We start from the raw sequence: 57,671 nt of genomic DNA on the forward strand, positions 1-57,671 counted from the left end.
CTCATGCGTTGCCGTGCGTCTAGTTCGAACTGGCTCATTGCTTTTCCGTGTCTGGACCGTTGTCTCAGCCTGTCTCAGCCTGTTTGCCGCTACCGTTGGCGCAGCCAGACACGGCAGAGCGCAACGAGCTTGTCCACGTCGATCGGCTTGGACACGTAATCGTCGGCGCCTGCTTCGAGACAACGCAGGCGATCGTTCGCCATTGCCTTTGCCGTCAACGCGATGATCGGCAGATGTGCAAAGCGCGGATTGCGCCGAATCTCGCCCATTGCGGTTAAACCGTCCATCTCCGGCATCATGATGTCCATCAGTATGAGATGCACTTCGGGGCCGCTTTCCAGCGCTTCGAGCGCTTCGCGGCCATTACGCGCAATCTGCAATTTCGCACCGAGCGGTTCAATCACATGCGAGAGCGCGAAGATATTACGCACGTCGTCTTCGGCGAGCAGGATCGTGCGGCCCTCGAAGGCGTTGTCGCGTTGCCGCACGGTGCGCAACATGCGCTGCTGTTCCGGCGCGAGCGACGACTCCACGCTGTGCAGGAACAGCGTCACTTCGTCGAGCAGGCGCTCAGGCGACTTTGCACCTTTGATAATGATGGATTTCGAATAACGGCGCAGTCGGTGTTCATCTTCATCGGAGAGCATGCGCCCCGTGTAGACGATCACCGGCAATGACGCATGCTCGGCGTTTCCTGCGAGGCGTTCCAACAGATCGTAGCCGGTGCCGTCGGGCAGCGCGAGATCGGTGACCACGCAATCGAACGAGAAATTTTCGATGTGTTCCAACGCTTCCGCCAACGTAGCGACCGCCACGATCTCAGTGTTTTCGCTTTGAAGCAACGCGCTGATGCTTTCGCGCATCGCTGCGTCGTCTTCGATCACCAGTACGCGTTTGAGGTGCTGCTGCAAGCGCGCTTCGAGCCGGCGGATCGCGGCTTCCATCGTGGAGCGCGCGGTAGGCTTGAGCGTATAGCCGATTGCGCCGAGATGCAGCGCCTTGTCCGCGTGGTCGGTGGCAGACACGATATGGATTGGAATATGACGCGTGAGCGGATCGTTCTTCAGCCATTCGAGCACGGTGAGGCCCGAACGATCCGGCAAGCCCACGTCGAGCAGCACCGCCGCAGGGCGCATGTCGCGGACGAGAGCGAGACCGCTCGCCGCGCTGCTCGCATGCACGAAGTCGAAGTCGAGTTCATGCACGAGATCGCGAAGGATTTCGGCGAACGCGAGGTCGTCTTCCACCGCGACGATCAGACGGCCGGCACGCGTGCGGTTGTTGCGGTCGTCGGCGATCGACGCCTCGGCCATATCCGGCGCACTCCCCGCATCGCCCACATACGCCACGCTTGCTCCGTTGTGGCGCGCTTCCGTCATCAATCCGTTGGCCGGCGTGATGACTGTCGACGCAGCGCCGCTCCATGAAGTAGGAGAAAGCAGCGGCTCGCTTCGCGTATCACCGGCGCTCTCAGCGTTGCCTGCCGCCCGAGCCTGCGCCGTGGCGGTTGCCATAGCCGTACCAGCCGCGGCTGTGTTCTCGCCGTCGGCTGCCAGCGCTGCGCGCGCGTCGAGCGGCAACCACAGCGTGAAGACACTGCCCTTGCCCACTTCGCTGACAACGGTGATCCGGCCGCCCATCAGGCGCGCAAATTCCCGCGAAATGGACAGGCCGAGTCCGCTGCCGCCGTACTGACGACTGGTGGATCCGTCAGCCTGCTGGAACGCTTCGAAGATCATCTCCAGCTTGTCGGCCGCGATGCCGATGCCGGAATCGCGCACATCGATGCGCAGCATGGCGCCGTCCGCAGGCGCGACCGATAGCGCAACTTCGCCGCGCTGCGTGAACTTCACAGCGTTGGATAGCAGATTGCGCAGTATCTGCGTGACACGCTGGCCGTCGCCGATGAACGTATCCGGCACACCCGGCAAGCGGTCGAACGCGAGGCTCAGGTGCTTTGCATCCGCCATCGGCTTGAACATCTCTTCGAGCGATTGCAGCGTTGCGTCGAGCGACACGGTTTCGAGTTCGACAGTCACCTGCCCCGCCTCGACCTTCGACAGATCGAGAATGTCGTTGATAAGAACCAGCAGGTCGCTATTGGATGCGTGGATGGTTTCCGCATAGCGCACCTGCTCCTCGGTCAGATTGCCGCTGCGGTTCTGTTGCAGCAGCTTCGCGAGAATCAGCGAACTGTTCAGCGGCGTGCGCAACTCATGCGACATGTTGGCCAGGAACTCGGACTTGTAGCGGCTCGATTGCTCGAGGCGCTCGGCGTTCGCCGCAAGGTCGTCCTGCGCGCGAAGCAGATCGGCTTTCTGCCGCTCGAGGCGCTGCGCATACTCTTCGAGTTGCACGTTGGTCTGTTCGAGTTCGGCCTGCTGCGCTTCCAGGCGCGTTTGCGATTCGAGCAGCGCGCGGCCGCGCTCTTCGAGCCCTTCGTTCGAAACGCGCAATTCCTCCTGCTGAACCTGAAGCTCCTCGTTCAACTGCTGCGTTTCGATCAGCGCATCTTGCAGTCGCTCGCGATACAGCGCCGCTTCGATGAAATCGCCCATGCTGTCGCTGACGAGTTCGATGAACTCTTCGTCACGCGGCGCGAGTGCGCGGATAAAGGCCAGTTCCACGACGCCGTTGACTTCCCCTTCGCTCCTGATCGGCATGATGATCAGGTTCTTCGGCGCAGCTTTGCCGGTTGCGGAAACTACTTGCACGTAGTTCTCCGGCACGTCGCGCATCACGACCATACGGCGCGAAAGTGCTGCCTCGCCGACCAGCGTGTCGGCCTCGCTGAGATCGCGCCCGGTGGCCTGCTCGCTCTCGCGGCTGAACCCGTAAGTCGCAATGCGGCGCAATGTGCCGTGCCGCTTGTCGCGCACATAAATGGCGCCGACGGCAGCCTCCATGTACTGCGCAAGGCAGTCGAGCATCGCGCGGCCGACGAGGTGGGGCGTGGCCGCGCCAACCACTCTCTCGGCCAGCATGCGTTGACCGGAGCGCAACCACACCTGTTTTTCCAGCACTTCCGTCTGTTCAGCTTGCTGACGTATCGCTTTGTCGTAGATCCCCGCCAGGTTGAGCAGTTCGCGTCGGCCCATCCATGCAAGCAGACCGTTCACGCCGATGCTGAAGATCAGGAACACGCTGACCAATATTCCGGTGACGCGGCGCGATGCCTCGCTGCGCTCCTGACGCAAGCGCAATTCGACTTGGAGGAAATCGCCGAACTCTTTTCGAGTCTCGTCGAATTCCATCTTGCCGCGGCCGCTCGCCACGGCACTGGTAACGTCCTGCATTCTGCGGCGCGCATCGATCATGCTTTCGGCGAAGCGAGTCCAGCGGTCCTGGATCGCCTGAATCTGCCTGAGCTTCTCGACTTGCGGCGGATTATCGGCCACGAGGCGCTGCAGGTCTTCCATTTGCGCCTTGAACTGCGGTCCGCCGTTTTCGTACTGCGCGAGAAAACTCTCGTCACCGGTGATCAGAAAACCGCGCATCGACGATTCGCGATCGACTGCGAGCCGCAACATTTCGTTGGCCTTGCCAACCACGCGCTCGGAGTGCTCGGCCCAATTCGTGGTGGAAACCAGATACCCGATGAGCCCGACGAACACGGCTATCGTGATCAGGCCGACAAAGAGAGGTAAGGCGATGTTGCGGCGGACGATGCCGCGAAAGTAACGTTCGTCGACAACCTGAGATGCGGTCATTTTTTCTATATTCAGCAAAACGGATCATTGCGATCCGGAATATTTTTCGGGTTTCCGCGTGGCGTTTTCGGGTTCTTACACAGCCGCATAATCATACAGGACGGGCTTTGCATTTTGCGTGCGCCACCGCGCTCGGCCTTGCTGGACAAGGCCGTGCAGATACACGCAACTTTGCCGGGGCGCGCGCGGTCAATGATGCGAACCATGTCCCTCTTTGACCCATTCATGCTTCGACGTCCTTTCTCCTGCCGATGACAGTTCACGCTTTCGCCGCTGTTGCCCGTCTCCGTTTGCGTCGCGCGCTGGGCGCCCTCCATGTCGCCTCGCCTGGTGCCTTGCCTGGTGCCACGCGTGTGAACGCGCATGTGGCCGCGCATGTCGCCGCGCATGTCGCCACACTCGCCGCCGCGCTCATGCTGCATGCGTCGCTCGCGGTTGCGGTCCCGGCTGCGGATGCATCGCCGCGAGCAAGCGGCATCACGCGTGTCGCACTGCATGTCGAGCCCCCCGTGCAGGCGTCGCCCGTGGTGCCGGTGCCGCCCTCCGAGCAATACCCCGATCTCTATCGGGACGTGCAACTGGCTCACCTCTTTCCCGACAGCAAGACCTTCGCCGACATGGTGCCGCTCGCGCCGCCTGCGCAGATTGCCGCGGCGTATGAAACCGCCAGGCAGCAACCGGGCTTCAACCTCGGCGACTTCGTGAAGCGCAATTTCACGCTGCCCGTTCGTATGTCGAAGAGCTATGTGTCCGATCCGAACGAGGACGTAGTGAGTCATATCGATACGCTGTGGAACGTGCTGCGCCGTGAGCCGGATGCCGCGGCGAGCCCATGGTCGTCGCTGCTGCCGCTGCCCGATGCCTACGTCGTGCCGGGCGACCGCTTCGACGAGATCTACTACTGGGACTCGTACTTCATCATGCTGGGTCTGGAAGCAAGCGGACACCATGCGTGGGTCGTCGACGAACTGAAGAACTTTGCGACGCTGATGAATCGCTATGGCCACATACCGAACGGCAACCGCACTTACTACCTGAGCCGCTCGCAACCGCCGTTCTTCGCGCAGATGGTGCGGCTCGTGGCCGAGAAGGACGGCGACGCCGTCTACGCGCAATACCTGCCGGAACTGCAACGCGAATACGCTTACTGGATGGACGGTAGCGAGGGGCTGCCCGCGGGTCACGCAAACCGGCATGTGGTGCGCCTTGCGGACGGCTCGCTCCTCAACCGCTACTGGGACGAACGCGCGGCGCCGCGCGACGAGTCGTATCGCGAAGACATTGCGACCTCGCAGCAAACGCCGCAACGCAATCCGGACGATCTGTGGCGCAATCTGCGCGCAGGCGGCGAAACGGGGTGGGATTTCAGTTCGCGCTGGTTTGCCGACGGCAAGACGCTTGCCACGGTCGACGTGACGTCGCTCGCGCCAATCGATCTGAATTGCCTGATCGTCGATCTCGAACGCGCACTCGCGAAGGCGTACCGCGTGCGCGGCGACGTCACGCATGCAGAGAACATGTCGCAGCGCGCCGCCACACGCGCCGACACGATTCGACGCGTGCTGTGGGACCCGCAATTGCAGGCATTCGGCGACTACGACTTCGTACATCGCACGCTCACGCACAGGCTGACCGCGGCCACTGTTTATCCGTTGTATACGGGGATTGCAAGCCGTCAGCAGGCGAAGGCCGTCGCCGCGACGTTGCAACGCGAACTGCTGCGCCCCGGCGGCCTCGCAATCACCAAGGTCGCGACCGGCCAGCAATGGGATGCGCCAAATGGCTGGGCGCCGTTGCAATACCTCGCGGTGATCGGGCTGCGTCGTTACAGCGAGCCGACGCTGGCGCAAACCATCGCGACGCGCTGGATCAGAACCAACGTCTCGTACTATCAGCACACGGGTAAGCTCGTCGAAAAGTACGATGTTGATGCAGCGTCGCCCGGTGTGTCGGCGGGCGGCGGTGAGTATCCGTTGCAGGACGGCTTCGGCTGGACAAACGGCGTGTTGCGCACATTGCTCGCGCTTTACCCGCAAGCCGCGGGCACTTCACGCCCAAGCGATATTCCAGCGGGTCCCGCGGGCGTATCGGCAGCGGCAGCGTCCGCCGCTGCTGCGTCCAAAAACACGCATCGGCTGCAGGGCACGCGCGTGAATCCGTAATCGTGACGGTTGCGCAACCGCCGCGGTTGCGCTTCGCTCAGAACCGGTAGTTGATCGAAACGTCCGCAACGCCATTGCCCTTTCGGTGCGTGATCGGACTATTCCCGGCACTGCCGACGAGTTGCTGGAACGCGCCGTCGGCCGTAGCGAACCAGTGCTTGTCGAATAGCCATACAGCACTAACGCCGAAGCCGACCGACTTGAAACCCGCACTCGCGTGGTACTGCGGGAAGTTGGAATGGGCGGCCTGGTTCTGGTTCACGCCGAACCAGCTGTTCATATAAGTGGAGTCCGCGAGCGTCACGTTGGGGCCGGCGAACCAGAAGAATTTCTTCGAACTGCCCGGCATTGGCATATACGCACCGAGATCGCCGATCCACCCGTTCGAGCCGCCGAAATAGCGGCGCACGGCTGCGCGCAGCACGAGCGGAAAGTCTCTCGATACAACGTATTCGCCCGAGAGCTTTAAACCCGGCGCCGGATTGATGTTGCCGAGACCGTTCAGTTCCTGCGGATCGTCGTGGGCGCGACGACCGAGGTCGTACACCACGGCGAGGCTTGCACGCCAGTTCTCGCCTTGTGCGAAGTTCGCCCCGAAACCTTCGCCGCTCGACAGGAAGAACAGGTCTTTATAGCGGACGTCGATGCTGGGACCCGCCATCAGGTGATACCGCTCCGAGCCTTCGTAGCGCGGCTGGAAAGACGTAGCGGCGCCAACGCGCACCTGCCAGTCGGGAATGTTCGGCTGCCACATCTTTTGCAGCGGAATACCGACCGAGTATTGCCACTCGCCCAACGGCGAAGGCGTCTGCGCAGACGCGATTCCCGGTAGCGCGGCAAAGCCGCCTATGGTCATGGCCACCATGGAAGTAGCCGCGATGCCTGTTTGTTTATTGCGGACCTTGCCGATCCGCTTTCTACGGCTGTTCAACACCAAAGCCTCCAATCTCGCGTATCGCGAAGAGGGTTTATCTTTCTCGGCCCGGCTCACCCGCGCAGCGCAAGAGCCCAGCCGACCGCCGCGTTGCAAACGCGCAGCATGTAAGTTTTTCAGCAACCGACACGCATTGCACGGCAAAACTGGCACATTGAAGGTCTGCCGATAGGAGGAACAAGCTTCCCGCCCACGTATTCGTCATAACAGACCATGCGAAAGTTTTGCCGACGGACGAGCTAGTGCAAGATGTGGGCCCAAGCGATTGAAGCATGCCTCCATTGCCTTAGAGATGATGTTTGACGGGTCACGGTTGATGGCCGCCGACCGCGAGCGGCGATCGCCAGCAGAAAGGCTATCAACAAAAAAGCGCCGCCTCGGCGGCGGCGCTCCTGCACGCGGAAACAGTCACGACCTCAGCGTTGCCGGCGTTTCTATTGCGCTGCCTGAACCAGCACTGGCGTGTCGCGATACAGATTGGGGAACATACGTTTCAGATTGGCCACCTTCGGCATGTCGTATAGCGCGATGTACCCCGAGTTCGGATGCTGCGTCAGATAGTTCTGGTGATAGAACTCCGCAGGGTAGAAGCCTTTGAACGGCTCCGCCTTCGTCACGATTGGCGCTGCGAATGCATGTGCCTTCTGAAGTTGCGCAATGTAGCCCTGTGCGACGCGCCGCTGCATGTCGTTCAGCGGAAACACCGCTGACCGGTACTGCGTGCCGCTGTCGGGCCCCTGGCGATCGAGTTGCGTCGGGTCGTGAATCACCGAGAAATAGACCTGCAACAACTGGCCGTAGGTGACCTGAGTGGGGTCGAACGTGACCTGCACGGATTCCGCGTGCCCGGTCGCGCCGCCGCTGACCGTTTCATAGTTGGCGGTGTCGCGCTGGCCGCCCGAATAGCCCGACACGGCCTGCTTCACACCCCGCACATGCTGGAATACGCCCTGCACGCCCCAGAAGCAGCCGCCTGCGAACACCGCGGTTTCTTCGTGAGCCGTGGCCGCGGCGACCGGCTCATCGAGCGCGGGGGGCGCGATCGCCACCGCGCCCTCGGATGAAAACGCTATTCGTTGCGCGAGCAGCAGCGCGAGTGCGCCGAAGCCAACCGAAAGTGAAAGCCTGGCCGCGCGCGAGCGGACGCTCTTGCGGTCGATATGTTTGTCCATGTTCATGATGTCCTGTCCTGATTCCGCCTTCGCAAAGGCACGCGGCTCACTCTTGCCAACGCAGATTGCGTATGACCCAAGTGTCCACAGTGTTAGTCGCGCATGCGGGGCGTTAATGACACGCACCCCGACAGCATGCACCCGGACAGCATGCGCCCGTTTGCGGCTTCATACCTGATGACCACGGGCGTCAGAGCGGGAATCGGGTGGTCGACAAGATCTCCTTGAGCACCATAAACGAGCGAATCTGCCGCACGCCCGGCAAATAAAGCAGTTGTTCCGCGTGAAGACGGTTGAAGCTGTCGCTGTCGCGCGTGCGAATCGTCATGAAGTAATCGAATTCGCCGGTCACGACGTGGCACTCCATGCAACCGGCCACCTTCTGCGCGGCTTTCTCGAACTCGGCGAACGATTCGGGCGTTGAGCGATCGAGCACCACGCCGATGATGACGAGCATGCCTGCGCCCGCTGCCTTCGGGTCGATCAACGCGACAACGCCGCGAATCAACCCCGATTCCTTGAGCCGCTCGACTCGCCGCAAGCAAGCCGGCGCGCTCAGTTTCACCTTCGCAGCCAGCGCGACGTTCGAAATCGACGCGTCCGTTTGCAATTGACGCAGGATCGCCCGGTCGATGCGATCTAGCGATTGCAGCGGATCGGCCTCGGCGCTTGCCGCGACGCGGGTTGCGGCAATGCCGCGAACTTTAGTTTTGTCCATCTGGTTCCGTGCACAATTTTGATAGGTCTATTTCATTGTCGCATTACCAAAATTTTGCACGAGCGATTTTCTTCGCAAGCTCATTTCCCGGCCTTTTTTCTACCATGTGTTGAACGCGGCTGCCATTCACCGCGACGAACCGACCGACACCGGAGATACCATGAACTTGCAACGATTTCCCCGCTATCCGCTCACCTTCGGGCCAACACCCATCCAGCCGCTCAAGCGGCTGAGCGATCATCTGGGCGGCAAGGTGCATCTGTATGCCAAGCGCGAGGACTGCAACAGCGGCTTCGCGTTCGGCGGCAACAAGACGCGCAAGCTCGAATACCTGATTCCCGAAGCACTCGCGCAAGGCTGCGATACGCTCGTGTCGATCGGCGGCATCCAGTCGAACCAGACGCGCCAGGTCGCGGCAGTGGCCGCGCATCTCGGCATGAAGTGCGTACTCGTGCAGGAAAACTGGGTCAACTATTGGGACGCCGTGTACGACCGCGTCGGCAACATCCAGATGTCGCGCATTCTCGGCGCGGACGTGCGCCTCGTGCCGGACGGCTTCGACATTGGCTTTCGTAAGAGCTGGGAAGACGCGCTCGAAAGCGTGCGCGCCGCCGGCGGCAAGCCATACGCGATTCCGGCAGGCTGCTCCGACCATCCGCTGGGCGGTCTCGGCTTTGTCGGTTTCGCCGAAGAAGTGCGCCAGCAGGAGGCGGAACTCGGCTTCAAGTTCGACTACATCGTGGTGTGCTCGGTGACGGGCAGCACGCAGGCAGGCATGGTGGTGGGTTTCGCCGCCGACGGCCGCGCAGATCGCGTGATCGGCATCGACGCGTCGGCGAAACCGGCGCAGACCCGCGAGCAGATCACGCGAATCGCGAGTCGCACCGCAGAAAAAGTGGGCCTCGGACGAGATATCACGGCTAAGGACGTCGTGCTCGACGAACGCTTCGGCGGCCCCGAATACGGCCTGCCGAACGACGGCACGCTAGAGGCGATCCGCCTATGCGCCCGCCTCGAAGGCGTGCTCACCGACCCGGTGTACGAAGGCAAGTCGATGCACGGAATGATCGACATGGTTCGCAACGGCGAATTTCCCGAGGGCTCGCGCGTGCTCTATGCGCATCTCGGCGGCGTGCCTGCCCTGAACGGCTATAGCTTTATCTTCCGCGACGGCTGATCATCGCAAGACCATGCAGCGGCCCGTATCCGTTTTCGAACGTCGGGCCGTTGCCACCGGTCGCTACGCTGCGAGACGCTTTTTCAGATGTTGGTGCAAAAAGTCGACGAAAGCACGAATGGTCAGCGAGCTTTGCCGATGCTGCGGGTAGACGGCATAAACACCCGTCGCGCTCGGCAGGAAGTCATCGAGCACGGTGACGAGCTGGCCGCTTCGCAGCGCGTCGGCGACGATAAAATCAGGAAGCCGAACTATTCCGAGGCCGGCCACCGCGGCATCGCGGATCAGGTCGCCATTGTTGGCGCGCAGCGGCCCGTGTACTTCAAAGCCCTTCAACGCGCCGTCTACTGCAAAATCCCACGTCACCACGCCGCCGTGTCCGTACAGCAGACAGGAATGGCGCGCGAGGTCGGCAGGCGTAGCGGGCGCGCCGCGACGGCGCAGATAGCCCGGGCTGCAACACGCGACGAGATTCACATCCACCAGTTTTTGCGCGATGAGCGTGGAGTCAGGCAGCACGCCGATTCGCACCGCCATGTCGAAGCCCTCGCCGACCACGTCGACGGTGCGGTCGCTCAACTCCATGTCGAAGCGCACGTCGCCATGCTCGCGCAGGAAGTCGGCGACGAGCGGCGACAGATGCATCATGCCGAACGACATCGGCGCGCTCACCCTGAGCAGCCCACGCGGCCCGGCTCGCCGCAGCGACATGGCCTGCTCCGCTTCTTCCACCTCGCCCAGAATGCGTTTGGCGCGTTCGTAGAACTCCTGCCCGAGTTCCGTCACGGCCAGCTTGCGCGTGTTGCGGACGAGCAGCGGCACGCCGAGCGCTTCTTCGAGCGCCATGACCCGCCGGCTGACGAACTGCTTCGATAGCGAGAGGCGCTTGGCCGCAGCGGTGAAGTTATGAGCGTCGACCGCAGCGACGAAGATCCGCATGTCATCGAGTTGCATTGGTATTGTCCACTTATATGAGACGGTGTTTCTGATTCTAGCTCGATTAAAGCCGTTCAAGTTGACCTAAACTGTCGTTCATGGATCACGGACAAGCAGTCGCCCGGATCGCCCGCAACGAAAGTTGCATGGACCCAGAACATGCGCGTCGCGCAACTCTGGTCGACAGGAGAAAAGAGATGCTTGAAATCAGACACGCCAATCAACGCGGCCGCGCGGAACACGGCTGGCTCAGCTCGCGTCATACGTTTTCGTTCGCGAACTATCACGATCCGAAGCAGAACGGCTTCTCCGATCTGCTCGTGATCAACGACGACCGTGTCGCGCCGGCTCAAGGCTTCGGCAAGCACCCGCATCGCGATATGGAAATTTTCTCGTACGTGCTGGAAGGCGCGCTCGAGCATAAGGACACCATGGGAACCGGCTCGGTGATCGTGCCCGGCGACGTCCAGTTGATGAGCGCAGGAACCGGCGTGGCGCACAGCGAATACAACCATTCGAAGAGCGAGCCAGTGCACTTTCTGCAGATCTGGATAGCGCCGGCGAAAAAGGGCACCGAGCCACGCTATCAGCAGCAGCACTGCAGCGCGGACGACAAGCGCGGTGTGCTGCGCCTCGTTCTGTCGCCCGACGGCGCGAACGGTTCGCTGGTATTGCAGCAGGACGCACGCGTTTATGCCGGACTCTTCGACGGCGACGAAACGGCGCAGCTGCAACTGCCGAGCAACCGTTATGCATACGTGCATGTAGCGCGCGGCAGCGTCACTGTGAACGGCGTGGAACTCGGCGAAGGCGACGGCGCCCGTGTGCGCGGCGAAGAAGCACTGACTTTCGCCCATGGCCGCGACGCAGAAGTCCTGGTGTTCGACCTGCGCGATAACGAAGTGTCGGACTTGTGGGCCTAAGCCGTTCGTCTTCACAGGCTTACGCTTGAGCAAGAGCCGCCCGGTTTCACAACCGGGCGGCTTTTTTTGCGCGTTGGCGCCGGCCGTCAGCGCAGTCTGGCGGGATGTCCAGTACACATCCGCGTCCACAAATAAAAACGGCGGCCCGCGGGCCGCCGTCTTTCATTACCAGCTAAGTCTTATCGTCAAACCGCAGCTTCGGCTTCGACTTCGCTAACGGTTTCCGTTTCCTCGCTGTTACGGATCAGGTGGTCGAACGCGGAGAGCGATGCTTTCGCGCCCTCGCCGACTGCAATCACGATCTGCTTGAACGGCACCGTGGTCACGTCGCCGGCCGCGAACACGCCCGGCACCGACGTCGCACCGCGTGCGTCGACGACAATCTCGCCGTGCTTCGACAACTCCACCGTGCCCTTCAGCCACTCGGTGTTCGGCACCAGACCGATCTGCACGAATACGCCTTCCAGGTCGACGTTCTTCGCTTCGCCCGAACGCAGGTCCTTGTAGACGAGACCGTTGACCTTCTTGCCGTCGCCGGTGATTTCGGTAGTCTGCGCCTGCGTGACGATGGTCACGTTAGCGAGGCTGCGCAACTTGCGCTGCAGCACTTCATCGGCACGCAGCGTCGCGCCGAATTCGAACAGCGTGACTTCACGCACGATACCCGCGAGGTCGATTGCCGCTTCCACACCCGAGTTGCCGCCACCGATCACCGCGACGCGCTTGCCCTTGAAGAGCGGACCGTCGCAGTGCGGGCAATACGCCACTCCATGATTGCGGTACTCGCGCTCGCCCGGCACGTTGATCTCGCGCCAGCGGGCGCCCGTGGCGAGAATGATCGTCTTGGCCTTCAGCACCGCGCCGTTTGCGAGGCGCACTTCGTTGATGCGGCCGGGAATCAGCGCTTCGGCGCGCTGCACGTCCATGATGTCGACTTCATAGGTCTTCACGTGCTGTTCGAGCGCCGTAGCGAACTTCGGCCCTTCGGTTTCCGTGACCGAGACGAAATTCTCGATCGCCAGCGTGTCGAGTACCTGACCGCCGAAGCGTTCCGCGACAACGCCGGTCGCAATTCCCTTGCGCGCCGAATAGATCGCGGCAGCCGCGCCAGCGGGACCGCCGCCGACGATCAGCGTGTCGAACACCGGCTTATTTTCAAGTTCCTTCGCGGCACGTGCACCGGCGTTGGTATCGAGCTTCGCGAGGATTTCCTTCACGCCGCTACGACCCTGGCCGAATACTTCGCCATTGAGAAACATCGTCGGCACGGCCATGATCTGGCGTGCGTCGACTTCGTTCTGGAACAGCGCGCCGTCGATCGCCACGTGGCGAATGCGCGGGTTGATGAGCGCCATGACGTTCAGCGCCTGCACGACTTCCGGGCAGTTCTGGCACGACAGCGAGAAATACGTTTCGAACTGGTAGTCGCCGTCGAGACTGCGGATCTGTTCGATCACCGCGTCGTCGAGTTTGACCGGATGGCCGCCGACCTGCAGCAATGCAAGGACAAGCGACGTGAATTCATGCCCCATCGGAATGCCGGCGAAGCGGATGCCGATGTCCTTGCCGGGCTCGCCGATCGAAAACGACGGCTTGCGTTCGCTGTCGCCGCGACGTTCGATCACGGTGACACGTTCCGACAACGTCGCGATATCGTTCAGCAATGCCAGCAGCTCTTGCGATTTCGCGCTGTCGTCGAGCGAGGCGACGATCTCGATAGGCCTGCTAACCTTTTCGAGGTACGTTTTCAACTGAGTCTTGAGATTGGCATCAAGCATGGCTATTCGATTCCGTGACGATGGGGTGTTGGGTTCCCGGCCCCGCCCGGGTCCGATCGGACACAGGCGAACCGGGGACGCGCGAACCGCTGTATGAAGCGGCCCGCACGCCGATGCGCCGCTAAGGCGCTAGTACTGCCTGAGGCTTTGAAGCTGCTGAACCTTAGATCTTGCCGATCAGGTCGAGCGACGGGGTCAGCGTTTCAGCGCCCGGCGTCCACTTGGCGGGGCAGACTTCACCCGGATGTGCTGCGATGTATTGCGCAGCTTGCACCTTGCGCAGCAGTTCGCCAGCGTCACGGCCGATGCCGTTGTCGTGCACTTCGCACAGCTTGATCTCGCCTTCCGGGTTGATCACGAACGTGCCGCGCAGCGCCAGACCTTCTTCTTCGATCAGCACGTCGAAATTGCGCGAGATCGCGAGGGTCGGGTCAGCGATCATCGGGTACTTGATCTTCTGGATCGTGTCCGACGTGTCGTGCCAGGCCTTGTGCGTGAAGTGCGTGTCGGTCGACACGCTGTAGATTTCAACGCCGAGCTTCTGGAAATCGGCGTAGCGATCGGCCAGGTCACCCAGTTCGGTCGGGCAAACGAACGTGAAGTCGGCCGGATAGAAAACGAAAACCGACCACTTGCCCTTCAGGCTTTCTTCAGTGACGGTCACGAAATCGCCGTTGTGATAAGCCTGTGCCTTGAACGGTTTGACTTGACTATTGATGATCGGCATTTACTGAGTCCTCTTTCTGAGTGGTTGGAAAGTGGAGTCAGTATGTCAGACAGCGCTTAATAGGTAAAGTGGATTGTTTTAATTATATTGATAGATTTGCACTATCCGATCCGGCCCCGCCGGCTATCGAGCCTCATCGGCCTTCAGCAGCCGCCAGAGCGTAGTGCGGCCGATGCCCAGCGCCCGGCTTGCCGCTGCACGGTTGCCGCCGCAGCGTGCCAGTGCTTCCAGTGCGTCGTCGCGGCTCGGCGCGACGCGGGCGGCGTCCGCAGCAGTTCTGATAAGCCTCCCGTTACCGCCCGCATGCCCCATACGGCTGAATTCTGGAAACAGCGCCAGCAGATCGGGCTGAAGGTTGCCTTCCGGATCGACGCGCTGATCGCTCGCTGTATCGCCAAGATAGATCGCTGCGCGCGCCAGCAGATTTTCCAGCTCGCGCACGTTGCCTGGCCACGCGTAGCGCTCGAAGAGCGGCGTCAGAAACTGCAGAACCCGGTCGCTTGCCGCTTCAGACGATCCATATTGGAGCGCATTGCGGCTTAACAAGTGCCGCGCGAGCAAAGCAACGTCGGCACGCCGCTCACGCAGCGGCGGCAATTCTATCTGAAGCAGATTCAGACGAAAATACAGATCCGCGCGAAACTCCCCCTCGTCGACGAGCGCGTGCAGGTCGCGGTGCGTGGCGGCTATCACCCGCACGTCAATGGGTGTCGCGCGGCCCGAGCCGAGCTTCATGACCTCGCGTTCCTGGAGTACGCGCAGCAGCCGGCTTTGCAGTGCGGGCGGCATTTCGCCGATTTCATCGAGAAAAATAGTTCCGGTGTGGGCCATTTCAAACAGGCCCGGCTTACCGCCGCGCCGCGCGCCGGTAAACGCACCTTCCTCGTGACCGAACAATTCACTTTCGATCAACCCCTCGGGAAGCGCCGCGCAATTGAACGCGACGAACGGATTGCCGCGCCGCGGGCTTGCATTGTGGATGCCCTGCGCGACCAGCTCCTTGCCGGTGCCGCTTTCGCCGGTCAATAAAACGGTGACGTCGTGCGCGGCGCCGGCGCGCGCGAGCCGGCGCACGCGTTCGAGCGCCGCCGATTCGCCGATCAGATCGGCCAGCCGATGCCGAGCAACCAGATGCCTCGGCCGCTGGCTGGTGCGCAACGACCGGTCGATCCGCTGCGCGACCAGCGCGTCCTGTACCGTCACAACGACGCCCGAGCGCGCGCCCTGCTCGACTATCGGCACACAATTGACGATCAGCGAACGCTCGCCAATCTGCTCGATGCGCTCGTCGAGCGCGCCGTCGCCTTGCAGCGCCTTGCGCAGCCACGGGCCAACCGTCCGCGCAAGTTGCGCCGAAATGTTGTGGTCGCGGTTGAGGCCCAGTAGATCGAGCATTGCGGGGTTGACCGCTTCGAGCTGGCCTGCGTCGTCGAAGGCGGCCACGCCGTCGCGCAGATGCGCGACGATCGTGTTCAGGCGCACGCGCTTGGACTCCTTCTGGCGGCTCACGCGCGCGAGTTCCACCGAGCGCTCGAACGCTTCCTCGACGGCGCCAAGTGAGTACAGGAACACGCTCTCCAGACCCTCCTGCTGCGCCAGATCGCAAGCCATGCCCGGCCCGATGATCACGCGGCAGCCTTCGGTGGCGAGATCCCTCACTGCGGTTCTGACTTCATCGACCGAGCGGTACGCGCGCTGTTTCAGCCCGACGCTCAGCCAGCCGCTGAGATCGGCCAATTCATGCGAGATCGTTTCGTGCAGCACGAGCCCGATTGGCTCGCTGGGCCAAAGGGTGGTGGCGCGGGTGATCGCGCTCAATACGTCGAAGCCGTTCACCTTCACCATGACGACAGGCACGCTCAGGTGATCGCGCAAATAAGCGCCGTTCGAGCCCGCCGCGAGGACGACGTCGACGGAGCCCGCGTCGACGTACGCCTGCAGCGCGGTGACAGCGGAGCCGTAGCCTTCGCGAATCGAGAAAAATCTCGCGCGGCCGGCGTAGCGCGGTGCAATCGTCTCGCAAAGCGACTCGAGGCGGCTGATACTTACCAGTGCAATACCCGGACGGCCCGAGTCAGCGTTGACGAGAGAGGGTGAAAAGGTCGACATGTGAAACGCTCCGGAAGAGCTTGTTGAAACGTTCCAATGATCGTTTCAAGAACGTTTCACGTAACGGTCGCTCATTCTGCCATGAAACACTGATTTCCCGCCCCGCCTCCGTAAGCAATTGATTTGTTGGGCCATTCATCAAAGCCGAAGTATTGGCATACTTTCTGCCTTTCCGAGCCCACCCTCACTCAGCTTTTCCCCCGGAGACAACCGTCATGACAACTTCTGCCGCTCGCCGCGCCGCCTTCCGCGCCAAGGTCAACCAACGCCAAGGCCTGCTCGTGCCAGGCGCCTTCAACGCGATGAGCGCTCGCGTCATCGAGGACGCCGGTTTCGAGGCGATCTACATCACCGGCGCGGGCGTCACCAACATGTCGCTCGGCTTGCCCGATCTCGGCTTCATTGGTCTTGCCGAGGTCGCCGAGCACACCGCGCGAATTCGCGATGCGGTTGCGCTACCGCTGATCGTCGACGCCGACACCGGCTTTGGCAACGCGTTGAACGTACGCCAGACCGTACGCGTGCTCGAACGCAGCGGGGCCGACGTGATCCAGTTCGAAGATCAGGTGATGCCGAAGAAGTGCGGACACTTTTCCGGCAAGGAAGTGATCGGTGCCAGCGAAATGGCAGGCAAGATCCGCGCGGCGGTCGACGCGCGCGAGGACGGAAACCTGCAGATCATGGCGCGCACCGACGCCGCGGCAGTCCACGGTATCGAAGACGCGATCGAGCGCGGTCATCGCTTCATCGAGGCGGGCGCGGACATTCTCTTCATCGAAGCGACGGAGTCGCTGGCGGACATCGAGCGTTTGCCGTCGCTGTTCGACAAGCCGCAGCTGATCAACATCGTGATTGGCGGCAAGACACCGGTGCAGTCACGTGAAGCGCTCGCGAAGCTCGGCTATGGCATCGTGCTGTACGCGAACGCCGCCTTGCAAGGTGCGGTGCTCGGCATGCAACGCGCGCTCGGCAGCCTGAAGAGCAACGGCCGCCTCGACGAGGACGCGACGCTCGTCGCGCCGTTCAGCGAGCGCCAGCGTCTCGTGAACAAGCCGTTGTATGACCGGCTGGATCGCGAATACGCGGCGAAGGACTGAACCGCGGGTCGCATCGAAACGTGCTTACTGACGGCCGGGCACGGCACGCGACGTGCTCGGCATGGGCCATACACGATCGGCGCGCCGTTTGGACCGGACACATTGGTCTGTGCCACGCATCACCTATGCAGCGCGCGTGATTGCGATAGGATTCAGAGCCGGCGATATATCACCGCGGCACGCGTCCCAATGCGGATCATTCTGCTAGCAGCATGACCGACGCGTTCCCCCGGCCCCGCTCCTGTCGCACGTCCGCTTTGCGGGGACGGCGAAAACACGTATTCGAGAGATAGTCAAAAACATGAAGTGCATAGCATTGCGTATTTCGCGTGGAATTCGCCCGTGCATTCGCGGCCTTAGCGACGTACGCGCGCGCGCGCTGCCAGGGGCCGTGCAATGAACGGAAGCAGCACGCCTCTGAAGCATGCCGGCTGGTTGCCGTATATCGTCGCGGCGACGTTTTTCATGGAATATCTCGACACCACGGTGATCGCGACTGCGCTGCCGCAGATGGCGCACTCGTTCGGCGTCGGGCCCAACAGCATCAGTCTCGGCATGACGGCCTACATGCTGGCGTTGGCGATTTTCATCCCGGCGAGCGGCTGGGTCGCCGACCGCTGCGGCTCGCGCACCGTGTTTTTCAGCGCAATCGGCGTGTTCACGGTCGCCTCGGTGCTGTGCGGGCTGTCGCAGAACGTCGCGGAGTTCACCGCCGCGCGTCTGCTGCAAGGCATCGGGGGCGCGATGATGGTGCCGGTCGGCCGGCTCATCGTGGTTCGCAGCACCGAAAAAAGCCGCATGATGCAGGCCATTTCAACGATAACGTGGCCCGCAATCGCCGCGCCGGTAATCGGCCCGCCCGTCGGCGGGTTCATTACCACTTATGCATCGTGGCGCTGGATTTTCCTGCTCAATGTGCCGTTCGGTCTCGCGGCCATGGCCGTGGCGCTCGCGTTGGTGCCCAACCTGCGCGGCAGCGAACGCAAGCCGCTCGACGTCGTCGGTTTGCTGCTGAGCGGCACCGCGCTCACTGCGATTCTGTACGGCGCGGAACTGGCGAGCCAGCCCGCCGAGAACCCGTGGATCGGCGGAGCGATCATCGTTTTGGGCTTGGTGGTGGGCGCCGTCGCGTTCCAGCATGCCAGGCGGCATCCGCATCCGTTGATCGACGTTTCCACGCTGAAAATCCCCACGTTTTCGGTGACGGTCATAACGGGCTCCTTCACGCGCATTGGCATCGGCGCCGTACCTTATCTGATGCCGCTGCTGTTCCAGGTCGGCTTCGGCTTGTCGGCGTTCAAGTCCGGGCTACTGCTGCTTGCCAGCGCGCTCGGCAATCTCGGCATGAAGGCGCTGACCACGCGAATCCTGCAGCGTTTCGGCTTTCGGATGGTGTCGATCGTCGATGTGACGGTAGCCGGCATCTTCATCATTGCGTGCGGGTTGCTGACGCCGGACGTTCCGCTTGCGCTCGTGCTGATCGTCGTGTTCGTGTACGGCGTGGCGCGCTCGATGCAGTTTTCGACACTCGCCACACTCGCCTACGCCGACGTCGCACAGCCGCAAATGAGCGCGGCCAGCACGCTATGGAGCGCGGCAGCTCAGATGACGATAGGCCTCGGTATCGCATTCGGCGCGGTGTCACTGCGGGCTGCGGCGTTCTTCAACGGCGAGACGACGGGCCGCGTGTTCACGCTCGACGATTTCCGCCTCGCGTTCTTGCTTGCGGGCGTGTTGACGCTCGTGTCGGTGATCGGCTACATGGGTCTTTCACGCGATGCGGGCCAGAGCATCGGCGGCGGTTCCCGCAGCGCAGAAGGCCCGGCCAAGGGTTAACAGATTTCAGGAGACGGTGTGGCGACCCCTAATGAACTGAGCGAACTTGAAATTTCCAGCGACAAGGAGAAGCTCGACATCGCAATGGTGCACACGTTTTTGTCGCAGGAAACGCCGTGGGCGAAGGGCATGCCGCGCGAAACGCTCGAACGCGCCATTGCCGGGTCGCTGTGTTTCGGCGGCCATGTCGGGGGCAAGCAGGTCGCGTTTGCGCGCGTGGTCACGGATCACGCGACGTTCGCGTACCTGTGCGATGTGTTCGTTCTGCCCGAGTATCGCGGCAACGGATATGCACACGCGTTGCTCACGCAACTCTTCGCGAGCGAGTCGCTGCAGGGCTTGAGGAGAATAATGCTGGCAACAACAGACGCGCACCAAGTCTATCGGCCACACGGGTTCAAGGCTTTGTCGAACCCGGCGTTTTTCATGGAAGTACACGACCCGGATGTCTACCGCGGCACGTGAGCAGGGAGTACAAATGCGCCAACGCGCGCCCTGCTATGGAAATCAGAAGTACGCGCGCTCACGCACCCACTTGGTCATGATCCACTTCTCGCCGGCAACCACTGGTGCGCCGCCGTGCAAGGTCAGTGGATCGAGTTGGCGCTGACCGTTCATGTAGCGGAAATACACGGCACCGCCCCGGTTCGCCGCCACCGACAAGCCCGCTTCAGGGAAAATCGTTTCGCCGCCTTCGGACACATCGTTCAGATAGATGACGAGCGTCGCCACGCGCTGACCGCCGCGAGCCGTATGAACCGCGCTGCCCGGTTGATCGGGCGGGAAATAGTCGTAATGCGGCCGGTATTCGCCGGTCGGGCCATAGTGCAGAACCTGCAGACCTTCGCCGTTCTCGACCGGCCAGTTCATCAGGCTTGCGATGCGCTGTTCCAACCGTTCGATCAACGGGTCTTCGCCGCGCTGATACCAGATGCCCTCACTCGTCCGGTTGCGGATCACGTCTTCCTGACCGGTCGCGGGATTCACGGTGGTCGATCGTTTCAACCGATGCCGCGAGCGCTCGATCATCTCGCTGCACTCCTGCGCGGACAGCACGTTCGCGAACACGATCACCTGCGGCCGCTCGCAGCGCGCCAACACCTGCACGTCCCGGTCATGGGCGTGGATCGTATTGCCGTGCGCGACCGGCGCGTCGTCGTACCGGTATGTGTGCGGCGCCTTTTGCGGCAACGCCGCCTCGGTGCCGCCCGCCGCTGGGGCCGCGGCCGTGGCCGCGCTCGCCACGTTCGCAGCACTTGAACCAAAGGCGGCGCGCACCGCTTCGCCGGCTACGTCGGCAGCAAAACCCGCTTGCGTCATGGCCTCGATCATCGAGTCCATCGTGCAGCCACGCGCTGCGTTAGTGCTTAGCCATTCGTGCCACGCGGCATCCACTACCGGCATACGTGTCCCCGCTGATCGATGAAACAAGGATAGTGCATCGGCCCTAACCCACCCGTTCAGGAGTTATGGTCCTGGCGCCGATAGAGCGCGAGCCCTCTTCTCGCCCGCGAGCGGATCGAGCGATGCACGAGCGGCGACCACCCGAGCAGCGCGCCTCGCGCGCCCAGCGCCTGACGCATCCACGCCCACAAATCGAAACTGTCGCGATGCTCGACGATCAGCCCATCGCGGAATGCAAAGCGCGCATCGATCTGGTTGACCACCGGCCGGCCCGTCTGGCTAAACACGTAGCCTGCGGTCCAATGCGCGCGGCCGCTATGTTCGTCGGCTTCGATGCTGTCGAATGTCAGCGAAAAATCCTGCGCGCGCGTGACGAGCATGCGCCACATGTCGCGCACTTCGTCGCCGTGCAATTCACCGAATGCGGGGTCGCTGAAGACGACGTCGTCGGCGTAGCAGGCGATCATGGTGTCGGCGTCGCGCCGCTGGAACGCGGTGTAGAAGCGCTCGATCAGTTGAATATTGGAGTGGCTCATTGTTCTGGTATTTGCGTTGCCCGTATTGGAGCGCGAGTTGAAGCCGCGTTACAGCCAGCGCTAACCGCTGACCGCAACTCGCCGGATTGTATCGAATCCTTGCCGCTGCGGGCCTGCATGCGCAGCCGCTATGCTTCGTGCGCATGCGCGCGAGCGCGGATTTCCGACAGCGATACGTCGACCAGCAGCTTGCCCGAATCGAATACGGTGATCATCGCATCTTCCCAATCGCCTTCGCCTGCCGTCGCGTTCACTGCTGGCGCGAGCGGCAGCGTCGCCGTGCGGTAGTCGCCCGTTCGACGGTTGCGCAACAGGGTGAGGCGTCCTTTCATCGATCGTTTGGTGGTGTCCGTGACCGGATCTTTCGATACGTCGTGCCATGTATCCCCGAGGCGGATCGCCGAGCACTTCATCGCAAATCGCTGCGTGTCGCGATTGATCTGCTGCAACAGCGCGCCGCCCATGCCGAACACGATGTTGTCCGCCGCGAAGCCCGCATGGTCCATTGCGGCGAGAATGGCCTCGAGCGAGTCGGGATTCACGCCGTCGCCCTGAATCACTCGCACGTTGTTGAGCACACGCCGCCCCTTGCTGTTCAGCACCGATCCAAACGACGCCTCCAGCGCATGCAAGGTCTGCAACACGATAGTTTGCGGATCGCCCGAATCCGGCCTGATTACGAGCGTGCCGCCGGAATCGAGCACGGCCTGCTTCAGATCGGTGCCCCAAACCTTCAGCGCCGCGTACAGGTCGTAGGAGTCCGATACCACCGAAACGATTGAGCCCGGCCTTGCGAACTTCGCGATCATGTTCCGATACGCGTCGGTCTCGCGCTCGCGGCCCCATGAGGTGACCGTGCTGTGCTCGGCGGCCGGCACCGAGAATGCGGCCATGCTCTCGTTGTAGTAGTGATTCGCAGCGACCACGCCGAGCACCGTGTCGGAGCCCATGAAGCTCACGAGATGCGCGGCGCCGCCAATTGCCGCCGACTCGGCGCTCGACACGCCGCGCGCACCGAAATCGTGCAGCTTGAACGGCAGTTGCGTGAGGTCGTCGCTCGTGTTTGCCAGATAGGCGTGAATCGTCTTGCGCAGATGCCAGCTTTGCGTCGCTACCGTGACCGGATACCACACACGCAGCAGCATGGTTTCCAGATACGAGGCGAGCCAGAATACCAGCGGGTCGTCGCACTCGACGGTGACGAGCACGTTATGCGTAGGCACCACCGAACCCTCGGGCACCGCGCGAATCCGCACGGGAAGATATCCGTTCTGATGCTCGACGATATGGCGCCAACCGTCTTCGTTGAACGGCTCGCCATGCGCGCTGAAAAACGCCTTCGCCTGTTCGATCATTGCCGCTGTGATGGGCCGGCACAGATACTCCTTGATCAGCATCTGCAGGCCGAAAAAGAGCGTGCAATCGTAGCGGCCGCCGCGCGATTCGATGTACGAGAACATCGCCGACGCTCCCGGCGGGTACTGCAGATAATGCGATGCCTTATACGAGTCCGTGTTGAGAATCGGATTCGAGAGGATCGAAGAAATGCCGCTAAAACCGCTGGATTCGTTGGCCATGGAGGATGCCGCGCCCGGCTCGCTGACTGTGGCAGTCTTTACATGATGCCACGAAGCATGAAGCGGCCAGCGCGCGGGCGCAGCGGCTCGAATGTTCTGTCATCGTTCGGGATGCTCGCGCACGCCGCCCTCAACTCGATCAGCACCCTCAATTCACCAGGAGCGCTCAGTCCGATTCATCGTATTCCCGCTGACCGATGTCCGCATCGCGACCGGCGTTCCTCTCGCGCGAAACCGGCATCTCGTATGCATCGCGCAATTCCGGACGCTGGCTCTCCGCCTGCGCCTTGCGCTTCATCGCGTCGGCAATCACGAGCGTGAGCAGATCCGCCGGCGGCGCGGCAAACAGTCCGCGCGGCGCGCCAACGTGCGCCCGGTAACGAAGACGGATAACTTCGGCAGTACGTGCCGTGGCTGGATGGTCGTGGCGTGTCCTGCACACCGCGCCGATAACGTGTGTTTTCATGACATCCCCCGTTCGGTGACATGCTGACGGCTGCATGCAGCCTTCCAGGTCCGCCGTGCTCACGCTACACACGCGAACACGGCGCCCGGTCCACCTCGCTTGTGCGCTTCTCTATGGAAGCTCTGGCCTTCTCCCCGTTTCGTCGCGCCGGTTGGTCCAGACCGTGCGCTGCCCTTTCCCCGTTTGCATGTCGCTCGCGCAAACGTTGCCGCGCGAGGTACCTGTCGTTATGTCTCCACCACCTGCACCTCCACAGACGAAAAAATCGACGAGGTCAGAGATTTGCGTCGCCGGGTGGCGAACGACCGTTTCGCATCGGTCATTCGCCCCGTGTTATGTGACGTCCGCTTGTCCATGACCCCGCCGCAGCCTCGCAGAACGCATTGGCTTTCCCCGGCCGCGTCCACGAGTCGTTGTGCCGCCGGTCGTTTTTTTGACTTCCCCTCTCCCTCACCGACCGGCAGCAACAGATTCGCTGTGACTCGCTTATTGCAATGGCCATGCCATGCGAGTCGAAGTGCTGTCGCACAAGGCATTTGTGAGCATCCGCGGCTAATGCCGGCTTTTTCGCCGCCGTGCCATATCTCCGATGATTCGTATACGAGACGCTCGGCAAGACCGCGACTGCGCGAAAACCGTCAATTGAACTCATGGAATACGCGCTTCATATAAGCGTCGAAGCCGGGTATACCGCGCCCCTTCGCGGTTTGCGTTCAAGTTCTAAATGAATCTGCCGACATAGCAGCAGATAGAATCGGTCCAGATTCCGTGGAAAACGCACTGTCGATTCTGTTGCAGACCTGAAACATCGAAAATCGCGTAACGGGCCTGCGCGTTCAAGGTTCGTCCACGCGTTGTGTACTCCACCGCGCATAACGGGGCTTGACGTGTGCTGTTCGAACGGCTCCGGTTATGCGCGCATGAGGCCGGCAATCGGGCAACTGTCCGGCCGCAATCGCGCCGCTATCAGCCGGAATCGAATAAACGCCCGTCCGGAGGGCAAACTGCCGGCTTCCTGATTTGTTTGTATAGCATTCCAAAGCGCTTTCGCTTATGTTTAAGTCACGCGCCGTTTAGAGCGCGATCAAAAAAGCCAAGGAGATAAGAAACGGTACAAGTGATTCGGGGATGAAATACTCCGGCCGGTGCAACGTTAAACGTTCACCTGTCTGCTGCCAATAGGCGGCACCTCGCAGTTCACGCTGCGCTGCTTGCCCCGCTATGACCTTACAGTCGATCGGCCGTCGCCCCCATTAGCGCAGTAGCGCCCGCGATGGCTCAGAGCCTTGTGCCCGGGTTTGCAACCAGGCTGCTGGCTCAGTTATTCCGCAGGCCCGGTCAGGCTTGCGATCCTTGACAACGTCGAACAGCAGTCTTGAAAGCAGCACCGAATCGGGGGTAATGAAAATGACTTTCGCATCTGCGGACACCGAACGCACCGTTCTTTACGTGTCGAACTCGCCCGATAAGAAACTCGCCGACTTCCTCGCCGCGTCCGCATGGCACGCCGTACATGCAAAAACCACCGCGAGCGCGGAACGCATGATCGAGCGCGACAACATCAAGGTCGGCCTCATTGAGCTACCGGAAGACTGCACGTCGCAGCAACTGTCCGCCCTTGCCTCGTGCATGCGCCGTCCAGAAACGAACTGGGTCGCTCAAATCGCGCCGGGTCAGGCGGACGACGAACTGATCAGCCGCTTCATCCTCGATTACTGCTTCGACTTCGTCACACGGCCGTGGCTCAACGAGCGGCTCGTATTCGCGCTGGGTCATGCGCACGGGCTGTCGGCGCTGCGACAAGCGCATGTAACGCCGGAACCGTCGCTCGGACGGCACGGCATGGTCGGCCAGTGCGAGGCTATGCAGCAATTGTACCGGCGCATCGACAAATGCGGCACGACAGAAGCGCCGGTGTTCGTCGCCGGCGAGTCGGGCACGGGCAAGGAGTTGACCGCGCGCGCGATCCACGAACGCTCGCCGCGCGCTGGCCGGCCGTTCGTCGCCATCAATTGCGCGGCGATTCCGCCAAGCCTGTTGCAAGCCGAACTGTTCGGCCACGAGCGTGGCGCCTTTACGGGGGCCCTTCAACGCAAGATCGGGCGAATCGAAAGCGCGCATGAAGGCACGCTCTTTCTCGATGAAATCGGCGACATGCCGCACGAATGCCAGGCCGTGTTGCTGCGCTTTCTGCAGGAAGGCACGATCGAGCGGCTCGGCGGCAACGGGCCGATCCACGTGAATGTGCGGGTCATCTCGGCAACGCACGTCGACCTCGACAAGGCGGTCGAAGAAGGCCGTTTCCGGTCCGACCTGTATCACCGGCTTTGCGTGCTGCGCCTCGTCGAGCCACCGTTGCGCGAGCGCGGCGGCGACATCAAGCTGCTCGCGAACTACGCGTTGAGCATGTACAAGCAGGACGGCGCGCGCAAGCTGCGCGGATTGTCTAGCGACGCGATCGTCGCGATGTCCAACTATGCGTGGCCTGGCAACGTGCGCGAACTGATCAACTGCGTGCGCCGCGCCGTCGTGATGAGCGAGGGCCGCTTCATCAACGCGAGCGACCTCGGCTTGCCCGAGACGGACAATGGGCCGGCCGTCACGCTCGCGGAAATTCGCAGCAAAGCCGAGAAAGACGCGATCGAACATGCGCTGCAGCGGCATGGCTACAAGTTGTCGGAGGCGGCGGCCGAGCTCGGCATTTCCCGCGCCACGCTATACCGGCTGATGCACGCGGATCGGCTGCATGCGGAGCCGTCAGGCGGGCGCACGTCGAACGCGGACCTCGACGGCGACGCAGACGGCGAACGCGAGCCTCGCCTGCCTATTCCTATGTCGGCGGCTTCTGCCTAGTTCTCGCGGGCTTTTTGGCCGAATCCCAGCGTTCCGGCGATCGGCTGCTGCAAGTCTTCCGCTGGCAGCAGCACGCCCGCAGCCACCTCGCCGTCCATCCGGGCAGTCAGGTTCCCACTCGTCGATGCCGCGCGGCACTGCGGCGCCCATTGTCATGATCCCCCTCGCGTAGAGTCAGGCAGACTCAGGCAAGCAATTTGCTTTCGCCAATTGCCTGGGCCGGCTCACGCCCGCCAGCGCGGTCTTCTCGCACAACGCGGCCGCAGTCAAAGGAACTTGTGCGACAAAACCCTTGTCGGTTAAGGCGTCGATCAAACCGCCAGACCGACCGATGTATCGCACGCCATCGGCACCCGCAGCCCGTCTTACACCCTATGCGCAAATTACTACACGCCTGCTTCCTCATTTTTCTCCTTCTTGGCGCCCCGGCCGTCTTCGCGGCGGTGACGCCTGCCACTCCCGCCTCCGGCGCTACTGTCAGCCTGACCCCTGAACAGGCGCGGCAAGCGCTCTCGGTGCTCAACGATCCCAAGCGCCGCGCGCAGGTGGCGGATACCCTGCAGGCCATCGCTGCAGCCGGCGCGCTGAGCACGCCGGCCTCCGCCGCTCCGGCCGCCTCGGCGCCGGCTGCTGCAAGCGGCGCCGCCGCCCTCGTTCCGAACGCGTTCAAATCCAACGGACTCGCGTCCCAACTGGCTCGTCAGGGTGCGCATTGGGCCGTCAATCTGGGCGCGTCGCTGCGCAACTCGATAACGGCGCTTCTCGACGTCGCTTCGGTACGCGCGTGGTGGAACTGGCAGTCGACAAATCCGCAGGCGCGTTCGATTCTCGCGCACGTTGCGTGGTCGCTGCTGGCCGCACTGCTGCCCGCGCTCGTGCTCGAATGGCTCGCGCGCCGTCTATTGCGTCGCGCGTATCTCGCGCTCGCCGCGCGCCGCGAACGTGGCGACGCCGCTGATGCACCGCGCACCGACTTGCCGGTAGACGTCGAACCGCAACCCGCCGACGCTGCGAACGCCGCTCCGCCGCTGCCTGCCCCACCGGTCGCCGAGGTACGGGCCGAGGCGCAGGCTAGAGCGGAGGCGAAAACAGAACCCGCAGCAAGCGCGGCAACGTCACCGGCAACCGGACAGCCTGCCGTCACGCCCCGGCCGTCAACCACCGCCGCGAACGGCAAAGTCACTGAAGCCAAGGGCAAGCAGAACGCCACGCATCACTGGACGCTCCTGCAGCGCCTGCCGCGCGCGCTATTGATCACGGTTCTGCGTCTGCTGCCGCTTGCGGTATTCGTCGGCGCGGCGAGCGCGCTTATGTCGATCTTCACCGACGACGGCACGCCGCAAGACCGCGCCCTCGATTCGCTCGTCGATATCTACGTGCTGTGCCGCGTGATCGTGATCATCAGCGGCTTTTTCCTGCAGCCCACGGCACCCCGTCTGCGTCTGCTGCGAATGAGCGATGCATGGGCCGCGTTCGTACACCGCTGGGTGATTCGCATTGTCAGCGTCGTCGGCGTGGGTTCCGCGATTGCGGAAATCGCGCACTCGCTCGGCCTGAGCGACGCGGCGCATCTCGCGTTGATGAAGGTCGTGGCGCTCGCCGGCCACGTGATGATCTCGATCCTGATTCTGCAATGCGCGAAACCGGTCGGCGAACTCATTCGCCAGCGCATGGCCGCGCGCAAGTCGCTTGAAATGGTCGGCAATGCACTCGCCGATGCATGGGCGTGGCTCTCGGTCTTCGTCGTAATGGCTCTGTGGTTCATCTGGGCGCTCGACGTGCAGAATGGTTATCACGCGCTGCTGCATCTCGGCGGCATGTCGCTCGCGGTGCTGGTGGGCGCGCGGGTGCTCGCCATCGTCGTCTTCGGCGCCCTCGCGCGGCTCTTCAATGGACACGAAGACGCCGCCGGCAAGTCGCTCGTGCATCAACATGCGTTCCGCTATTACCCGTTGCTGCGACGAGTGGTCTCGTGGCTCATCGGCATCGTCACCGCGCTCGCGTTGCTCCAAGTGTGGGGCGTCGATGTGGGCGAGTTGTTCCGCGACGGCAGTGTCGGCCACCGCCTTGCGTCGGCCATCGTGACGATCGGCGTCGCGGCGGTGATCGCGCTCATCGTGTGGGAAAGCGTGAATGTGTCGGTCGAGCAGCGGCTGGATCGCTGGACCACGAGCGGCGACCTCGTGCGCGCCGCACGTCTGCGCACGCTGCTGCCCATGCTGCGCACCGGGCTTTTCTGCGTGATCGCACTGGTGGTCGTGCTCACGGGCCTGAGCGAACTGGGCGTGAACATCGGGCCGCTACTTGCAGGCGCGAGTATCTTCGGCGTGGCGCTCGGCTTCGGCTCGCAAAAGCTCGTGCAGGATTTCATCACGGGCATCTTCCTGCTGATGGAAAACGCGATGCAAGTCGGTGACTGGGTGACGCTTGCGGGCGTATCCGGCACCGTCGAGTATCTGTCGATCCGCACAGTGCGGCTGCGCGGCAGCGACGGTTCACTTTTCACCGTGCCGTTCAGTTCGGTCTCGACAGTGAACAACACGAATCGCGGCATCGGCAATGCGGCGGTTCGCGTGAATATCGTATTCGGCCAGGACGTGGATCTCGCGATCGGCACGCTCAAGGAAATCGGCGCCGCCCTGCGCGAAGACGAGAAGTTCAAGGACGGCATTCTGTCCGACTTCAGCTTCTGGGGCGTCGACGCCGTGGACGGCTCGGCCGTTACGCTCGCCGGACAGATGCAGTGCCGCGATTCGGCGCGCTGGGGTGTGCAGCGCGAATTCAACCGGCGCATTCTCGACCAGTTCCGCGAGCGCGGCATCGAAATCGCGAACCCGCAGCGCAATCTGCTGACGTGGGACCCGGACAGCGTCGCGCCCCGCGTCGAAGCGGGCGAGCCTCCAAAACAGGAGCCCGAGCAAGCGCCTTCGAGCGGCCCGTCCGCCGACGGTGCATCGGTTGGTGCATCGCCTGACGGCGCTTCGAAGGGTGACGCCCCAGTGGAAGACCAGATCCCCGTCGACTCGAAGCCTGCGGGCGGACCCGGCACACCGGCAAATCCGGGAGCGACGTCGCCACACGAATAAGTATGGGCTGAGTGCGTCGATTGAATTACCGGACCTGCCACCACCGAGGCAACAGGCGGCGCACCTCAGGCCGCCTGTACCGGTCGTCGATCAGATGCACGACGCCTTCGTCGAGCTCGGTGCGGATCACGCGGCCCGCCGCCTGCACCACCTTTTGCAGACCGGGGTACAGGTACATGTATTCGTAGCCATTGCCAAAACGCGCGTCCATCGTGCGCCGCATCTGTTCATTGACCTCGTTCATTTGCGGCAAGCCCAACGTCGCGATAAAAGCGCCGATCAGCTGTTGCCCGACCAGGTCGACACCTTCCGAAAACGCACCGCCAAGCACCGCAAATCCGATGCCCTGGTTCGCGCTACGAAACCGCGCGAGGAACGCGTCGCGGGCCGCTTCGTCCATGCCCGGCTCCTGCGCCCAGACCGGCAATCCGGGATGACGCTCGCGCATGAGCGCGACGACCTGCTGCAGGTAATCGAAACTGCTGAGGAAACCCAGGTAATTGCCGGGCTGCGCGATGTACTGCTTTGCAATCAGGTCGACAATGGGATCGAGCGAACGTTCGCGATCGCGCCAGCGCGTCGACACGTTGCCGGCGACATGCACCTGTAACTGCTCCGCGCGAAACGGCCCTTCAACGTCGAGCCATTGCGTCTCCTGTGCAAGACCCAACGTATCGCGGTAGAAGTGATGCGGACTAAGCGTGCCCGAAAACATCACGGTCGTGCGCGCCGCTGCATATCGCGGCGCGAGAAACGGAGCAGGAATCACATTGCGCACGCAGAGCGTGCAACTGGTCTTGTCGCGTGGCGCGTGGCGATCTGTTGTCAGCGTGATATCGAAAATGGAATGCTTGCCGAACTGCTCTGCGAGAGCGACGAAATGCATCGCGTCGAAGAAAAAACGCAGCGACGTCTCGTCGATTGAGAGCGGCGCGTCCGCGAGCTGATCCGTCACCGCGCCAATCAGATTCTGCGCTGCCGAGAGCAGCTTGCCAGGCACATTTGGATAGACCTGATAAGACGCAGTTTGCGCCCGCTTGACCGCATTCCATTCGCGCTGCAACCGTTCAAGCGGCTTGCGCAACCCAGGCGGCGCCGTCTTGCGCGCAATCCGCAACGCCGCCTGATCGAGCGACGCCGTGTACATGCGGCGCGCACGGTCGAGCAGGTTATGCGCCTCGTCCACCAGCACGCCAATGCGCCACTGGTTGATCTGCGTGAGCGCGTAGAGCATTGCGCTGCTGTCGTAGTAGTAGTTGTAGTCGCCCACCACCACGTCGGCCCAACGCGCGAGTTCCTGGCCCAGATAATACGGGCAGACGTCATGCGCGAGCGCCGCTTCGCGCACCGCGGCGCGATCGAGCCTTTCGCCCGCGAGCGCCGTGCTACGTGCCGCGTCGAGCCGGTCATAGAAGCCGCGCGCGAGCGGACACGACTCGCCGTTGCAGGCTTTGTCGGGGTGCTCACAGGCTTTGTCGCGCGCCACCAGTTCAAGCGTTCTCAGCGGTAAAGATCCGGCGCTCCGGCGAAGCGTTTCGATCGCGTCGAGCGCGAGCGCACGGCCAGGGGTTTTCGCAGTCAGAAAGAACACGCGATCGATCTGATCCGTCGCGCACGCCTTCAATAACGGAAAGATCGTGGCGAGTGTCTTACCGATGCCGGTTGGCGCCTGCGCCATCAGCGGCTTACCGTCGCGCGCCGCACGGTAGACCGACACCGCCAGCTCGCGCTGCCCGCAGCGAAACTGCGCATGCGGAAACTGCAACGCGTTGAGCGCCGTGTCGCGCGCGACACGATGCGCCTCCTCCTGCACCGACCAATCCAGAAACCGCTCGCATTGCTCGACGAAAAAGATTTCCAGGTCGCGCGCGGTGTGCGTTTGCGTGACCAACGTTTCCTTCTGACTGCCGATGTCGAAATAAACCAGCCCGACCGTCAATTCCGTGAATCCGCGTGCGCGACACAGCAAATGTCCGTACACCAGCGCCTGCGCCCAATGCAGCGTGCGATGATTGTCAGGCATGCGCTCGAGATCGCCTCGATACGTCTTCACTTCTTCCAGGCGGTGCGCCACCGGATCATAGCCGTCTGCACGGCCCCGCACGGTGAGATTGCGATGCGTGCCGGTCAGCGTGATTTCGGTTTCGTAGCCGCTTGCGCGCCGACCCGCGACCGTGATGTGCCCCGCCATGCCTTCCAGCGAAGTTGGCGCCGGCGTGAACCGCAGATCGAGGTCGCCACGTCGCGCGGTGAACTCGCACATGGCTCGCACGGCGACGACGTAACTCATGCGGTGGGCTCCGCGATCAACGTGGCGTGCGCCGGCGCGCCGAGGGCTGGATCGGCGATCTCATGGTCGAGCGCTTCGTCAGTCCAGCGCACGTCGACCACGCGTACCGGCATGCCGTGCTGCACGCAGTAAGCTAGCCAGCGAATCTGGTTGTCCTGCAAGCGGTCGCCGGGCCCTTTCACTTCGATCAACTCATAACGCCGCTCGGCGGGCCAGAAGCGGATCAGATCGGGCAAACCCGAGCGATTGCCGCGAATATCGAGCAGCAAACGCTCAAACCACAATTTCAGGTGCGCGGCGGGCAAGCAGTCGAGCGCCGTCGTGACAAGCTCCGGCGTGAGCATCCCCCAGAACACGAACGGCGATTGCACGCCGGCTTTGCCGTGCAGATGCCGCGCAATCGTCTCGCGATACGCGCCACTATCGAGTTGAGCAAGGCACGCAGCGAACTGTTCGGCTCGGCGCGCATAAAAGTCCGGCGCGTGAAGATCAGCGGGACCGCGTTGAAACGGATGAAAAAACGCACCGGGTAGCGCCACGAATACCGGTTCCCAGCAAAGCAGTCCGAACAGCGAGTTGATCAATGCATTCTCTACGTAATGCACCGGCGCTGACTCGCATGTCAGATGATCGCGCACGACGTATTCAACGGGCTGCGGCGCTGGCGGCCTGGGCAATATCAACGTACTACGCTCGGCCGCTCGCGCAGCGGACGCGCGCACCGTCGGCTCACCAAGCTTGCGCCGCAGGCGCGGCAGCATGCGCGCAATGCGCTGCGCCTCTTCCTCGCTTTCGGGCGATGCTGCAGCGTCTAACGCTAGCGAAAGCGCAGCTTCGAAACGCTCGGCTCGTTCGAGCACGCGTACACGCCGATGACGCGCGCCGGGCCACGCGCAAACCTCGTACACGGCGAGCGCAGTGGGCCACATCTGTCGCCGCTCGCAATGCTGGCCGATACGAAAGAGCAGCTTGGCGCGTCGCAATTCGAGCCACGAGTTACACGTTTCCACGCGTTGAACCCGAGCCACGAGGTCATTGAGCGCAGCGTTTTCTACTTCCAGACCGATCAGCGTGCCGGACATTGCTATCGAGTCCAGTTCTTCACGACACGCGTGCAACGCGAGGTAAACATCGACATCTGCGCGCTGCTGAAAGGCTCGCGACGCCGGCCCGAAAGCCACTTTTTCGTACCGGAACACGCCGAGATCGGCGAGCACGAATTCTGACCAGTCCTGTTGCAGATTGCCGAAGAACATCAGACGCAGACGGTCGCACAGCGGCGCGATGTCCACGCTAAACACGCAATCGGTCGTTTGGGGGTGCCATGCGGACAACGGGCGCGCGATGCAGCTATCGGTGTCATACCCGTCCCGGTCGGCATAGAACGGCCGTAATGCTTCCAGCAGATCGACCTTGCGCAGACTCCGTGCGCCCGGAATCAGCGAAAGCGCCTCCGCAAAGATGTCCAGCAATTCGGCGCGCGTGGTGAGGGCGAACAGATCGTCGAGTGTCAGGTGCGGCGCGGGATTTAGCCAGCCGAGCGCTGAGACGGGCGCAGCAGCTTGCAACGGGCAGCCGATTTCGTCGTAGGCCAGGCGGCTTGCACGAAACAATGCGCCTTTGCGCATCAACATTCGGACCAACAATGCGCGCGACGCCTGCGGTAAGCGCGCGAATGCGCCGAGAAAAGCTCGCTCGCTCGCATCGAGCAGAGCGTCGTAGCGTTGCGCGAGCCAGGCGAGGGCACGCTCGAAATTCAGCAGATAGTATGGGACACCGGCGAGGGAATCCGGCGGAGCATCGGTTGCCACGGAGTTTGCATGACCTGTACGTTTATACAGTAATGATAGCAAACTCCGCCGCGGCGACTACTCAGTGGCCAGCCACACCGCCGTCAGCGACCGCACGCCCTGCGCGCCGCGAATCAGAACGCCCTCGATGTCCGCGGTCGCCGAAGGTCCGGTGACGAGTGCCGCGTAACGGGCATCGCGAAAGTCGTCGCGGCGATAAACGTCCTGCAGGCCGTCGACGAGTTGTGCCGGATCGAGCAGAACCACAAGATGCTGAACGATATAGCCCAACGCATTGACCACGTACTCGCGTTCGCTGAACCACACGGAGCCGGTCTCCGCCACACCAAAACGCGCACGCACGACGCCGACGTCGATATCCTGCAACGACGAAGGTTCGGTGCCTGCCGTGAGCAGGCGCGTGCCGGGTACTTCGGCAGTGGCGGACGCGATCGACACCGTTGCGCCGAATCGCTCGCGGATCAGACTCGCAACTTCCGACGCGGCACCCGCTTCGACGCAGGTGCCGCCCATCGTTTGCAATGCCGACGCGAAGCGTGCGCGCAAATCGCCGCCGACCGCGCTAAACAACGGCACGTCGGGGCGCGGGCGCGCCGCCGGTTGCGCCTGCCGCACTTTCGCGATAAAGGCCTCACGCGTTGCCATCGCCACCTCCGCGGTTTTGCTTGTACCACGCGTGGAAGGTCTGCTTCGGCGCCTCGGGCAATTCGCGTTGTCTGCCCCAGATATTCAGCGGGTTATAGAGTACGAAGTTCGGTAGCCGCCGCAATGCGCCGCTCATTGAAGCTACGGTTGCCCGATACAGCGTCGGGCTCGCGAGCAGACGCCCTGTCATCTTCAATACTTCCTGCTTCACGAACGGCACTTCGTGGCGCTCGGCAATCACCGTCCGCCATTTATAAATCTGCTCGTGAATATTGATCTTCACCGGACACACGTTCGTGCAACTGCCGTTGAGCGTGGACGCAAACGGCAGCGCGCTATAGCGTTTCAGGTCGAACGTGGGGTTAATGATCGCGCCGATCGGCCCCGAGTACGTACCGCCATACGACAGCCCGCCGCTGCGCCGATACACGGGACACGTGTTCATGCAAGCTCCGCAGCGGATGCATTTGAGCGAGTACCAGAAGTCGTCCATCGCGAGCCGTTCCGAGCGGCCATGATCGACGAGGATGAAATGCATCTCCGTGCCCGGACGTGGCGCGCGGAAATGCGAGGTGTATTGCGTGATCGGCGAACCAAGCGCACTGCGCGAGAGCATACGAATAAACACACCGAGATCCGAGACCTTTGGAATCAGCTTCTCGATACCGATCGATGCGATATGCAGCGGCGGCACGTTTGCCGAAAGATCGGCGTTGCCTTCGTTCGTGCAAACCACAACTGTCCCCGTTTCCGCGACCGCGAAATTGCAGCCGGTCATGCCGGCCGTTTTCTCGCGTACGAAATACGGCCGCGTATTCATGCGCTGACTTTCCGCGAGGTAATGAATGTCGCTATTGTGCGGATCAGTGCCGATCGTTCGGCCAAACAGTTCGGCGACATCGGCGCGCAGCTTGTGGACCGCCGGCACCACCATGTGGCTCGGGTCCTGATGATCGAGTTGCTGGATGCGTTCACCCAGATCCGTTTCCATTACCGTAATGCCGCGCGGTTCGAGATACTCGCGCATCTTGCATTCGTCGGTGAGCATCGACTTGCTTTTGACGAGCGTGGTCATGCCGCGCTCGGACATGATCTTGTGTACGAGCGCGTTGTGCTCTTCGGCCGTCGCTGCCCAGTGGACCACGACACCGTTCGCCTCGGCCGAGGCCGCGAACTGTTCGAGGTACTCCGACAAATGCGACAGCGTGTGTTCCTTGATACCGGATGCCAGTTCGCGCAGCGTCTCCCACTCGGCAATGCCGTGCGCCTGTGCGTCGCGTTTCTCGCGCAAATCCCACAGGCGCTTGTCGTGAAACGCCACATGCTCCGTCTTTTTGATGAACTCGCCTGCTGCTTTCGCGTGGTCGATCCGGCTCATGCGCGCGCCCCGTTCAACACTTGTGCAATATGAATGAAGCGTGCGTCCGCCTTCATGCGTTCCGCACAGCCTTGCTGATGCATCAGACACGACATGTCGCCCGACACAATGTATTGCGCACCCGCATTCAGATGATCACGGACCTTGTCCTGCCCCATGCGCACGGACACCGGCTCTTCCGTCACCGAGAACGTGCCGCCGAAACCGCAGCATTCGTCGGGTCGAGACGGCTTGACGAACTCGATACCCTTCACGCCTTCAAGCAACGCGCGCGGCTTGGAAAATGGCTGGCCCGCCACTTCCGAGATCGAGGCCTCCTTCAGATGCCGCAACGCGCTGCAACTATTGTGCAGGCCGACGCGATACGGAAACTCGGCCCAAGGAAACTCGCGCGCACCCACCACATCGTGCAGAAACTCGACGAGTTCATAAGCGCTCGCCCGCACCTTTTTGACTTCGTCCGTCTGATCGATCGCGGTGAGATGCTCGCGCACGTGGTGAATGCAGCTCGCCGATGGTCCGACGATGTAGTCGTAGCCTGCAAAGTTGCGCGCGAACACCCGCTCCGCGCCGGCCGCTTCTGCATGCGCGCCGCTGTTTCCCATGGGCTGCCCACAGCAGGTCTGCTCCTGCGGGTAATCGACCTGGATGCCGAAGCGTTCGAGCAATTCGAGCGTGGCAATGCCGACCTCGGGATAAAACGCGTCGATGAAGCAAGGGATAAAGAGGGCGACTTTCATAAGCTCATTACGGGGAATGGGGCACGCGGACTCGGGACGCGTAAGATCGTCGCCAGTCAGACTGGTATTGTTGGTCTGACCAAAATATAAGGAAGTCGCCCGAGTGTGTCAATCGTTACATCGCCACGCGAAATGCGACGCCTAAAGCTTCGCAGCGTCTTCCTGATAGATCTCGCGCACGAAGGCGAGATGACGTTCGGCCGCTTTGCGTGCCTCTTGAGCGTCGCGTGCGACGACGGCGTCGTAGATGGCCTGATGCTGGCTCATCAACTGCTTTTCCATCGCCTCGTCGTAATCGATCAGCCGATGGTATTGACGCATGCCTTCGCGAATCAGCGTGTGGATGCCATGCATGACATGGGCGAGCGCGATGTTGTGGGTGGAGTCGGCGATTGCCAAATGAAAAGCGGCATCCAGCTCCGCCAGGTTCACGCGATCTTGCGACTGCGAAGCCGCCTTCAGTGCATCGAAGGCAGTCTTGATCTTGCGAAGATCGGCGGCGGTCGCGCGCTCCGCGGCATATACGGTCGAAATCGATTCGAGCCCCTGGCGCAACTCGAGAATGTCGGCACTGGTACGCGGATTCTGCAAAAGCAGTTCGGCGAGCGGCTTCGAAATGATCGGCGCCGTCAGATCGACCACCGTAAAGCCGCCCCGCCCCGACGTGGCGATATAGCCATCCGATTCCAGCCTGATCAGCGCTTCACGCAACGAAGGCCGCGATACCGCCAGTTGCGTCGCCAGATCACGCTCAGCGGGCAGCCGGTCGCCCGGCATCAGCGTGCCGTCGGAGATCAATTGCTTGATCTGGTCTGCGACGACGTCGGAGAGCCGTTTGCGCGTGAAAGACTGGATCGGGCGAAAGTGCATAGGCTACGGCTGGCAAAGCCGGTTGTTCAGGATGGTTCGTTAGCGGCAGTACGCGACGCGACAGAGCTAAAACGGGAGCGAATGAATTATACCGTTGGGCGCCCTGCGCGATTTTCGCTGCGGGCACGCGTACTCACGGGTTCGGTTGCAACGGCAACGCCGCGACGAACGCCGCAATCCGCTCGCACGCCTCGGCAAGCCTCGCTTCGTCGACGACAAAGCCCAACCGGACGAAACCGTTCGCCGTCTCGCCAAAAGCACTCGCGTCGAGCACCGACACGCCTTGCGCGCGAAACAGCTGCCATGTGAAATCGACGGTGTCGAGGCCGGTGCCGCTCACGTCGACCATCATGAACATGCCCGCTTCGGGCAGCAGGCAGCGCAATCGCGGGACCCGGCTCAAACGCTCGAACACGACGTCGCGACGGCGCCTGTAGATATCGCGCATTTGTGCGACGATCCACGACTTCTCCTGTAACGCCGTCAATGCCGCCTGCTGGATGAAGCCCGGCAAGCCATACAGCATGGCAAGCGCGAGGCGTCCCATGTGTTCGATCAGTTGCGTGGGTCCGATCGCCCACCCTACGCGCCACCCGGCCATTGCATGCGATTTGGACAGACTGCCGAGCGTCACCGTGCGCTCCGCCATGCCGGGCAGCGACATGATGCTCACATGTTCGCGCTCGAACGTGAGATCGGCGTAGACCTCGTCGGACAGCACCCACAGGTCGTGCTCGCAGGCGAGCCGCGCAATGCGTTCGAGGTCCGCGCGCGGCATCACGACACCTGTTGGATTGCACGGCGTCGCGAAGAAAATTGCCTTGGTGCGCGGTGTCACGGCTCGTTCGAGTGCGTCGCAGTCCAGGTGAAATGCCCGCGCGGGATCGACCGGCACCGGCACGAGCGTCGCACCTGCGGCGCGCACGCACGCTTCGTAGGTGAGGTACATCGGCTCGGGCACGATAACCTCGTCGCCTGCTTCGAGCAGACAAAGCGACGTGGCAAACACCCCGTTTTGCGCGCCCGCCGTGAGGATCACATTCGCCGCGCCGACCGTACAACAGGTCATGCGCGCCTGCTCTTCGGCAATCGCCGCACGCAGCGGATCGCGCCCGGACACAGCGCTGTAATGCGTATCGCCGCCGCGCAACGCGTCGATGGCACGCTCGACAATCGGTGCGGGCGTAGCGAAATCGGGGTCTCCTACGCTCAGCACGATGACATCATTGCCATTCGCCGCGGCCTGCTGCGCCACGCGATGAATCTCCCACGCCGACGTACGTCTGCCTTGCAAACCCTCGACCCGACTCGAATACTTCATCGCGCTCACCCGTTTCTGATTGACCCGCCAATGTAATGGGGCGTGCGCGAAACGTCCAGATACGAAAAAGCGCCACGCGGGCGGACAGCCTCGCGTGGCGCTTCGTATCAAAGCCCCGTTTGCAGGGCTGGGCAAATTCAGACCTGGCGGCGCAACTCCGCCGGCGGCACCTTCATCAGATGCCGATACTTGGCGACCGTGCGGCGCGCGACGAGCACGCCCTGATCCGCGAGCATCTTTGCCAGCGTCACATCGGAGAGCGGGTCGCGGGTGTTTTCCGCAGCAATCATTTCTTTCAGCAGCGCCCGCACCGCGGCGGCGGAACAAGTACCGCCGCTTTCGGTGCCGAGCTCGCGCGGGAAGAAATGCTTGAACTCGAAAATGCCGCGCGGCGTGGCCATATATTTGTTGCCGGTCGCGCGCGAGATGGTCGATTCGTGCAGGCCGAGTTCGTCGGCGACGTCGCGCAACACCATCGGCTTGAGCGCGATTTCACCGTACTGGAAAAACGCCTTTTGATGCGCGACGATGCATTCGGCGACGCGTTGAATCGTGTCGAAGCGCTGCTGCGCGTTCCTGATCAACCAGCGCGCTTCCTGAAGCTGCTGGGCGAGCGGCGAACGGCTGGCCCCGGCCGATTGCGCAAACAGCTCGGCATACATGCGGTGAATGCGTGCGCGCGGCTGCACGGCAGGATTGATCGTCACCACCCACTTGTTGCGCACCTGACGCACGATCACGTCGGGCACGACGTAGTTGTCTTCGGTGCGGCCGTAGCAGTTGCCCGGCTTCGGATCCAGCTTGCGCACGAGTGCGCAGGCCACACGCAGTTCTTCCGCAGAACAGCCAATCTGCTTTTGCAGTTCCGCCTGCTCGCGACGCGCGAGCCGCTCCAGATGGTGTTCGACAATCTGCCGCGCGACATCGCGCCCCGGCGTGTCCGCGGGCAACGCATTGACCTGCAGCAATAGACACTCGGACAGCGAACGCGCGCCGAGGCCGGGCCGGTCGAGCGACTGCACGAGGCGCAGCGCGACCAGCAGTTCTTCCTCTGTCAACTCGGGTTCGAGATCGACACTGTCCGCGAGATCCGCCAGGTCCTGGCGCAGATAACCGTCGTCGTCGAGCGCCTCGATGACGAAGCGCGCGACGGCGCGATCGCGATCGTCCAGACGATAAAGGCGCAGTGCGTCGTGCAGTTGCTCGCGCAAGGTGGGTTGCGAGCGTGCCCATTCGGCGGGATCGCTGCCGTCGGAGTCGCCGTTCTGGCGGGCCGAACTGCGGCTGCTGTAATCGCCCGAAAAGTCGCCGGGCATATCGTCGGGGCCGCCGCTGTCGAGGCTCTCGCTGGTAGCGGCTTCAGCGGGCAACGAGTCGGGCTCGGCGGCCGCGACTGCATCGGTTGCCGGCAACGCGCCCTGCTCTTCGCCGGACGTGGCTGTTGCCAGCGCAACGTCCTCCGTATCCGACGAGTCATATTCGAGGAACGGGTTCGTATCGAGCGCAGTTCGCAACTCCTGCTGGAACTCCAGAGACGATAGCTGCAACAGACGCACCGACTGCTGCAAACGCGGCGTAAGTGCAAGAGACTGCCTCGTGCGAAGTTCAATTGAAGGCATCGTGTTCAGGTCCCGTTGAAAGCTGAAGTAAAAGGAGTGACCTCAGTAGAGCAACACGCGTACCAGCTTTTGCAACGCACTGTTTTATTTGGGCTTTATTTTTCCAGGCCCACGAATTGCAACGCCGCGCGGCGCCTTTTTTACAAGCAACCCGGCAAATTCCGCATCCGCTCCACACGCGTCGGCGGCCGCACGTACACCACGCACCCGCGCTATTCATCAGCGGAAAAGCGCCCGCTGGTGCGGACTTCGCAACTTCTCCGGTCTGCAGCCACGAGGTGCAGGCACACACATTGCGGTAACGGGAATGTGGACGGACGGCTCTCTTCGCATCCGGCGTGAACGCGCAATGACTGTGAAGACCCGGCCGGTGTCGATAACGGGCCCTGACGGAACCGTAGCGGCGACGACCCCACGCGAGTCATCGGCGGCTTCGGCCGCGATCGACCGCAGGCAACAAGACCGCATTTTCATCAACACCCGAAGGAGAAAACCATGAAGACCATCCAATTCCTGAAGACTGCCGGCAGCATCGCGTGCGTTGCCTTCGCATTGAACGCTACGGCACAAACGAGCGCCTCGGCTCCGTCGGCTTCGTCCGAAACGATCGGCCAGCACGTCGACGACAGCACGATCACCACGAAGGTCAAAGCCGAACTGCTCGGTGCGAAGAACCTGAAGTCCACGCATATCCATGTGAAGACCCGCAAGGGCGTCGTGTGGCTCACGGGTACGGTGCCTTCGGCTGAGGACAAGACCGCCGCCCAGGACGTCGTGAAAGGCGTGAAGGGCGTGAGCAGCGTGAAGAACCACCTGAAAATCGCCGCAGAATAATCTCGAGGCGCCCGGCGTTCTGCGCCGGGCGCAGCGCCCCGAGAAGCCTCGAGGAGTCCCGAGAAAAAAGGCCGTCCGCATTGTGCGGACGGCCTTTCTGCTTTAGAGGCCGGCCTGACGGCCGGCTACCCGATTAGCTCTTCGCCGCGTATTGATCGCGAAGATCGCGAACGCGGTCGTGATTCTGCAGCACGCCTTGATACTGGCGCTCGACAATCGCGCGCACGTCGGCGGGCAGTTCTTTTTCCAGCGCGTCGTGATAGTTTTTCTTGGCGACGTCCTCGCCCTTTTCCACCTCGACAAGGATCTGATGGTCGCTGCGGTCCGTCACCGCCGACTTCACATCGACCCATCCCCGGTGCAGCGCACCGCTCACACTGCCGCCCGTTTCCGGCTTACCGCCCAGGCGCTGAACCACATCCTGCAGCTCGCGTGCGCCGCGCGCGCAATCTTCGGCGCGCGTCAGAAACATCGTCTTCAACTGTGTGTCACGCGCATCTTCGGCCGCCTTGCGAAAGCCCTTTTCACCATCCTTCGATGTTTCGATGAGATCGTTCAGCACGGAGACAACATTCGTAGTCATTCAATACCTCCAGGGTTTCGTTAATCGCGGAATCCGTTGCCGGCACGCCCGCATGTATCGCGGTTCGCGTGCCGCCTGCTTTGCCAACGCCTGCGCAAGGCAACGGGGTTCACTGTTTCATACGCATGGCGCGTGCCCGAAAGTTCACAGGGTGCATTGCGCGCGCGCACTCTGTCTGCGCGGCCGTCTTTGTTGCAGAGGTGGGTAATTGTTGCGCGGCGCGAACTGTCTTGAGCGGCGTGAAAGCCTTTCTGAGCGCGGCTTTCGCCGGTGGCACACCCGTTGCTTTTATCGCTTCGCCCGAGTAATGCCATGCAGCGCACAAGTTGAAAAGCTGCATGACGTATCGACGAATTGAAAAGAATGGGCATGCAACAACGACAGGGAGAACATCATGAAGATTCGCAGCGCAGAATGGCTGGTCGCCGTCGCCATCGTCTCGTCGGCCAGCGTGTTGCAGATCCGCGAGCATATGCAGCCGGACGATAGCGCTGCGGCGAGTACGAGCGCTGGCGCGCAAGCCGCGCCTTCGACCTGCGAAGGTTCTCGCAAAGGCGTCATGCCGGCCGCATGTGAACCCACGCGCGACCAACGTCCTGCTGACCACGCACCCGTGCCGCAACGCGCCGCCGCGCGTATCTGGGTATAACTTTCCCGACGATCAGCGCGCCTTGCGTTTTCGGTCCGCCAAAGAAAAGGGCCCGACGTCTGTCGGGCCCTTTTCGATTGCCTTCTCGCTTGCTGCCGTTCGGCGCTGTCGCCGCCGTCGCCGCTGTATCAGGCGCGCGTTTCGTTGTACTCGTTGAGCGGAACAGGCTTCTTCAGCGGATCGAAGTCGGCCCAACGGCCTTGTTGCCAACGACCCGTCGCGCGTTCAATCGACACGCCCCCTGCTTCTCGCAGCAAACGGGCGGCGTCGAACTGATTGTCCGGCGACACGTGCACCGCGACCAGCACGCCTGAATCGCGCGCCTCTTCGTGGAACGTCGTGCGATGCCCGGCTTCACTGCTATCGCGCGTGCGCCACATGGCACCGGCCAGCGAGCCGATATAGGCGCCGACGCCCGCAGCTATCGCCGAAACGAGCAACGGCGCAGAAAACGCCGCGAAGATGCCGACGCCAACAATAGCGCCCGCCACCGCGCCGATCGTCACGCCGAGGCCCGCGCCCTTCGGCGCGCCTTTCGCACCGGCATCGGTGTGAGTGTCGCCGCCAATGGGAAAACGCGCATGCTGGCCACGCGGATTGACGAAGAACAGCGTGACGTCTTCCTCGACGAAGCCTGCATTGAAAAGTTTTTGCGCCGCTTCTTCCGCGGCTGGAAAAGTCGTGAAGCGTGCTGCGACGATGAGTGACATGAGGCCTCCTTGCATCGTGATTGCGTTTTGACGGACGACGCTCGCGAGTAGTCGCGGTGCGCGATCAGGAGAAGCGGCGGCGCTACACCGCCGTGCCGCGGTCGGGCTCCATGCCTTCCACTCTGAACAATCCGCTATGCAAGATTACGCCCTCGCCGTCGTTCTGGTCGAGCGCCTCGGCACACACCGAACGGATCCGGTTGCGGCCCTTGTCGAAGGCCTCCATCAACTCGCTTTCGAGCGGTGAACCGGCGCCGAAATGATCTTCCAGCGCCTCGACCGTGATGGCGCAGACGACCGGTTCTCCGTCCACGCGCGCCATGAAGCGAACCGTCAGGTTGGCGCCGTCGAAGGTCGGTTTGTCGTCGGAAAAAGTGATCTGCATAAGGGAATCCTCATAGGCAGGCCGCGGCAGGATCGCATTCATGATGACGCACCCTTCATTGCGCCGGCGAGCTGCTGCGCCATCTCCAGATGATGCTTGATGACCGGCAGCGCGCGCGCGGCCGCAGCCTTCAGTTGCGAGTCGGTGCCGCTCTGGCTCTCCTGCTGGAACAGATCGACTGCCCGCTGATGCGCCTCCAGGCCGACCTGCTCGACATACGCCTCGTCGAACTTCTGACCTTTGAGCGTCTGCAGCTTGCCGACGAGCGCGGAGTCGGCCGACGGCGCGGTGGCAAGCCCCTTCTTCGCTGCGAGCGCGCCCATGCTGCGCGACAGTTTCGTGTGATCGGCGATCATCTGCTGTGCAAATTTCTTCACGCGCGGATCGCTCGAATTCTTCAACGCGATCTTGCTTGCCGCGATCTCCGTGGCGTCGGACTGTGAAGCGTCCTGGATGAACTGCTGGTCGGCGGGCGAGAGCTTCGTGCCGCCGACGGGCGCATCGCTCGCGGGAGCGTCGCTTGCCTGCGCATACACGACGCAGGCCGGCGCCGTGCCAAGAGCAAGCGCCACAGTCATCGCTGGTAGGGAATACCGTAGTTTCATGCGTTTTCTCCCTTGTTCACGGAGTCACCGGCGCGTCTCATCGCCCGCCTGCGCCGCTCATGCAGCCTTGCGTTTCGACAGTTGCCCGATCAACGCTTTGTTGAAAGCGGGAATGTCGTCCGGCTTGCGGCTCGAAATCAGATTGCTGTCTTCGACCACTTCCTGATCGACCCACGTGCCGCCCGCGTTGCGGATATCGTCCTGCAGACTCGGCCAGCTCGTCACCGTGCGCCCCTTGATGATTCCGGCCGATACGGGAAGCCACGTGCCGTGGCAGATCACCGCGATCGGCTTCTTCGCGTTGTCGGCCGCTTTCACGAATGCCTGCGCCTGCGGCAACACGCGAATCGCGTCACCGTTCACCACGCCGCCGGGCAACACAACTGCGTCATAGTCGTCCGCAATCGCTTTGTCGAAAGTCGAATCGACGTCGACCGTGTCGCCTTTATCGACGTGCTTGAAGCCCTGGATCTTTCCGGGCTTCGCTGAGATCACGTGCACGGTCGCGCCGGCCTCTGCGAGCGCGCGCTTCGGGTCGACCAGTTCAGCCTGTTCGAAACCGTCTACCGCCAGGATCGCTACCTTCAGACCGTCGAGGCTGTTCGCCATGTTTCTCTCCTTGTTCAAATGCCGGGGCCGCGCATGCTATGCGCCAAACCCCTTTCATCATTGATTAACGATGCGGCAGCAAGGCTTGTGCCTGCTGCGCCGAGACCCGCTACTGCGTCATCCCTCCGGCCTCTATGCCCGCTGGGACGGGCATCGAAGCGTGGATGCCTCGGCGAAGCGAGGGCCGCAACGCGATTACAGCCCGCTCGGGTCGTCGTCGAGACCGTCGTCGTCTTCGTCGGCTGTGGGTGGCGTCAGAATGCGATCAGGTTCGATGTCGCTGTCCGGGTCCAGCGTCGAATCGCCGTCCGCCGCCGCGCGCTCGCCGGTGCCCGCCCGGTCGGTGTCGCTGCCCATCTCCGAGCCGCCCATTTCGAGCGCGTGATTGTCGAGTTCCGTATCGACGTCGAACTCATGGCGCTTCGCGCCCGCGACGTCGCTGCCGCTATCGGATGAATCGCTCGGTCCCAAGGCGCCCGTGGTGCCTGACGTTTGTTTGACGACCTGTTGCGGCTCTTCATCGGGGTTCAGCGTGCTGCTCATGGCGCTCTCCTTTATCGGGTTGATACGTATGACGTTCATCGCAAGGACTGTTCCGCCCGCTCACCCGCGCGCGGAGTGGCGGGCACCGGCTTTGCTGCGGGCCATCACTGGCGCAACGCGCTTCACGCTTGAAAGTTCTACCTGCAAAGAAAGCCATGGCAAACAGCACAACGACAAGCACAACGAGCACGACGAGCACGACGCAAAACGGTCATGCATCGGCGGACGACAGCGTGAAGCAGCCCGCGACAGCCGCCATGCCGCCCGGCTTGCGCCATGCCGACGACAGCAAGCCGGGCTACACGCGCAAGCGCGAGAAAGACGGCTTCGCGTATTTCGACGTACAAGGAAAGCGCATTGAAGACGAAGCGGAGATTCAGCGCATCAACTCGCTCGCGATTCCGCCCGCGTACGAAGACGTATGGATCTGTCCAGACCCGCGCGGACATATTCAGGCGACCGGCCGCGACGTGCGCGGGCGCAAGCAATACCGTTATCACCCGCGTTGGCGCGAAACGCGCGACGCCGACAAATACGAACGCATGGCCGAGTTCGGGCGAGCTCTGCCGCGAATCCGCGCGCGCGTCGCCCGCGACCTCGAACTGCCCGGCATGCCTTGCGACAAAGTAATCGCGGCGGTCGTGCGGCTGCTCGATACCACGCTGGTTCGTATCGGCAGCGTCGAATACGCGCGCGAAAATCAGTCATATGGACTGACGACACTGCGTAAGAAACACGTGAAAGTGGAAGCGGGACAGTTGCGCTTCAAGTTTCGCGGCAAGAGCGGCATCGAACACGACGTGACGGTGGACGACCAGCGCGTGAAGCGCATCGTGCGGCGCTGCGCGGACCTGCCGGGTCACGACCTGTTTCAGTATCTCGACGACGACGGCACACGCCGTACGGTAGGTTCAGCCGACATCAACGATTATTTGCGCCGCGCGAGCGGCGCGGATTTCACCGCGAAGGACTATCGGACGTGGGCCGGCAGCGTCTACGCACTCGCGGCGCTACGGCGCCTCGTGTGCGGCAGCGCTGCCGAAGCACGGCGACATATCGTGGCGACCGTGAAAGAAGTCGCGGGCTTGCTTCGCAACACGCCGGCCGTTTGCCGGCGTTGCTACATCCATCCTGCAGTGATTAGCGCATTCGAAAGCGACCAGTTGCAAACCTTGCCGCCGGGTCAGTCGCGCCGGGGTCTGAAAGTCGACGAGGTCGCGTTTGCCGCATTGCTTGCGCATGCCGAGAAGCGCGCCGCGAGGCTCGCGCGTCAGGCGGGAGCAAAAGGCCGCAAGCTGCGCGAAACGGACACCGCCGAGAGCATCAACGGCTCGATTACGACGTTGCTCAAGAAGTCGCGCACCATTCGCAACGAAGCGAATAAGGCGGCGGCGAAAGCCAGTGCCAAAGACAGCGTCAAGCCGAGCGCAAAAGCCGGCGCGCGAACGGCCCGGCGAGCCGCGAGCGCAAGTGCCCGTTCCGCGCAGCGCGTCGAGAAGACGGCCGCGAGCTAACGCCGCTCACAGCAAGCAGGAACTGCAATAGCGCGCGCAGCATTTACGCGGCCCAAGGCCGCATGCACGCGATGCCGCCCGCATCGAGCGATGCGTAATCGCGTATCGCCTCAGCGCCATGCGCGAGCACTTTCCGCGCACGTGAAGGCGCTTGTCCCGACCTGTGTAAAGCGACCGTCACTTCGGACGAGGAACGCGCGTTGCTGCATTGATCGTCACCCTAACCTGCAAAGGAGGCACATCATGGTCATGCAAAGTCAGACGCAAGGCACGCAGGGCGCACGTATCGTCGGTAAAGGCAGTGCGACGGCAGAAGGCCCGGGCCCGGACGTGATGGCGGCAGATACGCTGGACGGCAACAGAGTGCTCAGCAGCGACGGCGAGGACATCGGCAAGATCAAAGACATCATGCTGGATGTACGCTCGGGCCGCGTTGCGTATGCGGTGCTGTCGAGCGGCGGCTTCCTCGGCATCGGCGACAAGCTGCTCGCAATTCCATGGCGCGCTCTTACGCTGGACACCGAGCAGAAGTGCTTCGTGCTGGACATGACGGCGGAACGCGTGAAAAGCGCCCCGGGTTTCGACAAGGATCACTGGCCGTCGATGGCGGATGAGACATGGGCCACGTCCATTCACCAGTACTACGGCAGGGAGCCATATTGGGGCCGCGACCGGTTCGATATGCGCGATGACGTGGGCGTGGGCGATATTCCGGCCGGTTCGTCGGATGCGCCCGAAGCCGGTGGAGTCAAGCTGTAATCGGCGAGCCGCGGCGAGTGCGTGAAGCAGTTTGCCGTTCGCAGTTCGCGCACCGTCCTCACTGCGCCGGCACGTCGTCATCGCGGCGGCCGGCGCGTTTGACTTGACCGCGTCGACTTCGATGACGCAGACGGCCCCGGGAATCGCGCGCAATCCTGCAAGCAGGGCCGCGCGACAAAGACTGTAGAAGGAGGCGGCTCGAATGGCGGCCCGAAAAACCACCAGCAAATCGACCAGCAAATCGCGGCGCTCGCCGGCACGCGGCAAGTCGGGGCGGCCGCCGCGTCAGCGCCATGCGCAAGCGCATGCCGCTGAGCAGAAGAAAGCATCGCGCGCAGGAGGCAAGAGTTCACACAGGTGGTCGCATCATGTGATGGAAACGAGCGACGCGATGGACCTCGAGCACGACATCTTCAAGACAGGGAACGCCGAAGAAATTGCGAAATCGCTTAAGCAGTCGTCGACAAAAAGCAGCCGCCGCAAAGGGACGCCGTTTCAATCGGCGATGTCGATGCTCAATTTTTACATCAACCGAGCAGGCAAGAACCTGCCGAAAACCCGCCGCGCAACGCTGGAGCAAGCCAAGCGCAAGTTGCGCGAAGCATTCGGGCGCGCGCCCTGAGATTCATGCGCTGTCGCGCGTTGACTGCCGCGACGCGTTGCACCCGGGCGCTCGTCCAATTACCCCGGCCGGTCATGCGCCTTTCGCATGTCGGCTCTAACCCGATGCTCATGCACGAAACTTTGTGGTTCCTCATCGTCGGCGCCGTGCTCGTTTTCATGGGCGTGGCCGCGACGACCCTCCGCCGCCTGCCCGTCAGCGCGGCCATGTTCTATGTTGCGCTCGGCTACGCGCTCGGGCCGCCCGGCTTCGATCTGCTGCATCTCGACATGGTCGTCGATGCGCATCTGCTGCGCACCGTCACCGAAATCGCGCTACTGGTGTCGCTGTTCGCTATTGGACTGCGCTTACGCGTGGGTGTGCTCGACAGACTGTGGATGGTGCCGCTCCGCCTAGGCTTCCTCGCGATGCTGGCGACCGTGCCGCTCCTCACCCTCTTCTGCGTCTACGTTCTGAATCTCGGCTGGGGGCCAGCCACCCTGCTGGCCGCTATTCTCGCGCCGACCGACCCGGTGCTCGCCCACGACGTGCAGGTGCACGACCCCGGCGACCACGATTTGCTGCGCTTCGCGCTTTCCGGCGAAGGCGGCCTGAACGACGGCATAGCGTTGCCGTTTGCGATGGTGGGTCTCGCCATCTGCGCAGTGCAAGGAGCCGACGCTGGCGACGTGCTGAACCTGGAGTTTGCCGGCAGTGTCGTGTGGGGTGTATTGGGCGCACTCGCGATAGGCGGTGTACTCGGCTGGGTCACGACGCACGCGGTCGCCTGGCTGCGCACGCGCCATGCGCACGCGCTCGGTCTGGAAGGCTTTTTTGCGCTCGGGCTGATCGGCTTGTCGTTCGGCGCCGCGCAGTTTGCTCAGACTTACGGCTTTCTCGCCGTGTTCGCGGCTGGCGTGTCGATGCGTCGCGTCGAATATGGGGCGAGCGGCGGGGCCTCGCCTCGCGAGACGATCGGCACCGTCGATTCGAAAAATGTCGAAGCCACTGCGTCCGATCCCGAGAAAGCCCACGCCTTCATGACCGAGTCCGTATTGGGATTCACGATCGAGCTCGAACGCATTGCTGAGGTCATCATCATGGCCATGGTCGGCAACGTGCTCGCGACGCTGGACGTGCCGCTTCTCACATGGCAGGCGTTTGCGCTTATCGTCGCGCTATTCGTTTTCGTGCGCCCCGCGTCCGTCGAGTTGTCGTTGCTCGGCTCCGACGCCATGCCGACGCAAAGGCGCCTGATGAGCTGGTTCGGCATTCGCGGCGTGGGCTCGTTCTACTATCTGGCTTATTCGCTGGAACACGGTCCGGCCGCGTCTATCACGCCGCTCGTGCCGCTCGCGCTCGCCGTGGTCACGGCTTCGGTGGTCATCCACGGGGTATCGGCGACGCCGCTCATGAACCGCTATCGGCGCCTGCGTCATAGCGAAAGCTAGAATACGGGGCCCGTTCGCTGCGCTGGCAGCATTTGCAGCGTCCGGCTCCCTTGCAGCTTTCGCAGCTTCTGAACCCCGCGATTCAATGACTCCTCACGACGATCCAGCAAAAACGACGCGCGCAAGCGCCGCCGAATCGCTTTTCGCGTTCCTCAAATCGCTGCCGTTCGCGGAGCGGCTCACCGAAGGCAGCCTGATGGCGTTCCAGGCCGTGGCGGGCGCGAGCCTCGCGTTCGAAATCGGCCAGGCGCTGCATACCGAGCAGGCATTCTGGGCGGCGATCACCGCCATTGCAGTGAGCCAGCACAGCTATGTCGACACGCGCAAGCTGTCGCGCGACCAGTTCATCGGCGCAATGGTCGGCGGCTTATGCGGCCTTGCCGGCGCGACGCTCGGCCACGGCTATTTTGCGGCCTACGCGGCGACGGTGGCAGTGGCCATCGTGCTGTGCTGGATCGTGAACGTCGGCAGCGCGGCGCGGCTCGGCGGGATCACGGCCACCATCATGCTGCTGGTACCGGGCATTGGCCCGGCATGGGACAAAGCCTTGTTGCGCCTCGGCGAAGTCACGCTCGGCACCGTATGCGCGCTGCTGGTCGCGTGGTTGATGTCGCGGGCGGAGCAGCGCTGGTTCAGCACGCCCGGCAAGGCGCGCTGAGCGGCACCGCCGGTTCATGAAGACACGTCCAACGCGCTTTGCTGTGGATGGCGCCGGTAGCGTCCCGGTGTTACGCCGACGCTTTGCTGAAACGCTTTGCCGAACGCGGCTTCAGACTGATAACCCACCGCCTCGCCGATTTCCGCCGCGCTGCGCTGCGTGCGGCGCAGCAGGTCGCAAGCGATGGTCATGCGAATCTGCGTGAGGAAATCCATCACGGTCATACCGGCGCGTTCGTTGAAACGCCGTGCGTAAGTGGCGCGCGACATCGCGGCAAGCTCGCCCAATTCAGCAATGGTCCACGCGCGCTGCGGCGCGCTCAACATGCCCTGCACTGACGCCGATAGACGCGGGTCGGCCAGCAGCGACAGCATGCCGGGAGTCGAATCGGCCTGCTCGCCGTGTACGCGTAACGCCATGCCGAAGAGCGCCTGACTCAGCGCTGTGACGATGGCGAGCGCACCGGGCCGGCGTTGGCCCGCCTCGTCGCGCATCAACCCGATCACCGTCTGCAATGGGGCGAGCGTGCGGACGCCGCCGAGCGACACAAGGAACGGATCGGGCAGCGCATTCAGCAGCAACGCCGACGAACCCGGCGTGTAGGCGAAGCGGCCGCAGAGCAGGTCGAGATCGGTGCTGTTCGCCGTGGTGTGCTCTGCGCCGCCGCGGGCAGCGTCCGTGTGGGCGGTCATGACATCAGCGGTAACTTCTTCGCCACTCACGGACTTGCCGTCCAGACCTTCCCGCTCCGCAGCCTTCCCAATCCCCCGGCCGTCGTTTCGCTTGACCGGCAGCAGGCCGTCGTGACTCATGACCAGCGGCGCGCTGACGGCGCTCAGCTCGACATCTCTCACGCGATGTGCCGCGCCGCGTGGAAACAGCATGAAATCGCCGGTCTGCAGGCGCACCTGCGCGCCGTCCGCCATCTCGATCACGCACGACCCTGCCAGCACCAGATGGAACGGCGCAATGCCGGGATCCATCGGCGCATGGTCGACATCGAACCCGCCGGTGAGCAGGCATCGCAAATCCAGACTGGCTTGCGGTCGCGCAAGGTCGAGTAACCGGCTGAGCGTATCCATGAGACGTCCGCGCTAAATGTTGAGCCAGTCGAGTATTCAGGATGTCGCCGTCCCGCGCAATACTTTGTCCATGGCGCCGGCAACCGCCGACACCCCATAGACGAAGGAGCATTGCCATGTTGAACTGGACCGAATACCGCAAGCAGCTGTTTGGCCGCATCGGCGAAATCGGCAAGCTGTCGCCGGACACCGTGAAGGGCTATCAGACGTTGTCCAACGCCGGTCAGAAGAACGACCTGCTGGGCGCGAAGACGCGCGAACTGATCTCGCTCGCGGTGGCCGTGAGTTTGCGCTGTGACGGCTGTATCACGGTGCATACGGCCGAAGCGCTGAAGCAAGGCGCGACCCGCGAGGAAATAGCCGAAGCACTCGGCGTAGCGGTCGCGATGAACGCCGGCGCGACGATGGTCTACTCGGCCCGCACGATGGACGCGGTGGCGGCGTATTCCGCCGACGCATCGGTTTAACGCGCCGGGTGTCTTCGCTGGGGGCCCCTTCAGCACCGGAGGTTCGTCGCTGCATCGTGCGTCCGTCGCAAGCGCCGGACGATCGCCCGGCACACGCAGGCGGCCTCAAACCACCAGACGGCGCGCCTCCTCGAGCTGCTTGCGGCGCGCTTCGCCCTGGCGCGCCAGCATCCAGCCGGGATACTCGGCAGGCAGCGCGCTCACCTGATCGAGCCTTGCGAGCTCGTCCGCGGTGAGCGCGACGCCGGTCGCCGCGATGTTGTCGTCCAGTTGCTCGACCTTCTTCGCGCCGACGATCACCGAAGTCACCACCCGTTGATGCAGCAGCCACGCAAGGGCGATCTGCGCGACCGACACGTGCTTTGCCTCGGCAATCTCCCGCATCGCGTCGATGCAGTCGTACGCACGATCGCGGTTGACCGGCGGAAAGTCGAATGTCGTGCGGCGGCTGCCCGCTTCGCCCTGCTGCTCACGCCCGTATTTGCCGCTCAGCAATCCACCCGCGAGCGGACTCCACACCATGAGCCCGAGCCCTTCGCTTTGCAGCATCGGCACGAGTTCGCGTTCCAGGTCGCGGCCTGCAACCGTGTAGTACGCCTGCAGCGTTTCGAAGCGCGCGGTTCCCAAACGCTCCGCTATGCCGAGCGCCTTCACGATCTGCCACGCCGCCCAGTTCGACACGCCGACATAGCGCACGTGACCGTGCTGCACGAGCGTATCGAGCGCGCGCACGGTTTCCTCGATCGGCGTCGCCGGGTCGAAACCGTGGATCTGATACAGGTCGACGTGATCCAGCTGCAGGCGTTTCAAACTGGCCTTCATTCCGTCGATGATGTGATAGCGCGACGCGCCGCGCGCGTTCGGAAACTCGCCGGTCGGGCCGAAAACCTTGGTCGCCACCACGACCTTGTCGCGCGGCACCTTGAGGTTTTTCAGCGCCTGGCCGGTAATCTGCTCGGACAGGCCTTCGGCGTAGACGTCGGCCGTGTCGACGAAATTGATGCCCGCGTCGAGCGCCCGGCCGACGAGCCGCTCCGCGTCGGCCTGCTGCAAATCGCCGATCTGCTTCCACATGCCTTCGCCGCCGCCGAAGGTCATCGTGCCCAGACAAAGTTCGGAAACAAAAACCCCGGTACGGCCAAGCTGGTTGTATCGCATTGTCGAAACTCCATCGTGGATGAGTGCACAGGTGAGCCGTAAAGAGTACTGCAATTGACGCCGTCGAGCAGGCGGGGACTGCCGTCGCTTTCGGAACGCCGACACCCGCCGGCAACCGCTGCCAGGCCATTTGGCAAACGCCGTCCAAACCTGCCAGACTGGCCACTGATTGCGCGACTTTGGTTCGCGCCGGCAACGGGTACGACCAATGCCGTCGTCTGGATATCGGGCGTCGCGTCCCCATCTAACCACGCATGACCCTAGTGACCGCCTCAGTGAGCACTTCAGCGAGCACCACGACCGCCAACCCAGCCACCGCAGCCGACGCGCCTCGCGCGCGCCCGGCCTCGCTGGTGGAGCGCACCGCCGCGCACGCCGCGCTCGCGGGCTTTCATCCGGCGGTTGCAGGCTGGTTCCTGAAGTCCTTTCCCGCGCCGACCGACGCGCAGGCCGCTGCCTGGCCGCAGATTCGCCAGGGCCGCTCGACCCTGGTCGCCGCACCCACGGGCTCCGGCAAAACGCTCACCGCATTCCTCTCCGCACTCGACGACCTCGTCCAGCAAGGTCTCGCGAACAACGGCGCGTTGCCCGACGAAACGCTGGTGGTCTACGTCTCGCCGCTCAAGGCATTGTCGAACGACATTCGCCTGAACCTGCAAGTGCCGCTACAGGGCATTGCGGACGAACTCGACGCGCGCGGCCTGCCGCCACTCGACATCCGCACCGCCGTGCGCACCGGCGACACCACGCAGCAGGAACGCAATGCGCTCAAAAAGCGCGCGCCGCATATTCTCGTCACCACGCCGGAATCGCTTTACGTGCTGCTCGGCTCCGACTCCGGCCGGCGCATGCTGTGCACGGTGCGTACGGTGATCGTCGACGAAATTCATGCGCTCGCCGGCAGCAAGCGCGGCAGCCACCTCGCGCTCAGTCTCGAACGGCTCGACGCGCTGTGCGGGCGACGCCTGCCGCGCATCGGCCTGTCCGCGACGCAAAAGCCGGTGAGCGCAGTGGCACGATTTCTCGTAGGCGGCGCGCCGGTCGACAGCGACATACCCGCCGACTGCGCGATCATCGACGTAGGCCACATCCGCGAACGCGACCTGGCGCTGGAAATCCCGCCGGTGCCGCTCGAAGCGGTGATGCCGAACGAAGTCTGGGAGCGCGTTTATGACCGACTCGCGGAACTCGTCGCGCTGCACAGCACGACGCTGATCTTCGTGAACACGCGGCGCATGGCCGAGCGCGCCGCGCGTCATCTGACCGAGCGGCTCGGCAAGGACGCGGTGGCCGCTCACCACGGCAGCCTCGCCAAAGAGCATCGCTTCGACGCCGAACAGCGGCTCAAGCGCGGTGAACTGCGGGTGCTGATCGCGACCGCTTCGCTCGAACTGGGTATCGATATCGGCGACGTCGATCTGGTCTGCCAGATGGGTTCGCCGCGCGCCATCGCGCCGTTCCTGCAACGCGTGGGGCGCTCGGGCCACCATGTCGGCGGCATGCCGAAAGGCAGACTCTTCCCCACTTCGCGCGACGATCTGATCGAATGCGCGGCGCTGCTCGATTGCGTGCGGCGCGGCGAACTCGACGCGCTGCGCATTCCGCGTGCGCCGCTCGATGTACTCGCGCAACAGATCGTCGCCGAAGTGTCGAGCACCGAATGGAGCGAGGACGCGCTATTCGACCTGATACGTCGTGCCGCGCCGTACGCGGAACTGGCTCGCGAGCAGTACGACGCAGTGCTGCGCATGCTTGCCGAGGGCTACACGAGCCGCAACGGACCGCGCGCCGCGTACATTCATCGCGACGTGGTCAGCGGCACGCTGCGCGGCCGGCGCGGCGGCAAGCTCGTGGCAGTCACCTCGGGCGGCACGATTCCCGAGAACGCCGACTATGCGGTGGTGCTGGAACCGCAGGCGGTCAATATCGGCACGGTCAACGAAGACTTCGCGGTCGAAAGTCTCGCCGGCGACGTGTTCCAGCTCGGCAACGCGTCGTACCGGATTCTGCGCATCGAAAGTGGCCGTGTGCGTGTCGAAGACGCACAAGGGCAGCCGCCCAACATCCCGTTCTGGCTCGGCGAAGCGCCTGGCCGCAGCGACGAACTGTCGTTCGGCGTAGCGCGCCTGCGCGAGCAGATCGCGCGTCTGCTCGCATCCGACGACGACGCGGCGACGCCGCTCGCGAACGCACAGGCGAGAGACGCCGCTTCGAAGGCGATCGCTTCGGAACAGGTGCCGGGCGCAACCGCTGAAGCACCGAATCCCATGCCTGCGCGGCTCGAACGTGCAATCGACTGGCTCATCGCCGAACTTGGTCTCGACGAAGCGGCCGCGCGCCAGATCGTCGACTATCTCGCGCGGGCGCGCGCCGCCCTTGGTGTTCTGCCAACGCAAGACACGCTGGTGATGGAGCGCTTCTTCGACGAATCGGGCGGCACGCAGCTCGTTGTTCATGCGCCGTTCGGCAGCCGCGTGAATCGCGCGTGGGGCCTCGCGCTGCGCAAGCGCTTTTGCCGCCAGTTCAATTTCGAACTGCAGGCCGCGGCCACCGAGGACGCGATCGTGCTGTCTCTGACCGGCAGCCATTCGTTCGTGCTCGATGAAGTGTGGCGCTACCTCCATTCGAATAGTGCCGAGCGTCTGCTGATTCAGGCCTTGCTCGATGCGCCGCTCTTTGGCGTGCGCTGGCGCTGGAACGCGACCACCGCGCTCGGTTTGCCGCGCTATACCGGCGGCCGCAAAACAGCGCCGCAATTGCAGCGCATGCGCAGCGAAGATCTGCTGACGAGCGTCTTTCCCGAACAGGCCGCGTGTCTGGAGAACGTGGTCGGCGAGCGCGAACTGCCGCATCATCCGTTAGTCGATCAGACCGTCGACGACTGCCTGCACGACGCAATGGACAGCGAGCGCTGGCTCGCGCTGCTGCGCCGAATGGAAAATGGCGACGTGCGGCTTGTTGCACGTGATCTGCCGGCGCCCTCGCCGCTTGCCGCCGAAATACTCAACGCAAAACCCTACGCGTATCTCGACGATGCCCCCATCGAGGAGCGCCGCACTCAGGCCGTGCTCAATCGCCGCTGGACCGATCCCGCGAGCGCCGACGACCTCGGCGCGCTCGACGCCGACGCGATCGCGAGCGTGCGCGACGAAGCATGGCCGCAGGCACGCAGCATCGACGAAATGCACGAAGCGCTGACAGGTCTTGCATGCATTACCGAGGCCGAGGCGCAGCACAACGAGAGCTGGCCGGAATGGCTTGCGTCGCTCGCTCAATCGGGCCGAGCGACGCGTCTCGAGATCGCCGCGGACGCGGCACTGTGGCTCCCTGCCGAACGGCTGACCTGTTTCGACGCGCTCTATCGCAGCGGGAACAGCGGCACTACGAACAGTGGGGCGCGCTTTACGCCGCCGCTCACCGCGCCGAGAGGCTACACCGACGAATGGAGCGCCGACGACGCGCTCCTCGACGTACTGCGCGCCCGGCTGACCGGTTTCGGCCCGCTGCCCGCCGACGCGATTGCAGATGCGCTGAAGCTGCCGCGGACATCGGTCGAACAGGCGCTTGGCCGTCTCGAAGCGGAAGGCTATGTGATGCGTGGACGTTTCACGCCGAACACGTCGGAAGAGGAATGGTGTGAGCGCCACCTTCTCGCGCGCATTCACCGTTACACCGTCAAACGGTTGCGGCGCGAGATCGAGCCCGTGGAACGGCACGACTTCATGCGCTTTCTGTTCGAATGGCAGCACCTGACGCCGGAGACGCGCAGTGAGGGACGCGACGCGCTCGCCGCCGTTCTGGAACAGATGGAAGGCTTCGAGGCCGCAGCAAGCGCCTGGGAAGAAGACATTCTGCCCGCGCGCGTGAAGGCCTATTCGAATACTTCGCTCGACGAACTGTGCCGCGCGGGCAAGATCGTCTGGACGCGCTTGACGGAGCGCTCGCGCAGCGCGGCCGGCCCGGTGCGCAGCACGCCTATCGTGCTGCTGCCCCGCCCGCAGGTACGTGCGTGGAGCGCGCTGATCGACGCCGAGCGGCAGCCGGAGCTATCGGCGCGCGCTCAATCTGTGTACGACACGCTGTCGCAACACGGCGCGATGTTCTTCGATGAATTGCTGCACGAACTTCGCGTATTGCGTATCGAACTGGAGAATGCGCTGGGCGAACTGGTGGCGGCCGGTCTCGTCAACTCCGACAGTTTCGCGGGCCTGCGCGCGCTGCTCAAACCGGCAGCGAAACGCAACGCGTATTCGGGCAGCCGGCGCGCAAGATCGAGTATGGGATTGGGCGCGCTGATCGGCGGAATGGACGACGCGGGACGCTGGGCGCTCGTTAACCGGCGCGCGTGCATTGCCACGAGTGGGGAAGCCGCCGCGCAACCGGACCGGCCGCAGCAGCAGCGGCGCCGCCAGTTGCCGCCCGACACGCTCGAACATGTCGCGATGACGTTGCTGCGGCGCTACGGCGTCGTGTTCTGGCGCGTGCTCGAACGTGAAGCCGACTGGCTCCCGCCATGGCGCGATCTGCTGCGCGTCTATCAGCGGCTCGAAGCGCGCGGCGTGATTCGCGGCGGACGCTTCGTCAATGGACTCGCTGGCGAACAGTTCGCGTTGCCCGAGGCAATTCCGTTGTTGCGCGAGGTCCGACGGCATGCGAACGATGGTGCTTTTGTGTGCGTCGGCGGCGCCGATCCGCTGAATCTGGTTGGCACGCTGCTGGTTGGGCAACGCGTTCCGGCGGTCGCCGGCAATCGTGTGCTGTACCGCGATGGCGTCGTCATCGCGACGCTCGCAGCAGGCGCGTTCTGGTTCGAACCGTCGGTCGAGGCGAGCCCGACGGAGCGCGAGCGCGCGCGCAGTTGGCTCACTCGCAGGTTTTGACGCGCCACATCCGTAAAGACTGCCTGGCGTAGCATCTTTACCCGCGCTTTTTTACCGACGCGCGCGGTTTGGCCAACCACGAACCTTTCATGTTTATGGCCCGAATTTCAGCCGCTTCGCTACAATGGGCCGTCTTTAAGTATGATGAGACTGTCTGCCGTCATCCGCCATCAGGCCGAAACGGTACACCGCCCGGGGATCCCATGAATGACGACCATCACGAGCAGGTGCTTTTTGCGCAGTTCGGCACAAGCAGCCCTTGCTGGCGTCTGTCGAGCGACAGCAACGCGCTCGAACTGACACCAGTC

At 63.0% G+C, this 57,671-nt stretch carries 48 protein-coding genes (2 of these 48 running past the window's edge); 18 read left to right on the forward strand and 30 right to left on the reverse strand.

Annotated features, from left to right (window positions below):
- The 3 genes in view from OH764_RS24825 to OH764_RS24835 are tightly spaced (at most 51 nt apart) and all read right to left on the reverse strand, a layout consistent with a single transcriptional unit that may run on beyond the window.
- Window positions 1–38: the 5' end (the start) of a CheR family methyltransferase gene (locus tag OH764_RS24825; RefSeq protein WP_114198850.1), read on the reverse strand. It extends 808 nt beyond the left edge of the window; 38 of the gene's 846 nt are visible here — the first part of the coding sequence; the start codon lies at window positions 36–38; the stop codon falls past the left edge of the window.
- Between the two features lie 51 nt (window positions 39–89).
- Entirely contained in the window at window positions 90–3,710 is a 3,621-nt protein-coding gene (locus OH764_RS24830; RefSeq protein ID WP_498851236.1) for a response regulator, read from the reverse strand.
- Window positions 3,711–3,721: 11 nt separating this feature from the next.
- The gene (locus OH764_RS24835; RefSeq protein WP_498851349.1) at window positions 3,722–4,027 is read right to left on the reverse strand and encodes a hypothetical protein; all 306 of its coding nucleotides are present in this window, start codon (window positions 4,025–4,027) and stop codon (window positions 3,722–3,724) included.
- On the opposite strand from OH764_RS24835, the gene treF reads away from it, so the two are divergent.
- Complete coding sequence (gene treF, locus OH764_RS24840; protein ID WP_498851237.1) at window positions 3,962–5,872, forward strand: alpha,alpha-trehalase TreF; 1,911 nt, start codon at window positions 3,962–3,964, stop codon at window positions 5,870–5,872. The genes OH764_RS24835 and treF overlap by 66 nt on opposite strands.
- Before the next feature lie 37 nt (window positions 5,873–5,909).
- On the opposite strand, the gene OH764_RS24845 is transcribed toward treF, so the two are convergent.
- The 3 genes from OH764_RS24845 to OH764_RS24855 all read right to left on the reverse strand — a co-directional run bounded on the left by OH764_RS24845 (window position 5,910) and on the right by OH764_RS24855 (window position 8,696).
- Window positions 5,910–6,806, reverse strand: coding sequence for a MipA/OmpV family protein (locus OH764_RS24845; RefSeq protein ID WP_498848861.1), 897 nt, complete (start codon window positions 6,804–6,806; stop codon window positions 5,910–5,912).
- Between the two features lie 434 nt (window positions 6,807–7,240).
- The gene (gene msrA / locus OH764_RS24850) at window positions 7,241–7,984 is read right to left on the reverse strand and encodes a peptide-methionine (S)-S-oxide reductase (protein ID WP_498848862.1); all 744 of its coding nucleotides are present in this window, start codon (window positions 7,982–7,984) and stop codon (window positions 7,241–7,243) included.
- Between the two features lie 184 nt (window positions 7,985–8,168).
- The gene (locus OH764_RS24855; RefSeq protein WP_498848863.1) at window positions 8,169–8,696 is read right to left on the reverse strand and encodes an Lrp/AsnC family transcriptional regulator; all 528 of its coding nucleotides are present in this window, start codon (window positions 8,694–8,696) and stop codon (window positions 8,169–8,171) included.
- Between the two features lie 160 nt (window positions 8,697–8,856).
- On the opposite strand from OH764_RS24855, the gene OH764_RS24860 reads away from it, so the two are divergent.
- Window positions 8,857–9,873 carry an aminocyclopropane-1-carboxylate deaminase gene (locus OH764_RS24860; RefSeq protein ID WP_498848864.1) on the forward strand — a complete coding sequence of 339 codons (1,017 nt, stop codon included), beginning with the start codon at window positions 8,857–8,859 and terminating at the stop codon, window positions 9,871–9,873.
- A gap of 63 nt (window positions 9,874–9,936) precedes the next feature.
- On the opposite strand, the gene OH764_RS24865 is transcribed toward OH764_RS24860, so the two are convergent.
- Window positions 9,937–10,827, reverse strand: a complete 891-nt coding sequence (locus OH764_RS24865) for a LysR family transcriptional regulator (protein ID WP_498848865.1) — start codon at window positions 10,825–10,827, stop codon at window positions 9,937–9,939.
- Between the two features lie 179 nt (window positions 10,828–11,006).
- Here OH764_RS24865 and OH764_RS24870 point away from each other — a divergent pair, with 179 nt between their 5' ends.
- Window positions 11,007–11,732, forward strand: coding sequence for a pirin family protein (locus tag OH764_RS24870; RefSeq protein ID WP_498848866.1), 726 nt, complete (start codon window positions 11,007–11,009; stop codon window positions 11,730–11,732).
- A 185-nt stretch (window positions 11,733–11,917) separates the two neighbouring features.
- Here OH764_RS24870 and ahpF read toward each other — a convergent pair whose 3' ends face one another.
- From ahpF to prpR, 3 genes are all read right to left on the reverse strand, one after another.
- A complete protein-coding gene (ahpF, locus tag OH764_RS24875; protein WP_498848867.1) occupies window positions 11,918–13,510 on the reverse strand; it encodes an alkyl hydroperoxide reductase subunit F in 1,593 nt (530 codons plus the stop codon).
- Window positions 13,511–13,673: 163 nt separating this feature from the next.
- Window positions 13,674–14,237, reverse strand: a complete 564-nt coding sequence (gene ahpC / locus OH764_RS24880) for an alkyl hydroperoxide reductase subunit C (protein ID WP_020067922.1) — start codon at window positions 14,235–14,237, stop codon at window positions 13,674–13,676.
- Window positions 14,238–14,360: 123 nt separating this feature from the next.
- Entirely contained in the window at window positions 14,361–16,346 is a 1,986-nt protein-coding gene (gene prpR, locus OH764_RS24885; RefSeq protein WP_498848868.1) for a propionate catabolism operon regulatory protein PrpR, read from the reverse strand.
- A 215-nt stretch (window positions 16,347–16,561) separates the two neighbouring features.
- On the opposite strand from prpR, the gene OH764_RS24890 reads away from it, so the two are divergent.
- The 3 genes from OH764_RS24890 (at window position 16,562) to OH764_RS24900 (ending at window position 19,744) form a co-directional block, all read left to right on the forward strand.
- Window positions 16,562–17,443, forward strand: coding sequence for an isocitrate lyase/PEP mutase family protein (locus OH764_RS24890; RefSeq protein ID WP_498848869.1), 882 nt, complete (start codon window positions 16,562–16,564; stop codon window positions 17,441–17,443).
- Window positions 17,444–17,839: 396 nt separating this feature from the next.
- Window positions 17,840–19,279: an MFS transporter gene (locus OH764_RS24895; protein ID WP_498848870.1), complete on the forward strand. Its 1,440-nt coding sequence runs from the start codon at window positions 17,840–17,842 to the stop codon at window positions 19,277–19,279.
- Window positions 19,280–19,363: 84 nt separating this feature from the next.
- Window positions 19,364–19,744 carry a GNAT family N-acetyltransferase gene (locus OH764_RS24900; RefSeq protein ID WP_498851285.1) on the forward strand — a complete coding sequence of 127 codons (381 nt, stop codon included), beginning with the start codon at window positions 19,364–19,366 and terminating at the stop codon, window positions 19,742–19,744.
- A gap of 42 nt (window positions 19,745–19,786) precedes the next feature.
- On the opposite strand, the gene OH764_RS24905 is transcribed toward OH764_RS24900, so the two are convergent.
- The 4 genes from OH764_RS24905 to OH764_RS24920 form a co-directional block, all read right to left on the reverse strand.
- Window positions 19,787–20,683 carry a prolyl 4-hydroxylase family protein gene (locus tag OH764_RS24905; protein WP_498848871.1) on the reverse strand — a complete coding sequence of 299 codons (897 nt, stop codon included), beginning with the start codon at window positions 20,681–20,683 and terminating at the stop codon, window positions 19,787–19,789.
- 56 nt (window positions 20,684–20,739) lie between these two features.
- Complete coding sequence (locus OH764_RS24910; protein ID WP_288824204.1) at window positions 20,740–21,219, reverse strand: nuclear transport factor 2 family protein; 480 nt, start codon at window positions 21,217–21,219, stop codon at window positions 20,740–20,742.
- 128 nt (window positions 21,220–21,347) lie between these two features.
- A complete protein-coding gene (locus OH764_RS24915) occupies window positions 21,348–22,796 on the reverse strand; it encodes a nicotinate phosphoribosyltransferase (RefSeq protein WP_498848872.1) in 1,449 nt (482 codons plus the stop codon).
- Window positions 22,797–22,962: 166 nt separating this feature from the next.
- Window positions 22,963–23,262 carry a hypothetical protein gene (locus OH764_RS24920; RefSeq protein WP_498848873.1) on the reverse strand — a complete coding sequence of 100 codons (300 nt, stop codon included), beginning with the start codon at window positions 23,260–23,262 and terminating at the stop codon, window positions 22,963–22,965.
- Between the two features lie 1,401 nt (window positions 23,263–24,663).
- On the opposite strand from OH764_RS24920, the gene OH764_RS24925 reads away from it, so the two are divergent.
- Both OH764_RS24925 and OH764_RS24930 read left to right on the forward strand, forming a co-directional pair.
- Entirely contained in the window at window positions 24,664–26,115 is a 1,452-nt protein-coding gene (locus tag OH764_RS24925) for a sigma 54-interacting transcriptional regulator (protein ID WP_498848874.1), read from the forward strand.
- A gap of 374 nt (window positions 26,116–26,489) precedes the next feature.
- Window positions 26,490–29,201: a mechanosensitive ion channel family protein gene (locus OH764_RS24930; protein WP_498848875.1), complete on the forward strand. Its 2,712-nt coding sequence runs from the start codon at window positions 26,490–26,492 to the stop codon at window positions 29,199–29,201.
- Between the two features lie 25 nt (window positions 29,202–29,226).
- On the opposite strand, the gene OH764_RS24935 is transcribed toward OH764_RS24930, so the two are convergent.
- The 8 genes from OH764_RS24935 to OH764_RS24970 all read right to left on the reverse strand — a co-directional run bounded on the left by OH764_RS24935 (window position 29,227) and on the right by OH764_RS24970 (window position 39,875).
- A complete protein-coding gene (locus tag OH764_RS24935) occupies window positions 29,227–31,491 on the reverse strand; it encodes an ATP-dependent DNA helicase (RefSeq protein WP_498848876.1) in 2,265 nt (754 codons plus the stop codon).
- A complete protein-coding gene (locus OH764_RS24940; RefSeq protein WP_498848877.1) occupies window positions 31,488–33,302 on the reverse strand; it encodes a PDDEXK family nuclease in 1,815 nt (604 codons plus the stop codon). Before OH764_RS24940 ends, OH764_RS24935 begins: the two co-directional genes overlap by 4 nt.
- Before the next feature lie 57 nt (window positions 33,303–33,359).
- Complete coding sequence (locus OH764_RS24945; protein WP_498848878.1) at window positions 33,360–33,947, reverse strand: LutC/YkgG family protein; 588 nt, start codon at window positions 33,945–33,947, stop codon at window positions 33,360–33,362.
- The gene (locus OH764_RS24950) at window positions 33,934–35,325 is read right to left on the reverse strand and encodes a lactate utilization protein B (RefSeq protein ID WP_498848879.1); all 1,392 of its coding nucleotides are present in this window, start codon (window positions 35,323–35,325) and stop codon (window positions 33,934–33,936) included. The genes OH764_RS24945 and OH764_RS24950 overlap by 14 nt, the downstream gene beginning before the upstream one ends.
- On the reverse strand, window positions 35,322–36,065 hold the full coding sequence (locus OH764_RS24955; RefSeq protein WP_087754881.1) for a (Fe-S)-binding protein: 744 nt from the start codon (window positions 36,063–36,065) through the stop codon (window positions 35,322–35,324). The genes OH764_RS24950 and OH764_RS24955 overlap by 4 nt, the downstream gene beginning before the upstream one ends.
- Window positions 36,066–36,206: 141 nt before the next feature.
- Complete coding sequence (locus OH764_RS24960; protein ID WP_498848880.1) at window positions 36,207–36,935, reverse strand: FadR/GntR family transcriptional regulator; 729 nt, start codon at window positions 36,933–36,935, stop codon at window positions 36,207–36,209.
- Window positions 36,936–37,068: 133 nt separating this feature from the next.
- Window positions 37,069–38,256: a pyridoxal phosphate-dependent aminotransferase gene (locus OH764_RS24965; RefSeq protein WP_498848881.1), complete on the reverse strand. Its 1,188-nt coding sequence runs from the start codon at window positions 38,254–38,256 to the stop codon at window positions 37,069–37,071.
- A gap of 137 nt (window positions 38,257–38,393) precedes the next feature.
- Window positions 38,394–39,875 carry an RNA polymerase factor sigma-54 gene (locus OH764_RS24970; RefSeq protein ID WP_498848882.1) on the reverse strand — a complete coding sequence of 494 codons (1,482 nt, stop codon included), beginning with the start codon at window positions 39,873–39,875 and terminating at the stop codon, window positions 38,394–38,396.
- Between the two features lie 495 nt (window positions 39,876–40,370).
- Here OH764_RS24970 and OH764_RS24975 point away from each other — a divergent pair, with 495 nt between their 5' ends.
- A complete protein-coding gene (locus OH764_RS24975) occupies window positions 40,371–40,709 on the forward strand; it encodes a BON domain-containing protein (protein ID WP_498848883.1) in 339 nt (112 codons plus the stop codon).
- 133 nt (window positions 40,710–40,842) lie between these two features.
- Here OH764_RS24975 and OH764_RS24980 read toward each other — a convergent pair whose 3' ends face one another.
- Window positions 40,843–41,292: a ferritin-like domain-containing protein gene (locus tag OH764_RS24980; protein ID WP_020067942.1), complete on the reverse strand. Its 450-nt coding sequence runs from the start codon at window positions 41,290–41,292 to the stop codon at window positions 40,843–40,845.
- 394 nt (window positions 41,293–41,686) lie between these two features.
- Here OH764_RS24980 and OH764_RS24985 point away from each other — a divergent pair, with 394 nt between their 5' ends.
- Complete coding sequence (locus tag OH764_RS24985; RefSeq protein WP_498848884.1) at window positions 41,687–41,941, forward strand: hypothetical protein; 255 nt, start codon at window positions 41,687–41,689, stop codon at window positions 41,939–41,941.
- A gap of 128 nt (window positions 41,942–42,069) precedes the next feature.
- On the opposite strand, the gene OH764_RS24990 is transcribed toward OH764_RS24985, so the two are convergent.
- The 5 genes from OH764_RS24990 to OH764_RS25010 all read right to left on the reverse strand — a co-directional run bounded on the left by OH764_RS24990 (window position 42,070) and on the right by OH764_RS25010 (window position 44,793).
- Window positions 42,070–42,651, reverse strand: coding sequence for a hypothetical protein (locus OH764_RS24990; protein WP_410798788.1), 582 nt, complete (start codon window positions 42,649–42,651; stop codon window positions 42,070–42,072).
- An 82-nt stretch (window positions 42,652–42,733) separates the two neighbouring features.
- Entirely contained in the window at window positions 42,734–43,078 is a 345-nt protein-coding gene (locus OH764_RS24995) for a DUF1488 family protein (RefSeq protein ID WP_214880313.1), read from the reverse strand.
- Window positions 43,075–43,641: a DUF4142 domain-containing protein gene (locus OH764_RS25000; RefSeq protein WP_498848885.1), complete on the reverse strand. Its 567-nt coding sequence runs from the start codon at window positions 43,639–43,641 to the stop codon at window positions 43,075–43,077. Before OH764_RS25000 ends, OH764_RS24995 begins: the two co-directional genes overlap by 4 nt.
- A 57-nt stretch (window positions 43,642–43,698) precedes the next feature.
- Complete coding sequence (locus OH764_RS25005) at window positions 43,699–44,250, reverse strand: type 1 glutamine amidotransferase domain-containing protein (protein ID WP_498848886.1); 552 nt, start codon at window positions 44,248–44,250, stop codon at window positions 43,699–43,701.
- A 195-nt stretch (window positions 44,251–44,445) separates the two neighbouring features.
- Window positions 44,446–44,793, reverse strand: a complete 348-nt coding sequence (locus OH764_RS25010; protein ID WP_498848887.1) for a chemotaxis protein — start codon at window positions 44,791–44,793, stop codon at window positions 44,446–44,448.
- A gap of 155 nt (window positions 44,794–44,948) precedes the next feature.
- On the opposite strand from OH764_RS25010, the gene OH764_RS25015 reads away from it, so the two are divergent.
- The 5 genes from OH764_RS25015 to OH764_RS25035 all read left to right on the forward strand — a co-directional run bounded on the left by OH764_RS25015 (window position 44,949) and on the right by OH764_RS25035 (window position 49,776).
- The gene (locus OH764_RS25015) at window positions 44,949–46,307 is read left to right on the forward strand and encodes a DNA topoisomerase IB (protein ID WP_498848888.1); all 1,359 of its coding nucleotides are present in this window, start codon (window positions 44,949–44,951) and stop codon (window positions 46,305–46,307) included.
- 243 nt (window positions 46,308–46,550) lie between these two features.
- Window positions 46,551–47,066, forward strand: a complete 516-nt coding sequence (locus OH764_RS25020; RefSeq protein ID WP_498848889.1) for a PRC-barrel domain-containing protein — start codon at window positions 46,551–46,553, stop codon at window positions 47,064–47,066.
- Window positions 47,067–47,268: 202 nt separating this feature from the next.
- Window positions 47,269–47,688 (forward strand): DUF3175 domain-containing protein, encoded by a 420-nt coding sequence (locus OH764_RS25025; RefSeq protein WP_498848890.1) that lies wholly within the window; start codon window positions 47,269–47,271, stop codon window positions 47,686–47,688.
- A gap of 110 nt (window positions 47,689–47,798) precedes the next feature.
- A complete protein-coding gene (locus OH764_RS25030; RefSeq protein ID WP_498848891.1) occupies window positions 47,799–49,118 on the forward strand; it encodes a cation:proton antiporter in 1,320 nt (439 codons plus the stop codon).
- An 85-nt stretch (window positions 49,119–49,203) separates the two neighbouring features.
- Complete coding sequence (locus OH764_RS25035; protein ID WP_498848892.1) at window positions 49,204–49,776, forward strand: FUSC family protein; 573 nt, start codon at window positions 49,204–49,206, stop codon at window positions 49,774–49,776.
- A gap of 14 nt (window positions 49,777–49,790) precedes the next feature.
- Here OH764_RS25035 and OH764_RS25040 read toward each other — a convergent pair whose 3' ends face one another.
- Window positions 49,791–50,858, reverse strand: coding sequence for an AraC family transcriptional regulator (locus OH764_RS25040; RefSeq protein ID WP_498848893.1), 1,068 nt, complete (start codon window positions 50,856–50,858; stop codon window positions 49,791–49,793).
- A 116-nt stretch (window positions 50,859–50,974) separates the two neighbouring features.
- Here OH764_RS25040 and OH764_RS25045 point away from each other — a divergent pair, with 116 nt between their 5' ends.
- Entirely contained in the window at window positions 50,975–51,325 is a 351-nt protein-coding gene (locus OH764_RS25045) for a carboxymuconolactone decarboxylase family protein (protein WP_498848894.1), read from the forward strand.
- A 105-nt stretch (window positions 51,326–51,430) separates the two neighbouring features.
- Here the strand turns inward: OH764_RS25045 and OH764_RS25050 are convergent, their stop codons facing one another.
- On the reverse strand, window positions 51,431–52,483 hold the full coding sequence (locus OH764_RS25050) for an aldo/keto reductase (protein ID WP_498848895.1): 1,053 nt from the start codon (window positions 52,481–52,483) through the stop codon (window positions 51,431–51,433).
- 275 nt (window positions 52,484–52,758) lie between these two features.
- On the opposite strand from OH764_RS25050, the gene OH764_RS25055 reads away from it, so the two are divergent.
- Both OH764_RS25055 and pdeR read left to right on the forward strand, forming a co-directional pair.
- The gene (locus tag OH764_RS25055; protein WP_498848896.1) at window positions 52,759–57,363 is read left to right on the forward strand and encodes a DEAD/DEAH box helicase; all 4,605 of its coding nucleotides are present in this window, start codon (window positions 52,759–52,761) and stop codon (window positions 57,361–57,363) included.
- 203 nt (window positions 57,364–57,566) lie between these two features.
- Window positions 57,567–57,671: the beginning of a cyclic di-GMP phosphodiesterase gene (gene pdeR / locus OH764_RS25060; RefSeq protein ID WP_498848897.1), read on the forward strand. Its footprint extends 1,899 nt past the window's final position; the window shows 105 of its 2,004 coding nt (coding positions 1–105); it begins with the start codon at window positions 57,567–57,569; its stop codon lies off the right edge, out of view.

Source organism: Burkholderia sp. M6-3 (assembly GCF_050858985.1).
GTDB lineage: Bacteria > Pseudomonadota > Gammaproteobacteria > Burkholderiales > Burkholderiaceae > Paraburkholderia > Paraburkholderia caledonica.

Excerpts from the sequence above, each read along its gene's own strand:
- OH764_RS24915 (WP_498848872.1), bottom strand. The coding sequence starts at position 22,796 with ATGGCCAACGAATCCAGCGGTTTTAGCGGCATTTCTTCGATCCTCTCG.
- OH764_RS25005 (WP_498848886.1), bottom strand. The coding sequence starts at position 44,250 with ATGGCGAACAGCCTCGACGGTCTGAAGGTAGCGATCCTGGCGGTAGAC.
- OH764_RS25020 (WP_498848889.1), top strand. The coding sequence starts at position 46,551 with ATGGTCATGCAAAGTCAGACGCAAGGCACGCAGGGCGCACGTATCGTC.
- OH764_RS25025 (WP_498848890.1), top strand. The coding sequence starts at position 47,269 with ATGGCGGCCCGAAAAACCACCAGCAAATCGACCAGCAAATCGCGGCGC.
- OH764_RS24870 (WP_498848866.1), top strand. The coding sequence starts at position 11,007 with ATGCTTGAAATCAGACACGCCAATCAACGCGGCCGCGCGGAACACGGC.
- OH764_RS24895 (WP_498848870.1), top strand. The coding sequence starts at position 17,840 with ATGAACGGAAGCAGCACGCCTCTGAAGCATGCCGGCTGGTTGCCGTAT.
- OH764_RS24835 (WP_498851349.1), bottom strand. The coding sequence starts at position 4,027 with ATGGAGGGCGCCCAGCGCGCGACGCAAACGGAGACGGGCAACAGCGGC.
- OH764_RS24910 (WP_288824204.1), bottom strand. The coding sequence starts at position 21,219 with ATGAGCCACTCCAATATTCAACTGATCGAGCGCTTCTACACCGCGTTC.
- OH764_RS24995 (WP_214880313.1), bottom strand. The coding sequence starts at position 43,078 with ATGAATGCGATCCTGCCGCGGCCTGCCTATGAGGATTCCCTTATGCAG.
- msrA (WP_498848862.1), bottom strand. The coding sequence starts at position 7,984 with ATGAACATGGACAAACATATCGACCGCAAGAGCGTCCGCTCGCGCGCG.
- OH764_RS24905 (WP_498848871.1), bottom strand. The coding sequence starts at position 20,683 with ATGCCGGTAGTGGATGCCGCGTGGCACGAATGGCTAAGCACTAACGCA.
- OH764_RS24860 (WP_498848864.1), top strand. The coding sequence starts at position 8,857 with ATGAACTTGCAACGATTTCCCCGCTATCCGCTCACCTTCGGGCCAACA.
- OH764_RS24980 (WP_020067942.1), bottom strand. The coding sequence starts at position 41,292 with ATGACTACGAATGTTGTCTCCGTGCTGAACGATCTCATCGAAACATCG.
- OH764_RS24920 (WP_498848873.1), bottom strand. The coding sequence starts at position 23,262 with ATGAAAACACACGTTATCGGCGCGGTGTGCAGGACACGCCACGACCAT.
- OH764_RS24930 (WP_498848875.1), top strand. The coding sequence starts at position 26,490 with ATGCGCAAATTACTACACGCCTGCTTCCTCATTTTTCTCCTTCTTGGC.
- OH764_RS25030 (WP_498848891.1), top strand. The coding sequence starts at position 47,799 with ATGCACGAAACTTTGTGGTTCCTCATCGTCGGCGCCGTGCTCGTTTTC.
- OH764_RS24925 (WP_498848874.1), top strand. The coding sequence starts at position 24,664 with ATGAAAATGACTTTCGCATCTGCGGACACCGAACGCACCGTTCTTTAC.
- treF (WP_498851237.1), top strand. The coding sequence starts at position 3,962 with ATGACAGTTCACGCTTTCGCCGCTGTTGCCCGTCTCCGTTTGCGTCGC.
- OH764_RS25045 (WP_498848894.1), top strand. The coding sequence starts at position 50,975 with ATGTTGAACTGGACCGAATACCGCAAGCAGCTGTTTGGCCGCATCGGC.
- OH764_RS25000 (WP_498848885.1), bottom strand. The coding sequence starts at position 43,641 with ATGAAACTACGGTATTCCCTACCAGCGATGACTGTGGCGCTTGCTCTT.
- OH764_RS25010 (WP_498848887.1), bottom strand. The coding sequence starts at position 44,793 with ATGAGCAGCACGCTGAACCCCGATGAAGAGCCGCAACAGGTCGTCAAA.
- OH764_RS25015 (WP_498848888.1), top strand. The coding sequence starts at position 44,949 with ATGGCAAACAGCACAACGACAAGCACAACGAGCACGACGAGCACGACG.
- OH764_RS24935 (WP_498848876.1), bottom strand. The coding sequence starts at position 31,491 with ATGAGTTACGTCGTCGCCGTGCGAGCCATGTGCGAGTTCACCGCGCGA.
- OH764_RS24950 (WP_498848879.1), bottom strand. The coding sequence starts at position 35,325 with ATGAGCCGGATCGACCACGCGAAAGCAGCAGGCGAGTTCATCAAAAAG.
- OH764_RS25040 (WP_498848893.1), bottom strand. The coding sequence starts at position 50,858 with ATGGATACGCTCAGCCGGTTACTCGACCTTGCGCGACCGCAAGCCAGT.
- OH764_RS24960 (WP_498848880.1), bottom strand. The coding sequence starts at position 36,935 with ATGCACTTTCGCCCGATCCAGTCTTTCACGCGCAAACGGCTCTCCGAC.
- prpR (WP_498848868.1), bottom strand. The coding sequence starts at position 16,346 with ATGTCGACCTTTTCACCCTCTCTCGTCAACGCTGACTCGGGCCGTCCG.
- OH764_RS24855 (WP_498848863.1), bottom strand. The coding sequence starts at position 8,696 with ATGGACAAAACTAAAGTTCGCGGCATTGCCGCAACCCGCGTCGCGGCA.
- OH764_RS24865 (WP_498848865.1), bottom strand. The coding sequence starts at position 10,827 with ATGCAACTCGATGACATGCGGATCTTCGTCGCTGCGGTCGACGCTCAT.
- OH764_RS24990 (WP_410798788.1), bottom strand. The coding sequence starts at position 42,651 with ATGTCACTCATCGTCGCAGCACGCTTCACGACTTTTCCAGCCGCGGAA.
- OH764_RS24985 (WP_498848884.1), top strand. The coding sequence starts at position 41,687 with ATGAAGATTCGCAGCGCAGAATGGCTGGTCGCCGTCGCCATCGTCTCG.
- OH764_RS24900 (WP_498851285.1), top strand. The coding sequence starts at position 19,364 with ATGGTGCACACGTTTTTGTCGCAGGAAACGCCGTGGGCGAAGGGCATG.
- OH764_RS24945 (WP_498848878.1), bottom strand. The coding sequence starts at position 33,947 with ATGGCAACGCGTGAGGCCTTTATCGCGAAAGTGCGGCAGGCGCAACCG.
- OH764_RS24830 (WP_498851236.1), bottom strand. The coding sequence starts at position 3,710 with ATGACCGCATCTCAGGTTGTCGACGAACGTTACTTTCGCGGCATCGTC.
- OH764_RS24975 (WP_498848883.1), top strand. The coding sequence starts at position 40,371 with ATGAAGACCATCCAATTCCTGAAGACTGCCGGCAGCATCGCGTGCGTT.
- OH764_RS24890 (WP_498848869.1), top strand. The coding sequence starts at position 16,562 with ATGACAACTTCTGCCGCTCGCCGCGCCGCCTTCCGCGCCAAGGTCAAC.
- ahpF (WP_498848867.1), bottom strand. The coding sequence starts at position 13,510 with ATGCTTGATGCCAATCTCAAGACTCAGTTGAAAACGTACCTCGAAAAG.
- OH764_RS24965 (WP_498848881.1), bottom strand. The coding sequence starts at position 38,256 with ATGAAGTATTCGAGTCGGGTCGAGGGTTTGCAAGGCAGACGTACGTCG.
- OH764_RS24955 (WP_087754881.1), bottom strand. The coding sequence starts at position 36,065 with ATGAAAGTCGCCCTCTTTATCCCTTGCTTCATCGACGCGTTTTATCCC.
- OH764_RS25035 (WP_498848892.1), top strand. The coding sequence starts at position 49,204 with ATGACTCCTCACGACGATCCAGCAAAAACGACGCGCGCAAGCGCCGCC.
- ahpC (WP_020067922.1), bottom strand. The coding sequence starts at position 14,237 with ATGCCGATCATCAATAGTCAAGTCAAACCGTTCAAGGCACAGGCTTAT.
- OH764_RS24970 (WP_498848882.1), bottom strand. The coding sequence starts at position 39,875 with ATGCCTTCAATTGAACTTCGCACGAGGCAGTCTCTTGCACTTACGCCG.
- OH764_RS25050 (WP_498848895.1), bottom strand. The coding sequence starts at position 52,483 with ATGCGATACAACCAGCTTGGCCGTACCGGGGTTTTTGTTTCCGAACTT.